A 43,812-nucleotide genomic window follows, 5' to 3' on the forward strand; every position below is an offset into this window, starting at 1 on the left:
TCGGGGTGGCCGGCGCAGCCGGGGCCGGCGCCGGAGCGGCCGTCGGGGTCGCCGGGGTCGTCGTCGTGCCCGCCTTCTCCGCCTTGGCTTCGGCCGCGCACTGCTTGTAATACTGGTTATAGGTCTGGCCGTTCAGCGTGTTCGCTGCTTTCGCCGCCTGATATTTCTCGCTGCATTCTTTTTGCACGGCCGATTTGGCCTGGGCGCCGCTGGACAGGCCCAACGCCGCGACGAGGGCAGTCATGGCGCAGAGGGAATGCATGGTTCGGATCGACATCAGGGGCTCCTCCCGGGGCGCGCGGGACTCGTCTGCAGCGCGCGGGAAGCCTCACGCAAAAGCCTCGAGGCGTCAAACGCGGATTGTCTCGTCTTTGGTCGATGCATCGACCGGCCTCCCGTCCCATCTCAAGCTGGTCGACAGGTGAACCAAGCACCGGCTCGGCTGTTTCAAGAGCGGTATTCTTCCCGGCATTCCAATGGCGTGACCAACTCCAAGGACGACCATGAGCGACACAAGCAGCCTTCATCTTCCCGTCGCCAGCAGCGCCATGATCCAGACCGACAGCTCCAAGCTGTTCCCCGACGACCGCCGCGCCCTCGAACAGGCGGTCCGCGCCCTGGAACACACCAATCTTGCGACGCGTCTCGCGACGCTTGTCGGGCGACAGCTCGGATCGCTGAGCCGTTTTCTTCCGATGGGCGTATCGGGCCTCGTGAACCGTGCCGCGGAGAAGGCGATCGGCGCGGCCCTGTCGGTCGCGCTTGGCAGCTTGCAAAAGCAGAAGAAGCCGATGCGCAACAGCCGCCTTGTGCATCGCGCGATGGCGGCGGCGTCCGGCGCCGCTGGCGGTCTGTTCGGATTGTCGAGCCTGGCCGTCGAGCTACCGGTCTCCACCGTCATTATTTTGCGCGCGATCGCCGATATCGCCCGGGACGAAGGCGAAGATTTGACCGACCCGGCGGTCGCGCTCGCCTGCCTCGAGGTTTTCGCGCTCGGCGCCCACGAGGCGGGTGATGATTTCACCGACAGCGGCTATTTCGCGACGCGCGGCCTGCTTGCCAAAACGGTCAGCGAGGCCAGTCGGTATGCCGTGCAACGCGGGGCCGCCGATGGCGCCGCCCCGGCCATGATTCGTTTGGTGAGCCAGATCGGCGCTCGGTTCGGGATCGTCGTTTCGGAGAAGCTTGCGGCGCAAGCCGTGCCGATCGTGGGAGCGGCCGGAGGCGCGGCGGTCAACTACGCGTTCGTCGAGCACTTTCAATCGATCGCCTTCGGCCATTTCACGGTGCGTCGCCTCGAAAAGGTCTACGGCACGGATGTGGTCCAGGCAGAATACCGCAAGCTTCATAGCGAATACATGCTGACGGCCGCCGCTTGACGGCAATGCGGGCTCTCGGAGAGGGCTTGGCGCGCTGTCACAGAAATGTCTAACATCACAGTGAACCAAGCCTTGACAACCGCGTTTCTCTACCGAAGAGGGGAACAGCACATGGTCGAGAGCAAAGGTTTTTCGCGCGTCTGTCTGATCAGCGGGTCGGTTTTGACCCTGTTCGCTTCGATCTCCCTTCCGAGCACAGCACAGGCCGGCTTTTTCGATCAGTTGTTCGGCGGTTCGCAGCCCAGCCAGCCGGAATATAATCAGGCGCCGCCGCAGCAGCAGCTCGATACGCAGCCTGAGCCATTCGTGCTGCAGCAGCGGCGCATTGTGAAGCGCGTTGTCGCCGACGATAAGCCTGTGCTCCAAAAGACCACCGATCTCCTCCACGACAAGACGTTGCGTCCCGGCGATGCCGTGATGATGAAGACCGGCATCCACGTGTACACCGGTCGTGAAACATCGACCCATCGGTCTGCAGATTTCTCGCCTCTCGATCAGGCCTCGCGGTTGAAGCCGAACAAGCGAATCGCCCTGGCGTCGATGGACGGCACGCGGAACGACCCGCTTGCTAAGGGCTCCGCGCCCGACACGCTGTCGTCCGGTCGTTCGGCTGCCGTAGGGACGCCGGTCGTGGCCGGCGTGAAATTTACGGACCAACGGGGCAAGACGATCCGCTACGTCGGACCTTAGTCGCCTCTAATCGTCGTGCTGAAGCGCGGCGATCGTGGCCGACGCGAGCGGCCGGGTAATCCGTCGCCCCGCAGACAGGGCAGCCTCGTCGACGGCCTGAACGAAACGCGTTACTGCCTCGAGTGATTGCTCAAGGTGAAGCGTAGCGTAAGCCACGACATCCTCCTCAATCCGGATCTGGCGGTCGGCAAACAGCTTGACGAGCACGGCGCGGACAAGCTCAGGACTGGGCCGCCCGATCCGGCTCAACGTCGCAAGACGAAGCCGCGACAAAAGATCGGCCGTCTGGATGGCCCAATGGTCGGGATTGGCGCGCGCCGTCAGCAGCAGCCATCCGCCAGCATCCCTCATCAGATTGATCAAGTGGAAAAGGCTGGCGTCGGACCGCTTCGTTCGATCGCAATCCTCCAGGAGGAGGGCTGCGGTTCCGGCTAGGGCTTGCGGATCGATTGCCTCGTCTCTCTGGACGATCCTAGCCCCGACGTGCTGCGCCCAGATAGCGGCAAGGTGACTTTTGCCGGAGCCGGGCGGTCCTGTCAGGACCAGCATGTGAGATGGCCAGTCGGGCCAGCGATCGATCAGCCGAAACGAGTCTTCATTGGACGGGGAGACGAGGAAATCCTCAAGATCGAAGGCCGGCGCGCGACCGAGATCCAAATTAAGCTGACGTGTCGGCCCAGAATTACGGTGTCTTTCCACCTCAAGCTGCGCCGCGCTCGCCCGGCACATCGGCGACCAGGACGGGAACGGGAACCGCATCGCCGGAATAGAACGGACTTTCGCGGTAGCGCTTGGTGGCAAACCGCAGCAACACGCCCGCTGCAGCCGCCACCGGCACTGCGATGATCAGGCCGGTAAAGCCGAACACGCTGCCGAAGGCGAGAAGTGCGAAGATGAGCCACACCGGATGCAGCCCCACCTTGTCGCCAACAAGTTTTGGCGACAGCACATTGCCTTCGAGAAACTGCCCGACCAGCACGATGCCGAGCGCCATGGCCGGAAGGTGCCAATTCGGCCAGCCCTGCACGACCGCGATGAGAAGCGACACGACCAGAACAAGCAGCGACCCGATATAGGGGATGAAGCTCAGAAGGCCGCCGGTCAGCCCGATCAGCAGGCCGAAGTTCAGGCCGATGATCGAGAGGCCGAGCCCGTACCAGACGGCGAGGAACAGGCAGACCAGCGACTGGCCGCGCAAGAATCCCGAGAGGGCAAGATCGATTTCATGCGCCAGCCCCCAGATCGTCTTGCGGTGGCGCGGCGGCACGAGGCCATCGATCGTCGTGACCATCCGCGGCCAGTCGACCAGAAGGTAGAACGCGACCACCGGCGTGATGACGAACCACGAGAGGATGTCGAGGATCGCGCCGCTTTGCGACAGAATGGAATTGGCGAAGCCGGCGAGCCATTGTGTGGCCTTGTTGGCGATCTCGCCGACCTGCCCCTTGAGGTCGGCCCCACTCGAGCTGTCCAGACCGAACTTCTGCATGATCGTGCCGATGAAGCCGTGCGTCAGCTCCCCGTTGGCGGACGTCAGAAGCCCTTCCGCGCGCGTGACGAGATCGGGCACGGCCTTGATGAAGCCGGCGAGCTGGCGCCCCAGCATCGGAAAGATAAGAACGGCGATCACGCAGAGAACGATGATCGATCCCAGCAGGATGATGGTTGTCGCCCAGGTACGACTGAGGCCGAGGCGCTGCATGCGGCCGACCACCGGGTCGAGAAGATAACCGAGCACCAGCGCGACCACGAACGGCGGAAGCACGGCACTGAATAGCCAGAGCAGGAAGGCGAAGGTCGCGAACGTCGCCAGCCAGAACCCGGTTTGCCAGCCGACCCCGACCGAACGGCCCCGCACGAATGTTCGCTTCATGTCGTGTCCTCGAGAGCTGAGTGCCGTATCCACCCCAGGAGATAGGCAGCCATGGCGAACAGCGTCAACGCCGCCGCGGCACAAATGCGGACCCGACCGCGCGCAGCCGATGCTTACCCACAGCTCCACACCAAAGATATTTCTGCGTTATGAGAAGGTTACAGCGATCTTCTGGACCTGTGGATGATCGAAGCGTTGGCGTTGCGGGCCGCCGTTTCGTCGCGTCTGTCGCCCGGCGCCGCGATCGAGCTTGCGTGCCCGGGACAGGACGCTTAAGGCGCATGGCAATCAGCCGTACGCGCGCGACGGCACCATTCCCTGATCCGCCCTCGGCTGCGAGGCGCCGGCCAAATTGCGAAACGAACGATGGGCGACAACGCGAAGACCGGGCTGACCTACGCCGATGCTGGCGTCGATATCGATGCCGGCAACGACCTCGTCCAGAGGATCAAGCCGCTCGTTCGCGCGACGCGGCGACCCGGCGCCGACGCCGAAATCGGTGGGTTCGGTGGCTTGTTCGACCTCAAGGCCGCCGGCTTCAGGGATCCGATTCTCGTCGCCGCCAATGACGGCGTCGGCTCCAAGGTGAAGATCGCCATCGAGACTGGGCGCCACGCCACGATCGGCATCGATCTCGTTGCGATGTGCGTGAACGATCTCATCGTTCAGGGCGCGGAACCGCTGTTTTTCCTCGATTATTTTGCCAGTGGCCGGCTCGACACCGACGTCGGTGTGGCGCTCGTCGAGGGCATTGCCGCCGGGTGCCGCGAGGCCGGCGCGGCACTGATCGGCGGCGAGACGGCGGAAATGCCCGGCCTCTACGCCGGCAAGGATTATGATCTCGCCGGATTCTCCGTCGGCGCCGCCGAGCGCGACGCGCTGCTGCCCCGCGGTGTTGCGGCCGGCGACGTCATCCTGGGTCTGCGCGCCTCCGGCGTTCATTCCAACGGCTACTCGCTGGTGCGCCGGATCGTCGCCGATGCCGGCCTCGAATGGACGGCGCCGGCGCCCTTCGCGCCAGAGATGGATTTGGCCGATGCCCTGCTCGTGCCGACCCGCATCTACGTGAAGACAGTGCTCCGCGTTCTCCGCGAGCAGACCGGACTCAAAGCGCTGGCCCACATCACCGGCGGCGGCTTCCCCGAAAACATCCCGCGCGTGCTGCCGAAAGGCTGCGCGGCGGCCATCGATCTTGGCGCGGTGCCGGTGCTGCCCGTGTTCCGCTGGCTCGCCAAGCAAGGCGGGGTTGCCGAGGCCGAAATGCTCCGGACCTTCAACTGCGGCATCGGCATGATCCTGGTCGTCGCGGCCGAGAGTGCCGAGGCCATCGAAGCGACGTTGCGCGACGCGGGCGAAGCCCCGGTGCACCTCGGCGCGATCGTGACGAGCGAGGGCCCGACGACGATCTTCTCGGGACGCCTCGATCTGTGAGCCCGCGCCGCAAGCGCACCGCGATCCTGATTTCCGGCGGCGGCTCCAACATGCGCGCGCTGATCGAAGCCGCGCGGGATCCAGCCTATCCCGCAGAGATTACGCTCGTCATATCTAACCGACCCGATGCCGGTGGTTTGGTCTATGCCAAAGCCGCCGGCATCGCGGCGTCCGTGGTGGACCATAAGATCTACGCTGGTCGGGAAGAGTTCGAGCGCTCGATGCAGGCGCTGCTCGAAATTCACCGCATCGAGCTCGTCTGCATGGCCGGCTTTCTCAGGATGGTAACGCCCTGGTTCATCGGGCAATGGGCCGGCCGTCTGCTCAACATCCACCCTGCCCTGTTGCCGGCTTTTCGCGGGCTCCACACGCATGAGCGCGCCTTGGCCGAGGGTGTAAAAATTCACGGCTGCACCGTCCACTTCGTCGTGCCGGCGATGGACGAGGGCCCGATCGTCGCGCAGGCCGCCGTCCCCGTGCTCGACAGCGACACGCCGGAAAGCCTCGGCCGCCGGGTGCTTGCACAGGAGCACATCATCTATCCCGCGGCGTTGGCCCGGGTCGCCGGGAATTGCGTGACGATCCAAGGCAATCGCACGTTCGATGTCGATCCCGCTGCGACGCCGAACCCGATGGTGATGCCGCCAATCGTGCCCAGCGACGCCTAATCCACGCAATCGTTGCCGTTTCGTCATATTTTAGTCTTCAAGGTTGAGACGAAGCTTGATCCCAGGCGTTGACTTGCCGACACGCGGTTGTGCCGTGTCGACGAGGGAGCTTCCCAATGCCGCTAATCCTTTTGATTATCGTTCTTGTTCTTCTGCTCGGAGGCGGTGGCTACGGCTACTCCAGCGGTGGTCTGGGAACGGGCGGCCTCGGCGGCATCGGTGGCCTGCTGATCCTGATCCTTGTGGTCTACTTCTTCTTCGGCCGCGGCGGCCGCGGGGTCTAAAAATCGACGCGCGCACGTCCAGGTTGGCGGCCCCTCGACATGGGCCGCCAACTCGCGTCAGGCTCGTCTCAAATAGTCTTTTGCCGCGGAAAACCACTCGGCTTGTTGCTTGCGTGCGAAGGCGGGTGCCCGTGTCAAGTTGGCAACCACGTCGTTCGCAATCTGGTAGGCTTCCTCTTTTCGGCCGATCTGATCGAGAAGCCGCATCTGTCGGATCCGCGGTTCCGGGCCGGGATAGTAGCGCGACAGGCCAGCATATTCTCCAAGCGCTTCGTCGAGCCGCCCGAGATTTTCGAGCGCACGCGCATAGAGCAGGTGGCCGTCCTGCGAGCGATAGGCAGGCCAATGCTGCTTGAGCGTATCCAGTGTCGTCAAAGCCTCGGCGGCCTTGCCAAGAGCGAACTGCGCCTTTGCCTTCCCAAGATAATAGACGGGTTCGTCCCCTTGCGGACTGGCGATAATGCCGTCGTAGAGCACCAAGGCTTCGTCGAACCGACGGAGGGCGAGACATTCATCGGCGAGAGCGAGGCGATTGCCGATCGTGTTGCTGGCGTCGAGGGCGTCGACCAGCGACCGATAGCGCCGGGTCGGATCGATCGCGCGGGTCAATTGGCCCTGGGTCTTGCGGACACCGGGCGCCCGGCGCCACTCCGGCAGAACCTCGAAGATGAGGTAGGCGGCAACGCCAAAGCCCGGCAAAAAGAACATGACATAGGCCCAGGGCCAGAACCGTCCGCTGCGCGCGGCGTGGATGATAAACCAACGTTCAAAAGAAACAGAATCGTGCCGAGAGCAGGCATAGGACACCCGATTTCATAAGGTTTTCAATGATGCTCGCCACAGTTTCTATCATGAACGGAGCGGCGCCGTCGTGTCGGGCCAACTGCTGTCGCAATCAAAAAAGGCGCGTCCAAAGACGCGCCTCCTCATCATGATCCTGCAAATTAGAGCGTCGCGTCAGCCGACGATCTCATTGCCGGCGAACCACTGGCCGATCTCGATCTTCGCGGTGTCGACGGCGTCCGAGCCGTGCGCCGAATTCTCGCCGACCGACAGCGCGTGCTCCTTGCGGATCGTGCCGGACTCGGCCTTCGACGGATCGGTGGCACCGAGGACGTCGCGGTAGGTCTTGATGGCGTTCTCGCCTTCGAGGACCTGCACGACCACCGGGCCGGCAATCATCGACTCGACGAGTTCGCCGAAAAACGGGCGCGCCTTGTGGACGGCATAGAAGGTTTCCGCCTGCTCGCGGGTCATCTTTACCCGCTTTTGCGCGACGATGCGCAGGCCGGCCTTCTCGATCAGCGCATTGATCGCACCGGTGAGGTTGCGGCGCGTCGCGTCGGGCTTGAGGATAGAGAAGGTGTGTTCGATCGCCATGAGCGCTAGGTCCTGCGGTAAATCTGGGAAGTGCCGCGCTTGTACCGATGCGAGGGGAAATGGGCAAGGCGGCGTCTAATCGATCGGCGCCACCGCGTAAGGATTGCTGCCCTTGGCCTGGCGCACCAGGACCGGCGTGTCGCCCGCACGCACCAACAGCCAGGTCAGGAGGGTCGCGACTGCAGCCATGATCGCGGCAACGAAGAGGATGCCCTGATAGCCGGCGCCAAATCCGTTCAAGGCAAGCGCATGCAGCGCCGCCCGCGGTGTTGCGCCGTCTACCCGGCCCGACAGATCCCCCGCCGCGACGCTGCGGATCAACGCGACCCGCTGCGACAGAAGATCGGGCGGCAGCCCGGCCGAGACCGTCGCCGTCACCCGGCCGAAGAGGACGGCGCCGAGCGCGGCAAAGCCGATGACGATTCCGCTGAAGCGCAGGGTGCCGGAGACTCCCGACGCCATGCCCGCCCGCTCCGGCGGGATGACGCTCATGCCGACTTTGGCGATCTCGCCGTTGAGAATGCCGGCCCCAGCGCCGGCGACCAGCATTCCGCCGAGCATGGCGGCATAGCTGAAGAGCGGCGCGACGAGCGCCATCCATAACAGCCCTGCCCCGATCAACGCCAAGCCGGCGGTGAGCAGCTGCCGCCCGGTGAAACGAAACGAGAGATGCGCGGCGACCAGACGCGGGACGAGAAACAGCGGCACCGCCATCGGCAGCATGAGAAGACCGGCGCCCTCCGGCCGATAACCCAGGCCATTCTGAAAATAGATCGGCAGATAGGTCAGCAGCGTCAGGAACGCCGCGGCAAAGGTAACCGACGCGACGCTGGCGCCGATATAGGTCGGCCGTCGAAACACCTTGAGATCGAGCATCGGACGCTGCTGCACCAACTCTGCGACGATAAACACGGCGAACAGCGACGCGGCGGCGCCCGCCTCGACTAGGATCGGAGGGCTGGTCCAGCCTTCTGTATTGCCGGAGATAAGCGCCAGCGTGGTCAGAAACAAAAAACTGCTGAAACTGACGAAGCCCAACACATCGACCCGCGTCGCGTCGGGATCGCGGGACTCTTCGAGGGCATAGGCCGTGATCGCGATCATCACAGCCCCCACAGGAATGTTGACGTAGAACGCCCACTCCCAGCCGAAATGCTGAGTGATGAAGCCGCCCGCGACAGGCCCCAAAGCGATCGCGATACCGATCACGGATCCCCAGAAGGCAAAGGCGCGGGCCCGCGCCGGGCCGCGAAATGAATGAGACAGCGTCGCCAGCGCGGCGCTCAGCTGCAGTGCGGCTCCGACGCCCTGCAACGCCCGGGCGCCGTTGAGCACCGTGACATTCGGTGCCGCGCCGCAGAGCAACGAAGCGACCGTAAAGATGGCGAGCCCGATCATCAGCAAGCGTTTGCGACCATAGCGGTCGGCGAGCGCGCCAGCCGGCATCAACAAAGAGGCGAAGATGAGCGTATAGGCGCTGATAACCCACTCGATAGCGGCGAATTGCGCTTTCAGAGACTCGGCAATCGACGACAGCGAAACCGCGACGATGTTGGTGTCGAGATTGATCATGAAGGACGGGATCGAAACGCAGAGAAGGATCAGCATGACCCGCGTTTTTTCGGCGGATCTCGTGTCGACACCCGTGGGCCTCCCGACCGATCCGGCGGTTGTTTTATCGTCGAGCAGAGCATCGCGCTCGTTCATGACACACCTCGTCGCAGCCATATCCGCGTCACGCCCATATAAGGGCAATTACCCACTTATCCATGGCCATGGTGTTGTGTCGTTGGTCGCAGCTTGAAAAAAAGGACGGCTGCCTTCCAGCAGCCGCCCCAGATGAGAGTCGCTCGCGAGAGGCCGTAGCGTCTCGCAAGCTGATTGCAGATTACTCGGCCGCCTGATGGAAGGAATCGGACTCCTTGGCGCCGGCTGCGCGGGCGGCGCGAACGCCGGCTGCATAGTCCGGATGGACCTTGTGGAAATGCGCAAGCTGACGCTCCGCGATGTCTTCCGGAATGCCGGCCATCGCATCCGCAATGTTGCCAAACAGCCGGCTCTTCTGGCCCTCGTCGAAGAGGTTGAACAGCGCCGTCACCTGGCTGTAATCGTCGTTGCCGTCGCGGTGGTTGTAATGCGCGGCGTCCCCGATGATGCGCAGCGGCGGCTCGGCGACCGACGGATCTTCCTTCGGGCCGTCGACCGAATTCGGCTCGTAATAGGCGTCCGGGTTGGTCGGGTTCGGGCGGAAGTTCAGCGCGCCGTCCTTGTGATAGGTATTGACCGCGACGATCGGGCGGTTGACCGGCAGAGCCTCGTAATGCGTGCCGATGCGATAGCGATGCGCGTCGGCGTAGGAGAACACGCGGGCCTGCAGCATCTTGTCCGGCGAGAAGCCGATGCCGGGCACGACGTTCGACGGTGAGAAGGCGGCCTGCTCGATCTCGTTGAAGTAGTTTTCCGGATTGCGGTTCAGCTCGAGAATGCCGACGTCGATCATCGGATATTCAGAATGCGGCCACACCTTGGTGAGGTCGAACGGGTTGTAGGTCGTCTTCTCCGCGTCGAGCTCGGGCATTACCTGAATCTGCATCTTCCACTTCGGGAATTCGCCCTTCTCGATGCCGCCGAACAGCGCTTCCTGATAGCTCTCGCGGGTCTTGGCGATCACGTCGTTGCCCTGGGCATTCGTATAATACGTATGGCCCTGCATAGTCTTGAAGTGGAACTTCACCCAGTGGCGGACGCCGTCCTTGTTCCAGAAGGAGAAGGTGTGCGAGCCGTAGCCGTTCATGAACATCGGCGCGGTCGGCAGACCGCGATCGGACATCAGGATGGTGACCTGATGCAGGCTCTCAGGCGAGAGCGACCAGAAATCCCACATCGCGGTGGGCGAGCGCATGTTGGTCTTGGGGTGGCGCTTCTGCGTGTGGATGAAGTCCGGGAACTTCATCGGGTCGCGGACGAAGAATACCGGCGTGTTGTTGCCGACGAGATCCCAGTTGCCCTGCTTGGTGTAAAATTTCAGCGCGAAGCCGCGGACGTCGCGTTCGGCATCGGCGGCGCCGGCTTCGCCAGCCACCGTCGAGAAGCGAGCGAGCATCTCGGTCTTGGTGCCGGGCTCGAACACTTTCGCCAGCGTGTATTGCGAAATGTCGTTGGTGATGGTCAGCGTGCCGAACGCGCCCCAGCCCTTGGCATGAACGACACGCTCCGGAATACGCTCGCGGTTCTGATGGGCCAGCTTTTCCAGCAGAATGTAATCTTCGAGAAGAACCGGGCCGCGCGGACCCGCGGTCAGTGAGTTCTGATTGTCGACAACCGGCTTACCGGCTGTCGTGGTGAGGATCTCGGCCATCGGAATTTCCTAAGTGGTGGAAGACTGGAATAGCTTTAAAGACGGGAGAGCCATAGATCAAATCGATTGTATCTATGATATCGATCGGGTGGGCCGATGGCTCTAGGAACTTCTCAGGCATGAATCTTCGCGATCTCCGCTACATCGTCGCGGTCGCAGACCACGCGCATTTCGGGCGCGCGGCGGTCGCCTGTGCGGTCAGCCAACCGACGCTCAGCGGCCAGATTCTCAAGCTTGAAAAAGAGCTTGGCGTCGAGTTGTTTGAACGCGTCGGCAAGACCATCCGCCTGACGAATGCCGGCGTCCCGGTGCTGGAACATGCCCGCCGTGCCGTAACAGCCGCCGACGACGTCCTGGCTGCCGCGGCTGTGCACCGGGACCCGAAGGCGGCGCCGCTTCGGCTGGGCATCATTCCTACGCTGGCACCCTACCTCATGCCGATCGTCTTGCCCGTCGTCCGCGAGCGCCTGCAAGGCCTTCATCTGACCTTGGTCGAGGATCTGACCAGCCGCCTGACCGATCCGATCCTGCAGGGCGACCTCGATGCGGCCCTGATCGCGTCGGAGCCGAACGAGGCAGGCCTGCGCGACGACGTGCTGTTCGACGAGCCGTTTTGGCTGGTCATGCCGAAGGATCATCTTTTGGCGCGTCAGACGACGATCGCGGCCGCCGACATCGATGCCACCGCTCTTCTCCTGCTCCGCGACGGCCATTGTCTGCGTGATCAGGCACTTGCGCTTTGCGAACGCCAGGATCTCGGCGGCCGCGCGATGGCCGACATGCGCGCCACCAGCCTCGATACCCTGATCCACATGGTCGATGCCGGCTATGGTCTGACCCTGATGCCGCATCTTGCGATCGCCCGCGATGTTCCGCTTCCGAAAAACCTCGTCGCACGCCGACTTGCAGGCCCGCAGACGTCACGCGGAATCAGAATGGTGTCGCGCCCGGGAAGCGCACGCCGTGTGACGATCGACAGGCTTGCCGGTCTGGTGCGCGACTGCGTCGCAGATGTTATGGATCGATAGTGATTTGCACAAAAGGTGCGCAGACAAAGCATGGCTAAGAGCGCGCCACTGCGAAGACGCGTCACCGAACAGGCAGCTACCCGCAATCGCAGGCGTAGACCGTTCGATTGATCTGCGTCTTCGTAGGCGCGATCCTTGCTTTGAGAACAGGCTTGTGCCTCTATTGGGAGACAGTGGAGACATCATGGTAGCCAAGACGCCGTCTGTCGGTCCGGCCTTCTGCAGCAACAGCGTTTTGCGTAAAGCAACACGCCGCCTTGGCCAGCTTTTCGACGACGTGATCGAGCCGAGCGGTCTCAAAGCCACGCAACATGGCCTCCTCGCCCATATCAAGATGCTCAACGCCCCAACGATCAAGGAACTCGCCGACAACCTGGTGATGGATCTGTCGGCGCTCGGGCATACGCTGAAACCCCTGGAGCGCGACGGCTATGTCGCGCTGGTGCGCGATGAACGCGATCGCCGCGCCAAGCGCGTGACCCTGACGCGGATCGGTGAAGCGAAACTGGAAGAGATGACCAAGCTCTGGCGAACCGCGCAGGTCCGCTTCGAGGCCGCGTTCGGCCAGCGCAAGGCCGAGAAACTGCGGAAGGCGCTCAGTCTTCTGGCTTCGGAAGATTTTAGCGAAGCCTTCCTGACGGCGACGAAGGTCCGGCGCCCCGATCGCGGCGCCTAGGCGCCTGAACCCCGAGAAATCCATGACCGATAACAAGCGTGTGGTCCTGGCCTCGCGGCCGAACCCGAATGTCAGCCTCGACAATTTCCGTCTGGAAACAGCGGCCCTGACGCCGCTCGGCGACGGTGAGGTGCGGGTCCGCAACCACTATCTCTCGCTCGATCCCTACATGCGCGGCCGGATGAGCGATGCCAAAAACTACGCCGCTCCTCAAGCGCTCGACGCGGTGATGATCGGCGGCACCGTCGGCGACGTCGTGGAATCCCGGAACCCGGCCTGGACCGTCGGCGACAAGGTCGTGGGGATCGGTGGCTGGCAGGAGTTTACGACATCCGCGGGCGCGGACATGCGGAAGATTCAAGGCACGGCGATCCCCTTGTCGGCCTATCTCGGCAGCGTCGGCATGCCCGGCGTCACAGCCTGGTACGGCCTCAATCGAATCTGTAAGGTGACAGCCGGCGAGACGATCGTCGTCAGTGCCGCCAGCGGCGCGGTCGGCAGCGTCGTCGGCCAGCTCGCGAAGATGAAGGGCGCGCGTGTCGTGGGCATCGCCGGTGGACCTGAGAAATGCGCCTACGTCACAGAGACGCTCGGCTTCGATGCCTGCGTCGACTACAAGGCCGGCGCGCTCGACAGCGACCTCGAGGCGGCGACGCCTAAGGGCATCGATGCCTATTTCGAGAACGTCGGCGGCGAGGCGACGAAGGTGGTGATCCAGCGGATCAACGCGTTCGGCCGTATCGCCGTCTGCGGCCTGATCTCGATCTACGACAATACCGCCCCGACAGCGATCGATTTCCGCCGCGTGCTCATCCAGCGCCTCACCATCGAAGGCTTCATCGTCTCCGAGCACATGGAGGTCTGGCCCGAGGCACTCAAGGAACTCGGCGCCCTCGTCGCGACCGGTAAACTGCAGTTCCGCGAAAGCATCGCCGATGGTCTGGCATCGGCGCCGGAAGCGTTCCTCGGCCTGTTGAAAGGCAAAAACTTCGGCAAGCAGTTGGTCAAACTGATCTAGCGGACAGGCTCCTTTCGCACTGCACACTCTTGCCTTCCCGATCTGCTCGGGCGACAAGCGGGCGTGCTCCACATCAATGACATAACGCTCCGCCTCGGGCCGCGCGTCCTGTTCGACAAGGCCAGTGCCGCCCTCCCCGAGGGTGCGCGCATCGGCTTCGTCGGCCGCAACGGGACCGGCAAGACCACCCTTTTCAAGATGATCGCCGACGAGCTGTCGCCGGACACGGGCTCGCTGACGCTGCCGAAGCAGATGCGGCTCGGCCGTGTCGAGCAGGAGGCCCCCGGCGGTCCCGGCACGCTGATCGACTTCGTGCTCGCCGCCGACGTCGAGCGGACGACCCTGTTGGAAGAGTCGGAGACCGCGACCGACCCGCAGCGCATCGCCGACATCCACACGCGCCTGATCGACATGAACGCCCATGCCGCCCCGGCCCGCGCCGCCCGTATTCTCGCCGGCCTCGGCTTCGACGTCGTGGCGCAGTCCCGCTCGCTGAGCGAGTTCTCCGGCGGTTGGCGCATGCGCGTCGCGCTGGCGGCCGTGCTGTTCTCCGAGCCGGACCTGCTGCTCCTCGACGAGCCGACCAACTATCTCGATCTCGAAGGCACGCTCTGGCTGATCGATTATCTCCAGCGCTATCCCGCGACCATCTTCGTCATCAGCCATGATCGCGACATGCTGGACGCCGTGTGCGACCACATCCTGCATCTCAACCATTCCAAGCTGACGCTGTGGACCGGCAACTACACAAGCTTCGAGAAGCAGCGCCGCGAGCAGCAGGCGATCGAGGCCAAGCACAAGAAGAAGCAGGACGAACAGCGCAAGCATCTGCAAGGCTTCGTCGACCGCTTCAGGGCTTCCGCCACAAAGGCCGCCCAGGCGCAGTCGCGCATCAAAATGCTGGCCCGGATGGAGCCCATATCGGCGATGATGGACGGTGGCGTGCTGCCCTTCCACCTGCCCTCGCCGGAAAAGCCGCTGAAGCCGCCGATCATTGCGATGGACCACGCCAGCGTCGGCTACGACGGCAAGGCGATCCTCAAAAACCTCAATCTCGTCATCGCCGACGACGACCGCATCGGCCTGCTTGGCTCGAACGGCAACGGCAAATCGACCTTCGCCAAGCTCGTCGCCGGCCGGCTCAGCGCGATGGAGGGCACCGTCAAGCGCTCCGGCAAGATGGAAGTCGGCTTCTTCGCCCAGCATCAGGTCGACGATCTCGACGAGCGCGCGACGCCCTACCAGTGCATCCAGCCGCTGATGAAGGGCGCCAGCGAGGCGCAGATCCGCGGCAAGTGCGCCCAGCTCGGCTTTCCCAACGTCAAAGCCGACACCAAGGTGGCGATGCTCTCGGGCGGCGAAAAGGCGCGCCTGCTGATGGGGCTCTCGACCTTCAACGGCCCGCACCTGCTGATCCTCGACGAACCGACCAACCATCTCGACATCGACAGCCGTGCCGCCCTCATCGAGGCGATCAACGAGTACACCGGTGCAGTGATCCTGGTATCGCATGATCGCTATCTGCTCGACGCCTGCGCCGACCGCCTCTGGCAGGTCGCCGATGGCAGCGTGACGCCCTACGAGGGCGACATGGACGACTACAAGGCTATGATCCTCAGCGCGACGAGCGACAGCAAGCCCAAGAAGAAGGCGCAGCAGAAAGCCGAAACTGCGCAAGCCAACGTCGTGCAACTGGCCGCCGTGGCGGCCAAGCCAGCGCCACCGCGGTCGGTCATCCCCGTGAAGAAGCGGCTTGCCGCCGTCGAGGAAAAGATCGCGCAGTTCCAGGGTTTCATCGCCCGTATCGACAAGGCGCTGTCCGATCGTGACGCCTTCATCAGCCAGCCGACGCGGGCGGCCCAGCTTGCCAAGCAGCGGGTCGACCTCGCCAAAGCTCTGGCGGTGGCCGAGGACGACTGGCTTATGCTGAGCGCCGAGCAGGACGCCGCACAGTGATACGCGCCGGGCGCCGACCGTTCGTGCTTTCGGCATGGGCGGTCGGCGTATGGGACCGGCCATGAGCGAGCGGGCCCAAAGCGATGCTCGCGCAGACTCCGCGGCATGGCGTTGGCCTGCCCTTGCCGCTCTCGCCTGCCTCGTCGTCGCCCTGGCCGCGGCGGCCCTCGCCGCTGGGCCCTACCTCTTCAATGGCGCATCGTTGCGGAGTGAAATTGCGGAGCAGGTTCGCACCACGACTGGGCTGATGCTCAAGGCCGATGGTCCCGTGCGGTTCAAGCTGCTGCCGCAACCCCACGTCGAGATGCTGGACCTCCACTTCAGCGATACCTCGGGTGCGCTCAAGATCGAGGCTACCGCGCTGGAAGGCGAGGTCCGCTTCCTGCCGCTCCTCGTAGGACGGCTCGAGATCGCCTCGGCGACGCTCGATCACCCCATGCTCAATATTGACCTGGACGGCAACGCGATGCCGACCGACAGCACGATCGGCCGCGCGATCAAGGCCGATGGCGCAAGTCAGCCCGCGGGGACCGGCCGCCTTGGCGTGGTCACCCTGGTCGAGGGAACGGCGGCGCTGAAAAGCAAGGCACGGGCGGGACCGACGCTGATCGAGGCGATCAACGTCACCGTGGACTGGCGCAATCTCGATGCGCCGGCGAGCGTCACCGGCACCGTCCGTTTCAAGGGCGTGGCCGCCGACGTCGCGGCATGGCTGGGACAGCCGTCCAGCCTGCTTCGCGGCGACCATTCGGCGATCGCGCTCCGCATCCATTCGGCGCCCCTCGACGTCTCGGCGAACGGCGACCTGACGACTGCGCCTGGCCTCAGTTTCCACGGCCGGCTGTCTGCCGGCGCGCCGAAATTGGCGGACGCCCTTGCTTTGGGCGCCTATAGCGCGACCCTTCCGGCGCCGTTCGCCAATGTGGCCCTGACCGGCGACGCGACGATCGGCGGCGGCGCCCTGGATCTTCCCAACGTCCGCCTGCGCCTCGACGGCAACGATTACGAGGGGACACTGGCCTATCAGGCACCGAACGGCCGGGCGGCGCTCGCCGGAACGCTGGCAACCGAACAGTTGTCGCTCGCGCCATTTCTGAACGCGGCGCCGCCGATGCTCGATGCCGACCGGCACTGGTCCACCGAAAGGCCCGGACTCGATCACAGCGACCACATCGATCTCGATCTGCGGATCTCCGCCACGCATCTCCGCCTGCCGCCCTTCGTCATCGACGACGCCGCCCTGGCCGTCATGACGCGCGACAACCGGACGGAGGTCGCGCTCGTCGAAGGCAAGGCCTACGGCGGCACGCTCAAGGGCCGTGCCTCGATCGGCGTCAACGATACAGGTTTAAGCCTTCGCGCGACCGGGTCGCTCAACGATGCCGATGCCAGCGCGCTCACCTGGGACGGTTTCGGACGGCAACTCGCGGCGGGGTCGCTGTCGATCTCGACCAATCTCGAAAGTGCCGGTCAGACCCCCAGGGCCCTAATGAAAGGCCTACACGGCTGGGCCAAGGGCCGGGCCAGCGATGGCGAATTTTCGGGCGTCGATTTCGGCCACGGCCTGCGCGAGCTGGCGCGGCAACGATTCGAAGCCGTCCTTCCCGCGCTCCGCAACGGGCGAACACCCTTCGACACCCTGCTGTTCGGCCTGCAGATCGCCGACGGCGTTGCAACGATCGACGATGGTCTTTTGAAAGGGCCGGATGCGACGCTTAGTGTCGATGGCAAGGCGGACATCGGGCAACGCGCCCTCGACCTTCACGCCATAGCCTCGACATCCACCGGGGATCCAGCCGCGACGACGCCGAAGTTGCGCTTCGAAATCGGCGGCACGTTCGATCATCCGACCTTCGCGCCCGTGTTCGGGGGCGGTTTGCCGCCGGCAGGCGAGCCGCCGGCAAACCCTTAAGTCATTGGGCGGCGGCGCGTTCGGCCGCGCGCAACGTGTTGGCCATCAACATGGCGATCGTCATCGGGCCGACGCCACCGGGCACGGGCGTGATCGCGGCGGCGTTCACCGCGCAACCCGCATAATCGACGTCGCCGACCAGCTTGGTCTTCGGCTTACCCGCGGCATTGAGGCCTTCGCCGGGAACGCGATTGATGCCGACATCGATCACGATCGCACCCGGCTTGATCCACTCGCCCTTGATCATTTCGGGACGGCCGACGGCGGCGACGACGAAATCGGCTTTCTGCACCGTCGCCTTAAGGTCTTTCGTGCGAGAGTGGGCGATGGTCACCGTCATGTTCTTCGACAGCAGCAGCTGCACCATCGGTTTGCCGACGATGTTGGAGCGACCGACGACCACGGCCTCCATGCCGTCGAGTTTGACGCCCAGAGCGGCAGCGGTCTTCTCGATGAGAACCAAGCTGCCCGCAGGGGTGCAGGGCACGAGGGCACGCGTGACGTCGCCGACTCCAAGCAGGCCGACGTTGACGGGATGAAAGCCGTCGACGTCTTTTGACGGTGACACAGCTTCGAGCACCTTGGTCGAGTCGATGCCGTCCGGCAGCGGCAGTTGGACCAGAATGCCGTGGATCTGCGGATCGGCGTTCAGCTCGGCGATGAGCTTGAGCAGCTCAGCTTCGGTGGTCGTCGCTTCGAGGTCGTGTTGCACGGAGTGGAAGCCGCAGGATTTGGCGGCCTTGCCCTTAGCGCCGACATAGACTTGGCTCGCGGGGTTTTCACCGACGAGTACGACGGCGAGGCCGGGAGTCGTGCCGCGCGCGACGAGCGCCTTGGCGCGCTCCGCCACTTCTTCCAAAACTTGAAGCGAGGCGATCTTGCCGTCGATGATCCGGCCCCCGTGCTCGGAGGAGCGAATGACGTCCGCGTGCGCGGGCTGATCGGACAGGCCAAGAGTCATTGTGACAACCTCTTCCAGGGTTTGAGCGTCAAAGTCGCGCTTTCTGTCAGGTTTCCCCAGGACTGTCGCTGAAAAATTGTTGAGCGGATGCAGCATAAAAGTTAGGGGCGGGAAGCGGGCCTCTGTCGATCGTCGACATCGTTGCCAGATGCGGTGACCGAAATGACCGATGACAAAACTGCGACCATCCACGACCCGGGTCAGCCGATCTTGGACGTGATCGAGCGCGGTTTGGCCGACACGCGGGCCAGCCGCGTCTTCCCGCGTGAAACCATGACTGCAGCTTTGCAGGCGCTGCTTGGCCGGGGCAAGACCGATGGCGGTGCGGCACCGGCGACCGCCGGCGAGCGGCCGGTGGTGTGGGCCCTGACAGCTCGCGACACGGTTTTAGAGATCGTCCGCACGATCGCCGAAACAGATGCAGCCGCCGGGGCCCACCTCGCCGAGCGGTTCGATCAGGCCGGCAAGCAGCTCGCGATCGCGGCTCACGGCCGTCCCGGTCGGCTCGCCTTCACCTACGAGACGGCGCAGGCCGTCCCGCCTTACACGCTGGCCTTCGAAATCGTCACCTGGCAGAAGGCCGGCGACGTGATCGCTATCCTGGCCGTCGTCGCGGATGCGGACACGCCCATTGGTTTCGAGGCCCCCATCGTCTGGTGAGCTTCAGCCTGGCGTGAAGGCATAGGTCGCCGCGTGGCGGCGCGTCGTGCCGGCTTCGAGCTGGATCATCGACGGCTTTTTCCAAAGATCCCCGTCGCTGTCCTCCATATCGCCATGTCCCGTCCAGGCTTCGATCGAGAGAAACCGGCCGCCCGGCCGCGCCCAAAGGGCGATATGGGGAAAATCCTCCAGAGTTACCGTGATCGCGGCATCGTCCCGATGAGCAAATCGCAGACTCCGGCTTTTGGCTTCGAGAAAGCACAGCGCCTCGCGAGCGAACAGCGCCTCTGATAGCGCGAGCCTGGGGCCGTCGATCGGCACGCGGCGCCGCTGCCGTGTGAACAAGCCGTCAGGCGCGATCATCGGGACCGTCGAGGCCTCGGACTCCGCAAAGTCGATCGCGTAATCCTCGGGCGTTCCTCCAGCGAATGGCCAGCAGAAGCCGGGATGCAGGCCGCAGGCATAGGGCATCGCGCCGGTCCCCGTATTGTGGATCGTAAGCTCCGTGCGCAGCGCATCGGCGGTCAGGCGGAAGGTCACCGCAAGCGAGAAGTCGAACGGGAAGACGGTCCGGCTTTCGTCCGAGGCGTCGAGCATCAGGCAGGCCCAGTCCGCCTCCTGCGCCGCGATCCTGAAACGCATTGCGCGGGCAAAACCGTGCAGGCCCAGCGGATAGCTCTGCCCGTCGACGCGAACGCTGCCGTCACGCGTCCACCCCACCACCGGAAACAGGATCGGCGCCGTGTCGGCCCAAACCGCCGGATCCGGCGACCAGATCAACGCACGACCCGCGACCGACCAGGCCCGAAGTTCGGCTCCATGCAGGGCGATGTCGGCGACCGCTTCGCCACTCCGCAAACGAATCGTGTGGCTCAAAGCGGCGCCGTCAGCAGCGGCATCACCGGCACGTAGACCGACAGGGCCTGTCGGCGCTGGGTGAACCGCGCGGGGGTCTGGGTCACAAGCTCGCCGTCAGCATTCACGGGTCGCGGCCTGCGTGTGATGACCTCGAAACTGGCACCACGGGCCGTGCGCACCTCGTCGACCGCGCCGTGGCCGCCTTTTTTGAAGGTTCGGATCATCAGGGCCATCCGCCAGACCTGCGAGAATTCCAGCGAATAAAGATCGAGGTGTCCGTCGTCGATCTGCGCGTCGGTGGCGACGATGTTGCCGCCCCCATAGAACCGGCCGTTGCCGACCGTGATCTGCATGGTGCGAACCATGGTTTTCTGCTCGCCGATCAGCAGGGTCGCATGGAACGGCCGCGCTTGCATCAGCAGGCGGCTGGCGCTGATGGCATAGCTGAGGCGGCCGAAGCGCCGTTTGCTGTCAGTGGTCAGATGCTGTGCCAGATCGGCCGCCAGCCCGACGCTCGCCACGTTGAAGAACGGGTGGCCGTTGACCTCGCCGATGTCGATTTTTCGCGTCTTGCCGCTGCAGATCGCCTCTGCGGCGGCCCCGACATCAAGCGGTAAGCCGATCGAACGCGCAAAGTCATTGGCCGTCCCGAGAGGCAGAACACCGAATGGCAGCCCCGTCGCCAGAAGCCCTGGACAAGCGGCATTGAGGGTACCGTCACCGCCGCCGACGATGACGCAATCGACCATGTTACGATGGGCAAGAATGCAGTTGGCGATATCGGCGCTACGATCGCACACGCTTTCGGCGAGCACGATGCCGCCGGATTGCAGACGATCGAGAGCTGCGTTGATCGCCTGCTGGCCATTCCGGCTCGCCGGATTGACGATCAAAAGCGCTCGCCGCTGCTGAGGTGACTCCGCCAATCCGCATCCTCTTCGGCTCGCAACAAGGTGATCAGGTGCCGACTTAGCGACATCTCGCTCAAATTCGCCTCGTCTCAAAGGAGAAAGTGGCCAAGGCGGCCCGCCCGGAGCGGCACCGCGATGCGCAATAGGATCGCGGGCTACCTAGCCACACCAATCGCGATAGCAGCCCCTCCTCCTCCCGAGGCCTAGCCTGCCACCGCAGCTCAAGCTATGGTTACTCGACAGGGCTGATCCCCTCAGCCTTTCCAGAGCGCCAGGACAGCCCCTATCTCATGACTCATGCGAACAACGTGTGCATGCGGCGCATTCTCTGCGTGTTCCCGCATTACGAACCGTCTTTTGGGACCTTCGAACACGCTTACGCCCTGCTGGACAAGACCAAAGCCTTCATGCCCCCGCAGGGGCTTCTGGTCATCGCCTCGATATTGCCTGAACATTGGGAAGCCCGTTTCGTCGACGAAAACATGGGCCCGGCCACGGCTGAAGATTTCCTCTGGGCCGATGCCGTCTTCGTCAGCGGCATGCACATCCAACGTCGGCAGATCGACGACATCAATCGCCGCGCCCACAACTTCGACAAGCCGACCGTTCTCGGCGGCCCGTCCGTGTCGGCCTGCCCGGAAAACTACCCCGCCTTCGATTATCTCCATGTCGGCGAGCTCGGCGACGCGACGGACGACCTGATCGCCATCCTCGGCGACTCCGTCGCCCGCCCGGATCGGCAGCTCCTACTCAGGACCAAGGTCCGGCGCGAGCTCAGCCAGTTCCCGATCCCGGCCTACGAGCTCGCCGAGATCGACCGTTATATGCTGGGCACCATACAATTTTCGAGCGGCTGCCCCTACAAGTGCGAGTTCTGCGACATTCCCGGCCTCTACGGCCGTGTGCCGCGTCTGAAGACGCCAGCCCAGATCACCGCAGAGCTCGACAAGCTGCTGGCCTTCGGCGTCAACGGCTCGGTCTACTTCGTCGACGACAACATCATCGGCAACCGCAAGGCGATCCGCGAGCTGCTGCCGCATCTCGTCGAATGGCAGAAGAAGAACGGGTTCGCGATCTCCTTTGCCTGCGAAGCGACGCTCAACATCGCCCGTTCGCCCGAAGTGCTCGCCCTGATGCGCGAAGCCGGCTTCGAGGCGATCTTCTGCGGCATCGAGACGCCGGAGGAGGATGCCCTGACCGCGATGGACAAGGGCCACAACATGGTCATGCCCATCCTCGACGCCGTGAAGATCATCAACGACCACGGCATGCAGGTCGTCTCCGGGATCATTCTGGGCCTGGATTCCGACACGCCGGAGTCGGGCGGCAAGGTGCTCAACTTCATCGAGCAGTCGAAGATTCCGATGCTCACCATCAACCTGCTGCAAGCCCTGCCCCAGACGCCGCTGTGGGACCGCCTGGCAAAGGCCGGCCGGCTCGACGATCAGGAGGATCGCGAGTCGAACGTGCACTTCCTGATGCCTTACGACGAGGTGCTGGCGATGTGGCGCCAGTGTATGGAACGCGCCTACCAGCCGGCCACCGTCCTCGACCGCTACGCCCATCAGACCCGAGTCACCTGGCCGAACAGACTGCCGCGCCCCAACAGCAAACAGCGCACCAGCTGGAAGAACATCAAGAAGGGCCTGACGATTCTCAGCCGCCTGGTCTGGTTCGTCGGCATCAGGGGCGATTATCGCGTAGCGTTCTGGAAATTCGCGATTCCGTTGATCGCACGTGGCGAAATGGAAGCGTTGCTGACTTACGCGATCCCGGCGCACCATCTGATCATGTTCGCGCGCGATGCCTGCTCAGGAAAGGGAAACGCGTCCCATTATTCGGCAAAGCTGAGATCGGCCGAGCCGGCCCTGATGAATGCCGCAGAGTAAATCCGGCATTCTTTTTACCATCACCGACATGATCAGGAGCCGGCTTTGTCCGGCTCCTTTTTTGATGTCAGCGGCCATGCCTGGACGTCACCCCCGCCTGCTGCCCGCAGAGCCGACCATCCCTAACGTTCCGGACCTCGCGAGCACCCCATTATTCTTGTCAAGCCATGGCCTAAGCCACCTTTCGTCGGTCCGTCTTGCTGGCAAAACCAGTAAAACCAAGCCTCCCATTTTGTAAAAGGATGAAGTTGCCGTAAACTTTGATTCGTTTAGTTGAATCCAGGTGCTCGCATCAATCGTCAGACAGAAACCGCGGGCTAAACAAGGCCGGATGCCAATGCACGACGGCTCGATCAAGAACGTCGACAAGCTTTGGGCGCTCGCGTCCAAGGAGGCCTTGGACCGTCTGACGGATGCCGCTTGCCGGACATTGGGCGCGTCGGCGGCAATGATCTCCTCCTTCACGCCGGAGGAGCAGCACATCCACAGCGCCGCCGGCCAAACGGGCCTCCCAGAGAACAAGCACCGCATTGATTTACAGTATTCGATGTGTCGTTACGTCATTGAAAGCAACGCGTCGCTTCTTGCGAATGCTGTTCACAAGCACCCTCTGCTTCACCAGGTGCAGCAGGTCGGGGCGGCCCCGATCGAAGCCTATATCGGCGTTCCAATCCGCAATGCGCGTGGCACAGCCGTCGGCACGCTCTGCGTCTATGACCATCGGCAACGCGATTGGGGCGATACCGAGATTGGTCTGCTGACCGAACTTGCACAATCGGGGATTGCGCAGATCGAGCGGACGGCGGAGATCGCCTCGCGGCGGGAGGCTGAAGCGGCGCTGTCGGACAGCGAAGCCCGATTTGCCGCGATGGCCAAAACCCTGCCCGGCCTCATCTTCGAACGCCGAAAGACCGGCCCGGCAACGTGGCACTACACGTTCTTCGGCTCGTCACGAGACCATCTGGCCGGGGTCCGCGATCGCGCAAGCGGCGCGAATGGTCCACTCGAATTCATCCATGCCGAAGACCGGGACCGTGTGCGCAACGCCTTGCAGCGTTCGACCATCGCCGAAACCGATCTTGATCTGACGTTTCGCGTCGCGACGCCAGGCGACACGGTCCGATGGCTGCGCAGCCAGTCTGTCGTCCGGCATGATTCCGCGGGCACGGCGATCTGGGACGGCTTGTGCTTCGACATCAGCGACCTCGTGGCGGCCCGCGAGGCCGCCGAGGCTGCACGCGTCGCCAATGACATGCTGCTCGTCGACGTCAATCACGAGCTCCGCACGCCATTGCAGGCCATCCTCGGCTTTGCCGATCTCCTGCAGACGGAGACGCGCCCCGCGGTCGTCCAGACCCATGCCGCGACGATCCGCGACGCCGCACAGTCTCTCCTGTCGATCGTCAATCAACTCCTCGATCTTGCCAGCACCCGGGAGGGCACGGCGCCGATGATCGATCGTCAGCCCACCGACATCAAGGCGCTGGCCGAATCCTGTCACGGCATGATCGCTCCGTTGACGGCAGCCAAGGGCATCGCTTCTCGACTGGTGGTGGATTCGGATGTGCCGAGTTTGATTTTGGCCGACGGGCCGAAGATCCAGCAGGTGCTGGTCAATCTGCTCAACAATGCAATCAAGTTCACCGAGACAGGCACCGTGATGCTCCATGTTTCCGTGGCCGCAAGCCGTGTTCATTTCACCGTCTCCGATACCGGAATCGGGATTGCCGACGACAAGATCGACCTGCTGTTCCAGCGCTTTTCCCGCATCGAGCCGCTCGCCCGGTCGACGCGCGGAACCGGCCTCGGCCTCGCCATCGCCAAGCGCCTTGTCGAATCGATGGATGGAACGATCGGCGTCACCAGCAACCCGGCTCAGGGCACGACCTTCTGGTTTGAGGTGGGCATGGAGACCGTCGTCAGCGAGCCGCCTCTCGCTGCTGTTGCCAGCGAGCCGGCGAAGCGGATCACGAGCGGCGCCAGAATCCTGATCGCAGACGATCTCGACCTCAATCGCAAGCTGATCGCGGACATGCTGTCGCTTGAAGGGCATGAGGTGGATTGCGTATGCGACGGCGCGGCGGCGGTGAAGGCCGTGTCGGCACAAAGCTACGACCTGGTTCTTATGGACATGATCATGCCGGTGATGGACGGCATCGCCGCCACCAGGGCGATTCGCGCCCTGCCCTCGCCCGCCTGCGATGTCCCGATCATCGCTCTGACCGCGCATTCCTTCAAGGAACAGCTCGACAGCTGCCTCGCGGCCGGCATGGACGCTACGCTGACGAAACCGATGTCACTTGATGTGTTGAGTGCGACCGTCAGGAGTTGGACCCAGGGACGGTCCCAGGCGGCCTGATGCGCCGACATCCTACGAGATGATTCACTAAAGTAGACGCCCGAACATCCAACCCGATCCGGGCGTCGGAACCGGTGCAAAACGATTGGCTCCCTGAGCAGGACTCGAACCTGCGACAAGTCGATTAACAGTCGACTGCTCTACCAGCTGAGCTATCAGGGAATGCACGTTGGCGTGGGGGCCGTATAGCAAGCTTGTTCGCGAATGCAAAGCCGCGATTTCACTTGGCGCTGTTTCCCCGCTCATAACCCTGCCGACCCCACAAAATGCCACGACGCTGTTGCGGTATGATGACGACCTTTGCTATAGGCGAGCGGTGCTGGGCCGCCGCCGGCACATATGAGGCCTCGTGGCGGAGTGGTTACGCAGAGGACTGCAAATCCTTGCACCCCGGTTCGATTCCGGGCGAGGCCTCCATCGGTTCCTTCGACATTTGATTCTGTTAGAAAAAACGGCTGAATTGCCCACGGTTGGCAGCGTTTTTCAGCGGATGATGAACATCTCTTCCACGTAACCTTTGCGCAACCAATAGGGATGGCGATGAACGGTTGGCGGCAGAAGCGATGCGACCGTAAAGGGGTTGGCTTCGTGGTTGATCGATAGCAAGAGCGGCGACACCCTCCGAATATATTCGACGTAGGTTTTGGCCTGCTCGACGGCCATTTCGCTCAGCGAGTCGGCATTTAGGACCATATCGTACGGACCCTCTGGCAAGCTATCTGTCGCGAACAATTGTACCTTTTGCCCGGCATCCGCCTCTCCAGCCAGTCGCACATTGCCTTCCCCGATTGCCGCTCCGAGAAACAGCGCCTGACACACCATCGTCAGCGGGATGTCGACGATGGAATATGATGTAGCGCCAAGGGCGAGCGCGTAGAACGCGGTCCGGCCTACGCCGGCGCCGATTTCGAGCACGGTGCTGCCCCCAAGCGCTCGAACCCGATGGGCTTGGTACAGCGCCTGAATTGTTCTTTGATCGAGTAGACCCCGCTTCGTCGAAATGCCGCACGTGCCGCGGAAGGGGGCGGCGAATTTTGCATCGGCCGACAAGCCGATCGCTTTGCAGATCCGGTCAACTTCATGGTCAACGTTGGCGGCGCGCGGCGGCGTCTCGTTTTTTAGAAAATCGCTGGTGTCGGGATTGAAGGTCCTGCGGCATCCCAGCGCCTCGGAAAGCCTGACAAGCTTATCAAAGTCGTTTGCTTGGCCGAATTGCATCATGTCCGACGTGAAGGACTCGTCCAGGCCAAAAAGAAGGTAGGTCGACCCGGGATCCTGAAGCAGGACTTCAGCACGGTCGTCGTCCGCCAGAAGCGCTTCGTGGAGGGGGCGGCGCAAGTTATCGATCCACGACCACATCGATTGCTCGCTGATGACCGTCTTCTCATAGTTGCGGCGATATGAGCGCTTGATCCTCTCTATGAAGTCGCGCGGCGGCTTATAGCTCTCCGCTACTTTGATTTGCTCGACTTCAAAATTCGGGTCGTAAAAGCAAACGTCTTTTATCCTTTGGCAGCTCTTCGCCAGCTGCTCTGATGCCGGATCGTTCTTCTTTGCGCTTTGCTGAATGCTGAGAAAAAATCTGACAACATTTCGTCTACTTTCAATCACGCCGTCACGCGCAGTGCCGTCCAAATCGCGACTTTAAACAAGCTGTAACCTAGCAGCTTTTAATAAGCTCTAGCCTAGCCGAAAGACGCGGCACCGTGCGACAACCAAAATGCGACCGCGATTGTTGCGCGGCTAGCCGGTGACGCATCCGGTTTGATGCCCGTTTTGAAGCGCCGGCGACCGTCGTCGTCACGCCGCGCCGAATCGATCACGAAGATCCGAGAGCCGCCGGGACGAAGGAAGGCCAAGCTCTGCCTTTGCTTGACTGGGGCGGCCAAAATGGGGGTATTGCCCAAAGGCTCCGAGGGGACCGGAAGAGAAGCCCCCCGCCCTTCCGCTAAGCCTCTCATTGAGCTTAGCGATTAAGCTCCAGGCAAGGTCTGCAGTTCGGCGATCTTACAGAATCGGGTAAGCTCACGACCGACATAGGCGCTCGCCTCGCTCTCCATACACCGTTAGGATCAGTGTCCATGGCCTTCAGATCAAGACAACGCCCACGGTCCCGCGGCTGGTTCTTCCGCACGAAGCAGCCGCATCATTTTACCTTTTTGATCGCTCTCGCCCTTGCGCTGCTCGGCATCGTCGGCACCCGCATTCACATCGACTACGTCTCGACAAACGCATTTTGGGTGGTTGTCGCGGCCTACGTCGTCCTTGCCCTGGGAACGGTGATCGACGGACTGTAAGGCCGCCGCGCCGTCAGCGTCCGAGAACCTGTTCGATCTTCGCTTTCAGGTCGTGCAGCTTGAACGGCTTGACGATAAAGCCTTCAGCGCCGTCGACCCGCGCCGTGGCCTGATGGCCCCAGCTGCGTTCCGACGTCGCGAAGATGAAGCGGTTAAAACCTGGTTTCTGCAGGCGTTTGACCTGCTGCAACAGCTCGATGCCGGTCATCGGCTCCATGTTCCAGTCCGAGATGATCAACGTGTAACTGCGGCCGAGAATCATCGCCAAGGCGGACTTCCCGTCAGCGGCCTCGTCGATGTTGGTGAAACCAAGCTGGGTCAACATCGTCGTGAGAATGGTTCGCATCGTCGCCGAGTCGTCCACGACGAGAATGTTTACCGCGTGCGGTGATCGCATATATGTCTACCGGTGTTCGTGTTTCAGCAAGGACTACCGGTCGCAGCGCAATGAAACCAGAGAGTTATCCAGGCCTACACTAGCGTGAGAACGCGGTTTATTTGCGCCTGATCTGCATTCCGCTACGATCCGATTGTGGCATCTGCATCATTTCGGCGATCGGCCCTGCATATACCACCTGAAAGGCGAAGGACATCGCCCGCAAGCGCGCGTCGCATGCGCAACCGCACCGACCGACTGGCGCCTCGGCCATCGAGCGCTTACCTCCAAGCAGGATCATGGGCTCTCATTGAGTCCACAGGTTGCACTCAGGAACCGTAACGCATGCCCTTGCTCGTCACATTCTTCGTCGCCGCGGCTGCCGCGTGGACGGTTTTTTCGCTCTACCTTTCGACGCGCCAGATCGCCCATGTGCGTCGCCATGCGGACGCGGTGCCGACCGACTTTGCGGTCGACGTCAGCCTCGCCGATCACCGCAAGGCCGCGGACTACACCGTTGCGCGCGAGACGCTCTCGCGGATCGAGACCGTCGTGGACTTCGTCCTGTCCCTGGCTTGGGTGCTCGGAGGCATCAGTCTCCTGTACGGAGCGCTCGCGTCCGTTCTTGCGCCGTCGCTCTGGCGCAGTGTCGCCTTTCTCATCGGGACAGGCGTTGTCGGCACGCTGATCGGATTGCCTTTCTCCCTCTACAAGGCTTTCGTGCTGGAGGAGCGGTTTGGCTTCAACCGGACGACGCCGCAGCAATTCCTTGCCGATCGCCTCAAAGGCTGGGCGATCTCGCTGGTCGTTTCGATCCCGCTGCTCCTCGCCGTTTTGTGGGTGATGCGCGATCTCGCCGGCTTTTGGTGGCTATGGGCGTGGTTCGGAGTCCTGGTCCTTATGGTGGCCGCGCCGACGGTCTACGTCCGCGTCATCGCGCCCCGTTTCAACCGCTTCACGCCGCTCGCCGACGTCCCGCTCCGGAGCCGGATCGAGGCCCTGCTGGCGCGCTCCGGGTTTCGCTCGTCAGGGCTTTTCACGATGGATGCATCCAAGCGTTCCTCGCACGGCAATGCCTTCTTCATCGGCTTCGGCAAGGCCAAGCGCATCGTCCTGTTCGATACGCTGCTGGAGCGCAGCCAGCCCGAGGAGATAGAGGCTGTCGTCGCGCACGAACTCGGCCACTTCAAGCATCGGCACGTGATCTTTGGGCTGGTCCGCGGGGCGCTGATGGCGTTCGTCGCGCTCGCCGGGTTCGGCTGGCTGTGCAAACAGCCTTGGCTGCTGCCGTCCTTCGGCGTGCCTTATCAAGACGACGCGCTGGGGCTGTTCGTCTGCATGATGCTGTTCTCGACGATCGGGCCGCTGATGGCGCCGCTGAGCAACTGGCTGTCGCGGCGCAACGAGTTCCAGGCCGACGACTATGCCCGCCGCAGCGTTGGCGCAGCACCGATGGTGAGTGCGCTGACGCGGCTCGCTCGTGACAATGCCTCCACCCTGACCCCGGACCCGGTTTATGCCTTGGTGCATTACTCCCACCCGCCGGTGCCCTTACGGATCCGCCACCTTCGCGAGAGCGAGGAAAACGCGCCCTGGCTGGCGCCGGCGGCCGCTTAAGACGCGGTCTCGGCATCGCGCGGCCATCGCTTGATGGCGGCATGGCCGCTCGCGGTCAGCGCATAGATGCCGCGGTCGGTGGGTTCGAACCAGCCGTAGACGTTGCGCAGCAGGATTTTGGGCGCGTCGGGGGCCGCGGCTTTGAGATCACGCGGGCGAAGCGGCCCTGTCGCAAGAGCGAAGGCGCAGATCAGCGCCTGTTGCCGATAGGCCGTCATGATCGGCGCGCGCGATCCGCCACCCAGGGCGGGGTCGCCTTTGCGACGCCGATGTTCATTGAGGAGCCGCGCGCGCCGCTTGGGATTTTTCCGCGGCGTCGGAGCGTCAGGACTGACCAGGATCGCCACGGCGCCGGCATCCGAGACGCCGAGCATGCCGAACCCGAGACGCCGGCACAAATTGCGGAAGCGGGCGTCACTTTCCCGGCCTTTGCCGCGTGCCGAAAGCCGCGCCGCCAGCCAGACTTCGTCGCAGGCCGTCGCCCGATCGACCGCCTGGAGCACGAGTTCGAGATTAAAGCTGAGCTTCAGCTCGCCAATGACGACGATCGGCGGATCATCTCCCTTCAGCGCCAGAAGATCGCATCCGCCGATCTCCCCCTTGACCGTGAAACCGCGCCCTTCGAGGAACGCCTTGACCGGCGCGTAGAGGGACGTCTCCATAGTATCATTCCATTGAGCGACGCCGCATCACGCGCCATAAAGCCTTCCGCTTGCCTTGGCATGCGGGATATAGACCCGCAAATAGCATCTTTTGTTTAAGCCAAGGCCGCGTTGCGGCATCAAAAACAATAGAGTTGGATCAAAAAGTTTTATCCCCAGAAATAGTGTGGCCGTGATTTGCGCGATAAACAGTGGAAAACAGATTGCCCAGCCCGCTGCCCCCCGGACGAAAGGCAGATGGATGTTTGACAACAACCATGAAATTCACGATTGATATTCATTGCGTAGGCGAAGATTAAGCCGTACATAGTTTTTAATCAAACGTTTGCGCCTGGCTCCGGAGCGTCGTTTGACGCCGCATGATCAACATGCCGGTGAATGTCAGGTTGGGGGGAATTCCATGGTCGCTCGAACACGCAAGCAAATCGAACCTGTCGAGTCCGTCGCGGAGCCGGCGGAAAGCAACGCCGACGTCAAGCTCGGCTTTCTCGGCGACTTCATCGGCTTCCATCTCCGGCTTGCCCAAGATGCGTCTTATCGCACATTTGCGCGCTATGCCGACAAGGATCTGATGAAGCCGGGCCGTTTTCCGGCACTGGCCATCATCCACCTCAATCCCGGCATTTCGCAGAGCGCGCTAGGCCGCGCGATCGCCCGCGACAAGTCCACCGTCAGTCCGCTGATCAAGGACCTGCAGAAAAGCGGTTACATCGCCCGCAAAGCGTCCGTGCTCGATCGTCGTAGCGTGACCCTGACGCTGACCAAGAAGGGCGAGCGGACCCTGGAAAAGCTGATGGTTCGCGCCAACGAGCACGAACAGGAGCTCGATCGCATCGCTGGCACTTCCAAAGGTCGTCTCATTGCGCTGCTCGATAAAATCACGGTCGGGATCGCCTGACGCGCTCGAAAAAAGCTGCGGCGGTATTTCCTTCTAAGCCCCATGTGGACGAGCCATCCACATGGGCGCGATGTTATGCTGTGCGTTTACGACTGATCGCGCATGGCCTTGGTGATCAGTCCGACGTTATTGCGGAACATGTCGGCATAGGTTGCCGCCGGGCCGTCGGGCTTCGATAGCGATTCGACATAGAGCTCGCCGCCCGGCTTGGCTCCGGTGGCGCGAGCGATCTGCTCGATGAGCCTGGGGTCATTCGAATTCTCAAAGAAGTAGGTTTTGATCCCCTCCTTCGTGATCTGTGTAATCAACGCCGCGACCGTCGCCGCCGACGGTTCCTGCTCCGTCGAAATGCGAAGCGGGGCCAGGATCTCAACATCATAGGCCTTGGCGAAATAGCCGAGCGCATCATGCGTCGTGAGGATCTTCCGTCGCTGCTGCGGGACGGCCGCGAGACTGCTGCGCGCGTCCGCGTCGAGCGCGGCAAGCTTGGCCTCATAAGCTACGGCGTTTTTCTCGAAGACGTCCTTGTCCTCGGGGTCGGCTGCCGCGAGGGCCTTGGCGATATCGCGAACATAGATCACGCCGTTGGCAGCACTGTTCCAGGCGTGGGGATCGATGACCGTCTTTCCGTCATCTTCCATCTTCAGCGGCGCGACGCCCTGCGACGCGACGACAGGCGTGCCTTTGTAACCCGATGCCGCAATCAGCCGATCCATCCAGCCTTCGAGGCCGAGGCCGTTGACGAAGACCACGTCGGCCGCTTTCAACGCGCGGGCATCGTCCGGGGTCGGCTCATAAGTATGCGGATCACCGTTCGGCCCGACCAGAGAGCGCACATCGACCTTGTCGCCGCCGACATTGCGAACCATGTCGGCAAGGATCGTAAAGCTCGCAACCGCCTTTAGCGATTTGGCTTCGGCGGGCGCTGTCATGGCGGCGCAGCCCGCCACAGCGAGCGTCAGAGCAAACGTCATCTTCATGGGAGCATCCTCTTTGCAAAGTGGCGTCTGGGAAGGAGGCGACGAAAGGCGCCGGACGGCGCGGCCAGCAGCGACAGGACGTAGAGGCCCCCCGCCACGAGAATAATGGTCGGCCCGGACGCCAGACCCTGGTGATAGCTGATGACGAGGCCGGCGTAGCCGGAGATGCAGGCGGTCGCGATCGAGACCGCAAAGAGTGCCGGCATGCCGCGGACCCAGAGCTGCGCCACCGCCGCCGGCAGCATCATCAGGCCGACCGCCATCAGCGTGCCCAACGCCTGAAAGCCGGCGACCAGGTTCAGCACGACAAGCAGAAGAAACAGCAGGTGGTAGAGATGGCCGCGGCCGGACACGGCGCGCAGAAAACCGGGGTCGAAGCACTCGGCGATCAGCGGACGGTAGATCACCGCCAGCGTCAGAAGCGTGACCGACGTAATCGCGCCGACGAGGATCAGCGCGGCATTGTCGATGGCCAGGATACTGCCGAAAAGCACATGCAGAAGGTCGACGCTCGAACCGCGCAGCGAGACGATCAGCACGCCGAGCGCCAACGACGTGAGATAAAAACTGGCAAAACTTGCGTCTTCGCGAAGACTGGTCGAGCGGCTGACGAGCCCCGACAGCAGCGCGACCGCGAGGCCGGCGACGACGCCGCCGATCCCCATCGCCGGCAACGAGAGGCCGGAGACGAGAAACCCGACCGCCGCGCCTGGCAGCACGGCGTGGCTCATCGCGTCGCCGACGAGGCTCATCCGTCGCAGCATCAGGAGTATCCCGATCGGCCCCGACCCCAGCGCCAGCGCGAAACACGCGATCAGCGCGCGGCGCATGAAGCCGAAGTCGGCGAACGGCGCGACGAGAAGCGCGTGGAGGCTCATGCGACGTGCCTGTGGCCGTCGTCGCAGAATTCCGGCGCCTCGTCCCAGTTCTCCGACATCGCCCGGGCGCGAAGAAGATTTTCCGGACTCATCGCGCTTGCCGTATCGCCCCAAGCGATCAGCTCGCGGGCAATCAGCAGGGTCTGTGGGAAATGGGCGCGCACCTGATCGAAGTCGTGCAGGACGGCGATGACGGTCCGCGACTGCGTGTGCCAGAGATCGATGAGGCGCAGCAGATCATCGGTGGTTCGCGTATCGATCGCGGCGAAAGGCTCGTCGAGCAGGATGACTTCGGCATCCTGCAGCAGAAGCCGGGCGAACAGCACGCGGCGGAATTGTCCGGACGACAACGACCCGATCGGGCGCGCCCCAAATCCTTCGAGGCCGACCGTCGCCAAAGCGTCCCGGCCCCGTTCGCGCATCGCGCGGCTGACCTGGCCGAACGCCCCGCCCTGCCGCCAGGCGCCGAGCAGAACGATGTCCGCGACGCTGAGAGGAAACGTGCGATCGATCTCCGCGACCTGCGGGAGATAGCCGACCGAAGCCAGCGCCAGACCGCCTCGATCGATGGCGCCGGAGGCAATCGCCTTTTCGCCGATCAGAGCCTTCAACAAGGTCGACTTGCCGGCACCGTTCGGCCCGACGATGGCGGTCATGCTGCCCGGCGCAAAGGTGCCGCTGACATGATGCACGGCGGCATGACGGTCGTAGGCGACCGTCAGGTTTTTGAGACTGATCGGTGCGGCGCTCATGGTTTGGCCACCGCCCACCAGATTGCCAGCCAGAGCGTCACCAGCAAACCCGCCACGCCGGCAACCCGGATAAGGGCGGACTGTGCCATGAGGGAGAGGGACAGTGGTTCAAGGCGGGGGGCCGGGACGTGTTCATGCATGGCGATGAACTATTATGTTATAACATCCAAGTCAACGCAGCGGGGCTGCGCTGAGGGCCGCTGTTGCCATTCCGACGGTCCGATGAAACAAGGAGCCACGGCGGCCTCTTGGCGAAACAGGTAGACGCACAGCACTTAAAATGCTGAGCCCACAAGGCGTCCGGGTTCGAGTCCCGGAGAGGCCACCAACCCGGCCTAGTCCGCCAACATTCGCACCTCGGGCCGGTCGACGAACGTCGTGCCGTCGGCCCACTGCACGAGCAAAGCAGGGACGCGCTCGGCCGGCACGGGACGGCTGAAATAATAGCCTTGCGCCTCGCTGCACCCTTCCCAGAACAGGAAGTCGAGCTGAGCCTGGCTCTCAACCCCCTCGGCGGTCACCCGCATGCCCAGGCTTTTGCACAGGCCGATGATGGCCCCGACGATGACGCTGGAATCCGCCTTGGAATCAAGGTCGCGGATGAAGCTCTGGTCGATCTTCACCTTGTCGAACGGGAAGCTCCGGAGGTAGCTCAGCGATGAATAGCCGGTGCCGAAATCGTCCATCGAGATCTTGACGCCGAGCGCGCGGATCGTCTGCAGCGTCTCCATCGTCGATCCGGTATTCGCGAGGATGACGGACTCGGTGATCTCGAGATCGAGGCGGCTCGGCTCAAGACCGGATTGCGCGAGGGCCCCGACGACGGCGCCCGCCAACTGGCCGGTTCGGAACTGCGCGGGCGACACGTTGACCGCGATCCGGATGTCCTCGGGCCAGGTCTGCGCCTCCCGGCACGCCTGGTTCAAAACCCACTCGCCGAGCTGCGTGATCAGGCCGATCTCTTCGGCGATCGGAATGAATTCGGACGGCGAAATCATGCCGCGAACGGGGTGGTTCCAGCGCAGCAGCGCCTCGAACCCGCCGATCTCGTTTCGTTTGAAGTCGAACAAGGGTTGATAATAGAGTTCGAACCAGCCTTCGGCGAGCGCTTCGCGCAGATCGAGTTCGAGCGCGCGGCGCGCCTGCAGCCGGGCGTCCATCTCCATCTCGAAGAAACGCCAGGTGTCGCGCCCGTCCGCCTTGGCCTTGTACAGCGCGACGTCGGCGTTCTTCAGCAGCTTGCCGTAGGACGTGCCGTCCCCGGGCGCCATCGAAATCCCGATGCTCACGCCGATCGTGACGCGGTGCCCTTCGATCTCGAACGGCATCTTCATCGTGTCGACGATGCGCCGAGCCAGAATGGTCGCATCGTCGGGGCTGCGCAGGCCGCTTTGCACGATGGCGAATTCATCGCCGCCAAGACGCGCCACGGTATCGACCTCGCGGATGCAGGCCGAGAGCCGTTCCGCCACCACGCGCAGCAGCGCATCGCCGATCGGATGACCCAAGGTATCATTGACCTGCTTGAAGTGATCGAGGTCGAGCATCAGCAAGGCGAACATGTCGCCACGGCCGCTGGCGCCGAGCGCCAGCTCGGCCCGCTCGGCGAACATCAGGCGGTTGGGCAGGCCCGTCAGGGCATCATGCCGCGCCATGTAGACGATCTTCGCCTCGCTCTGCAGGCGCTCCGTCACATCCTCGTAGGTCTCGACCCATCCGCCCTCGTGCAGCGGCTGATGGGCGAGCGCGACGACGCGATCGTCGGCGAGGTCGAGAATGTTGGTGGCCGGCTGCCGATGTCCGATCCGCGTCAGGACGTCGCTCAGACGCTGATCCGCTCGAGTCGTGTAGTTGCCGACGGCGACGCTCAGAGCGATGACCTCTTCGAGAGGCATCCCGACGACGATGCGGGCGGACGGCAGGCGGAAGATCTCGCAGAAGCGGCGGTTGAACACCTGGAGGCGGTTGTCCGCATCATAGAGACAAAGGCCCTGGGACATGTTGGCAAGCGCGACGTCGAACCGCTGATTGGTCCCCGTAAGCGCGGCTTCCTGTTCCTTGAGAACCGTGATGTCGCTGAAAACGATAATGACGCCACCTTCCTGAGTGGCGTTCTGGCTGACCCGCAGCCATCGACCGTCCGGGAGGCGCGTCTCGCGGGTCGCCGGCAGCTCGACGGTGCGCGCTCCCGGTGGCCCCAGACGCGTCCAGATGGTCGTCATCAGATCCCGCGCGGAACCGCCGACTTTCAGACGCCCGAGGATGCCGGCGAGAAACTCACCGGCCTGAGCATTGGCCAGGACGATCTTTGAATCGGCATCGATGACGATGATGCCTTCCCGAGAACTTTCTAGCGCATCGGCAAGCCGGGATTGCGCGGACCGCCGTTGCGCGACCTCGCTCTGGATGCTCGCGCGGATATTTTCGCGCATCACTTCCATGGCGGAAAGAAGCGCGCCGATTTCGTCGTCGCCGCCTTTCGGGATGATGACGTCGAGATGGCCGCCGGCGATCCGCTTTGCGATCTCGGACGCCTTAGCGATCGGACCCAAAATGGTTCGCGCCAGAAGCCACGCGGCCAGGCCCGAGAGAACGACGGCAAGGAGCGTTGCCAGCAAGTTGACCCGAATGTCGAGGGCAACTGCGGCCTGGGCGCTCTGACGATAAGAAAAACCATCGCCCGCCGTATAGTTGATGAGCAGGTCGATCTGCTGTTCGACTACAGAGGCAAAATGATCGAGTGAGCGCCATGCCTCGTTGGGGTTCGTCCCTTCGATCAGCCGTCCGCGCATGGTGCTCCAAGCGGCGACGGCCCGTTGCACATGAGCGCCGGCCGCCGAGGCGCGGTCCGACTGCGAGCGTTCCATGGCGATCGAAAGATCGTCGTTCAGGCTTTTCTCGAGTTCCGTCATCTTGGCGTCGAGCATGACCCGCGTGGCGTGATCGGAGGTCAACAACTGACGCGCGAATGCGGCCTGGATCGCGTTGAAATCGGCGGAGGCGGCGCGCGCGTAGTTGATCGCCATCAACGACTTGTCGAAGGTCTTGGACACTAGGCCGCCAGCGCGCCGAATATCATAGGCTGCGTAGAGGCCAAGAACGCTGGTGATCAGGGTCATGACGAGGAACGCGAACAGGATCCGGCTCCGGATCGTTTTGACCGAAGAACCAGACCGTGCCGGCATCTGGCGATGCGGCATCGCACGTGTGACCTGCAGGACAGACATTCTTCAATTCCACCGTCTTAGGTCAGATTAGAGAGACTCTGGTTAAGCCATCGCTAACAATGACAGGGTTGCCAGACCTTAACGACTGATTAAGCGCGCCCTCTTATGTTCTGATTTCAGACGGACTTCGTGAATATGCTACCGCGGCAACGGCTCAATTCAGGATGGCTCGATGCAATTCCCTGCGCTCCGCCGGTCAAAGTTTCGGTCGTACAAGCGGTGCGGAGCAGCGCTGCTTCTGACGCTGGTCGGCGCGACGACAGGATTGGCGCTCGCCGCGCCTGGCGGAATCGTGGTGTCCCAAAAGGGACGCGCTTTTCAGCCTGGCGAGTTGTCGCTCAAGCGCGGCGACACGGTGAGCATCGTCAATGACGACGGCGACCTTCTTCATCACGCCTATGTCGACTCGGAAACATTCAGCTTCGATTCGGGCGATCAGGAACCCGGAAGCAAGACGGACGTCGTCTTCTCGGTCGCCGGCGAGTTCAAGGTCCTGTGCGGCATTCATCCCAAGATGAAACTGCTCGTTCACGTCAAATAGGCAGTCGTCGCCGGCGCACGATCAGGATGGTTCGATGAAAGTACACTCCGGAAGGCATAAGCGTTCCGGAGCATGCTTTGTGTTCGGCTTCAGCTTCCCGCAGGCGTTCGCCAAGAGCATTTCCACAAAAATTGCAGGCTTTCGTGATGGAGAAAGCGCTCTGACTTTTCGATAGGAGAGCGATTTCTGATCGCTTTGGAGTGTCCACCAAAGCGATAGCGCTTTAGGTCAGGGTGGTCCCAAACAGCACGGAGTGGCCGACGTAATAGAGGGCGAGGAACGCCGCCAGGGCGCCTCCATATTGCAACGGAAGCAGAACCATCTTGCGCGCCAACCGCGGCGCTTCCTTGGCCTGGTCGCCGATCACGACGAGCAGCACGGCGATGATCGGGGCGTGACCGATCGCGTCGACCTTGCCGAATTCGGCGATCGCGCTGATGAACGTCGCGGCCAGCATGACGGCTGCGAAGCGTCGAACCAGCGGCGTCCAGATCAAAGCAAACGACATGGTGAATTCGACCACGCCGGCTGCGCGCATGAAGAACGCCGGATCGTATCCCATCGCCATCTCGGGATGCGTGGTGAAGAGCGGATAGCTCCAGTCCGGATAGGCCCATTTCTCGACGGAGGCCCACATCAAGGTGATCGCCGTCGCCCAGCGCAAAACGTCGATGGGGCGAACGCCGAAGAGATCCCGCTGCAAACCGACCAGCGCAAGGTAGCCGGCGATCCCGAGGAAGATCGGATAATCCATCAGATGGAAGATGCCGTAGTTCGCAACGGCCATGCCGAACAGGACGACGATGCCCAGAGCGGTAAGCGGCATCGTGCGACGCGACAGCAAGCACGCGGCCATGGCCAGCTGCATCCAGGGAATGAATGGCGATGTCGTGGTCAGTTCGGGCGTCAGCAGAATGCCCCCCAGCGTCCATAGCGCCACAAGGAAGAAGCCGACGGTCGCGCGCATGATGATTTCCGCGTTGACCATCAATGCGCCGGTGACGCGATCGAGCGAGCGGATCAGCGCATCGCCGACGAACGTCCTGTCGATGAGGCAGCCGAGCAGGAGTACAAAGATTGCAAAGCCGGTCAGAAGCTCGAAATCCTGACACAGGACGTTCTCGAGGCCGACGGGCTGTCCGGCGACGTTAAAAGCGCAAAACCATTTGACGTGTGCCTCGGCACCCGTGGAAATCAAAAAACCGGCCGCTGCGATGCTGGCCGAGACAATATAAGAAACGCGACGAGAAACCCCGAACACACTCATTTGAGCCCCGCGAAACTGGCGCGCTCCCCAGCACGCCGCCCGATCTCCAATATACGCAATTTTAATCTTATTAGAAGTGAGAATCTTCATATTAGTTAACAGCCAAAGCGCATTTCATTAACCTTGTGGCAAGTTTTGTCGGCCGAAAGCATCACTGCTGTCGTAGCGACCGTTATGTTATGAAGTCTTCAACATCGGGGAGAAACAGTGGGGTTGCGGCACCCGAACACCAATGGCTGAGACGTCGCGTCTGTATATTTTCGAACGACGCACCTTGCCGGACGTTCTGCGCAGTCAAGAAGCCGAGTGGAGATCGTGTAATATGATTCTTATTCTCAGCGCGGTCAGCCTGGCAGCCGGAACGACGCTCAGTTGCGTCCTGGAACGCTTCCCGACGCAGAAGATCGCGATGGAACGCTGCAGCGGGCTGATGGTCGTGACCGGTCTCGCCCTGATCGGCGGGGGGCTGCCGCTGTTTCGATAAGCTTTGAAACCAATCGACCTTGATTCAGACGCAGGTGACGCTCTGGATTGTCCTACGAGCGGACCAGCCGCCCCCAAGATGCCATCAGTTTTCGCGCACAACTGCCGCCGGTGCTTTCGCCGCCAGTTCGCCTTCGTCGCTGAGCGTCCCGAGAAACGCGATCAGGTCGGCCTTCTCGGTCTCCGTGAGGCCTAGCGGCTTGATCAGTTCCGACCGACTCGGGCGGTCGATGCCGCCTTTGTTGTAGAGATCGACAACCGCCTGCAACGTCGCCAGAGATCCGTCGTGCATGTAGGGACCGCGTCGGCTCACGTCGCGGAGGGTCGGCGTCTTGAAAGCATACTTGAGCTTCACGGAGCTGGGGAAATAGCGACCGCGCCCGATTTCCTCGCCGCTTGCAACGCCGATATCGTGAAACGATCCGTCGGTGAACGCCCAGCCACTATGGCATTGCGAACAGTTCGCCCGACCGTTGAACAGGGCAAATCCTCGCTTGGCGGGCTCGTCGATCGCGGCTTCGTCCCCTTCGACCCAGCGGTCGAAAGGCGCGACGCCTGAGACGATGGAGCGTTCAAAAGTGGCGAGCGCCATTTCGATGTTGCGCCGATTGATCTGTTTGTCAGGAAAAGCGGCGCTAAAAAGCACTGCGTAGGTTGGCAACGTCGACAGACGCTCGATCAGCAGCCCCTCGGTCATGTGCACGTTGGACGGTGCGAGGATCGGCCCGAAAGTGACCGACTCGATGTCGCGAAACTTCCCATCCCAACCGAGGCGCGGCAACCACGCGATATCGTCGAGGGTCGGCGTGCGGAGCTTCATGATGGAAGCCCCCTCCCCCTGGGCGATCGGCAATCCATCGCTCCAGGATCGGCTAGGAGGATGGCACGAGGCACATGAGCGCGTCTGCGAAAAGGAAATGCGCGTGTCGTAAAACAAGGACCGCCCGAGGGTCGCTTTTGCCGCGCTGTAGGGATTTGAATCCGGGTAAGGGGTTTCGGTCGGCCGCCGGTACTCGCCCCGTCCCGCTCCCGAAGCATTCGAGCCCGCTGGCGATCGACCGGTACCCGCCATGATGAAGGCGGATGCCAGCGCCAGAAAGACGAACAAGGGAAATTTCCAAGCCATTCGGGTCATCGCGATTTACAATGCCGGAAAACGGTTTCTTTTTAGTTTCGCAGAAAGACGCAAGGCTAAAAAAGACTTTGTGAAGAATAGTCTCTTCACCAAGCCTAGCTCGGTCGCAACTTGCAGCACCTATACTAGGTTGCAGGCCCCAGAGGGTTGCGCGAGTTGCTATACATCGCTGTCGTAACGGCAGGCTGCAAAGCTCAAAGCTCGGGCTTGCGGCCTGGGAGGATCGGCGTCTGGAAACTCAGGCCGAGATCCCAGGGAAAGTAGATCCACGTATCCTGCGAAACTTCGGTGACGAACGTATCGACCAGCGGACGCCCCAGAGGTTTTGCGTAGACGGTTGCAAAATGGGCTTTCGGCAGCATGGTCCGCATCACGCGCGCGGTCTGCCCGGTATCGACGAGGTCGTCGATGACCAGGACGCCCGCGCCGCCATCGGCCTTGAAGTCCGGCCGCATGTCCTTGAGGACTTCGACCTGCCCCTGCTCCTGCTCACCATGATAGCTCGCAAGGGAGATGGTTTCGATCACCCGGATCGTCAGCTCGCGCGCGACGATCGCCGCCGGCACGAGGCCGCCGCGCGTGATCGTCACCATAGCGGTGAATGGCCCTAGGTCGCTTAGGCGCCAGGCGAGCGCCCGACAATCGCGATGGAATTGGTCCCAGGAGACGGGAAAGGCACGCGCGCTCGGCTCCATGGCTATCTCCGTTGCTCCAACCCGGCGATCATGGCGCCGACCCGCGCCGCCGCATCGCCGACCGCACCGGCATCCTTGCCGCGCACGACGATCTCGTTGTGGAACGCGCCGTCGCGAAACGACGGGTAAGACCCGATGGCGAGGCCAGGAAAGTCCGTGGCGATCTCGCCGAGGGCAGCGGCATAGGCGCCCTCTGGAAGCGTCCCTGCAGCGACGGATTGCGCAACCGTCTGCGTGCCACCCGCGAGGAGCGGGGTCACGGCATCCAGCATGGCGTTCATGACCGCGGGAACGCCGGCCATGACGATCACGTTCTCGATCCAGAATCCCGGCGCCTTCGAGACACTGTTCTCGACAAGCGCGGCGCCGTGCGGAATGCGGGCCATCCGGCGCCGTGCGGCGTTCAGGTCTTCGGGCTTGATCCGCTGCAACAGCAGTGCGATGGCGCGCGGATCTTCGGATATCGCGACGCCGAAGGCCTTGGCCACCGCGTCGGCCGTTATGTCGTCGTGGGTCGGCCCGATGCCGCCGGTCGTGAAGACATAGGTGAAGCGCGCGCGCAGGGCGTTCAGCGCGGCGACGATCGCGTCTTCATCGTCCGCGACGATGCGGACTTCACGGAGATCGATGCCGAGTTCGCTGCAACGCTCGGCTATGGCGCCGATATTGCGGTCCTTCGTGCGCCCGGAGAGAATCTCGTCGCCGATGACGAGAACGGCTGCCGTGACGATGTCGTGGGTCATTCGCCCTCCAACTCGCGCGTTCCCAACTCGCCCGACGCGTGCTGCAGACCGTTGCGGAGCTTGGCGACCTGTTCGGCGAGCATGCCGATTTCATCGCCGGGCACGCCGATCAAGCACTGCAGATCCTTGGGGACGGCCGCAGCTTTCGCCTCCAGAGCCTGCCCGGCCGGCGTCAACATGATACTCACCTGCCGCTCGTCGTTGGCGTCCCGGATGCGGCGGACGTAGCCGATGCCTTCGAGCCGCTTCAGCAATGGCGTGAGCGTGCCGGAATCGAGGAAAAGGCGGGCCCCGATCTCTTTCACGCGCATGCCATCTCTTTCCCACAGCACCAGAAGTACCAGATACTGCGGGTATGTGAGGCCCAGCGGCTCGAGCAGTGTCCGGTAGGCGCGGGTGAAAGCATGCGACGCAGAGTAGACCGCGAAGCAAAGCTGTTTCTCGAGGATGACGGTTTCGGCTTGGCTCATCCTGTCTCCATACGTGCTTTTCTCCGGGCCGGCAATTTTAATTGCACACGATTTAATGTTGTGCTACCAAGTAGTTGCGGACGGCGTATTGTCCGCACACCATCCACGCTAAGGAGATGTGATGAAAGCGCTTTATACCGCCCACGCAAGTTCGACCGGCGGCCGCGAAGGCCATGGGGCAACGTCCGACGGCAAGGTCGACGTCGTCTTGTCGACGCCAAAGGAGCTTGGCGGCGGCGGCGGATCGGGCACCAACCCGGAGCAGCTTTTCGCAGTCGGCTACTCCGCCTGTTTCCTCGGCGCGATGAAATTCGTTGCGGGCCAGGAGAAGATTAAGGTTCCTGAAGATGCCAAGGTCGACGCGGCTGTGGGCATAGGCCCTCGCGACGACGGCAAAGGCTTCGGCATCGTCGTCGAACTGACCATCCATATTCCCGGCATGGATCATGCCGCCGCAGAGCAGCTAGTGCACAAAGCCGATATCGTGTGCCCCTACTCGCATTCGCTCCGCGGCAACGTCGACGTCACGCTGACGGTCGCCTAGACATTTTTTCGGCCGATCCAGGAATGCGCGCTCGGCAACGGGCGCGCTTTTCGTTTGCGCGGTTTGCGCTTACACAACCGGCTCGGTTTTCCTCTTCAGAGTCGGCATTCATGACGATCAGCGACGCGCAGACCCTCGAAATGGTCGAAGCCCGGCAAGCGACGACCCCGACCCTGCGTCCGACGGTCCCGGCCCTGGAAGAGATCCTGTTCCAGCCGATTCCGCTGCTCGACCACGGCTTCATCCGCGTCATCGACTATATGGGCGATGACGCCGCCGTGGTGCAGGCGGCGCGCGTGTCCTATGGCCGCGGCACCAAAAAGGTCAGCGAGGACCGCGGCCTGATCAACTATCTCATGCGCCATTGGCACACCACGCCGTTCGAGATGGCCGAGATCAAAGTCCACGTCAAACTGCCGATTTTCGTCGCGCGGCAGTGGATTCGGCACCGCACCGCCAGCATCAACGAATATTCCGCGCGCTACTCCGTTCTCGATCGCGAGTTCTATCTGCCCGAGCAAGCGCAGCTCAAGGCGCAGTCGTCCAGCAACCGGCAGGGCCGCGGCGAAGGCCTCGAGGCCGACGAAGCCCGGCAGGTGCTCGACATCCTGCGTGGCGACGCGGAGCGGACCTATGCGAACTACAGCTGGATGTTGAACGAGGACGCAGCCGGTGCTCAGGTCGATACCAGCCGCGACGGCCTCGCACGCGAACTCGCCCGCATCAACCTGACCCTCGGCACCTATACCCAGTGGTACTGGAAGACCAACCTGCACAACCTCATGGGCTTTCTCCGGCTGCGCGCCGATGCCCATGCGCAATATGAGATCCGCGTCTACGCCGACGTCTTGGTCGACGTGATGAAGCGTTGGGTGCCGCTGACGCACGAGGCGTTTCTCGAGCATCGCCTGGGCGCGGTGACGCTGTCGAAGACGGCCCTCGAGGCGGTGCGGCGC

General features: G+C 62.8%; 41 protein-coding genes, 3 tRNA genes and 1 pseudogene. 22 read left to right on the forward strand and 23 right to left on the reverse strand.

Annotated elements, in window-relative coordinates; genetic code table 11:
- Positions 1-277 (reverse strand): annotated as a pseudogene (locus GSQ79_RS03250) (hypothetical protein); the annotation flags it as partial.
- A gap of 226 nt (positions 278-503) precedes the next feature.
- On the opposite strand from GSQ79_RS03250, the gene GSQ79_RS03255 reads away from it, so the two are divergent.
- Together GSQ79_RS03255 and GSQ79_RS03260 are read left to right on the forward strand one after the other, a co-directional pair.
- Positions 504-1,379: an EcsC family protein gene (locus tag GSQ79_RS03255; protein WP_246725076.1), complete on the forward strand. Its 876-nt coding sequence runs from the start codon at positions 504-506 to the stop codon at positions 1,377-1,379.
- A gap of 111 nt (positions 1,380-1,490) precedes the next feature.
- The gene (locus GSQ79_RS03260) at positions 1,491-2,069 is read left to right on the forward strand and encodes a hypothetical protein (protein WP_158807306.1); all 579 of its coding nucleotides are present in this window, start codon (positions 1,491-1,493) and stop codon (positions 2,067-2,069) included.
- A 6-nt stretch (positions 2,070-2,075) separates the two neighbouring features.
- Here GSQ79_RS03260 and GSQ79_RS29280 read toward each other — a convergent pair whose 3' ends face one another.
- Together GSQ79_RS29280 and GSQ79_RS03270 are read right to left on the reverse strand one after the other, a co-directional pair.
- On the reverse strand, positions 2,076-2,420 hold the full coding sequence (locus tag GSQ79_RS29280) for a hypothetical protein (RefSeq protein ID WP_246725077.1): 345 nt from the start codon (positions 2,418-2,420) through the stop codon (positions 2,076-2,078).
- A gap of 349 nt (positions 2,421-2,769) precedes the next feature.
- Positions 2,770-3,942: an AI-2E family transporter gene (locus tag GSQ79_RS03270; RefSeq protein ID WP_158807308.1), complete on the reverse strand. Its 1,173-nt coding sequence runs from the start codon at positions 3,940-3,942 to the stop codon at positions 2,770-2,772.
- A 366-nt stretch (positions 3,943-4,308) separates the two neighbouring features.
- On the opposite strand from GSQ79_RS03270, the gene purM reads away from it, so the two are divergent.
- From purM to GSQ79_RS03285, 3 genes are all read left to right on the forward strand, one after another.
- Positions 4,309-5,373 (forward strand): phosphoribosylformylglycinamidine cyclo-ligase, encoded by a 1,065-nt coding sequence (gene purM / locus GSQ79_RS03275; RefSeq protein WP_158807309.1) that lies wholly within the window; start codon positions 4,309-4,311, stop codon positions 5,371-5,373.
- A complete protein-coding gene (gene purN, locus GSQ79_RS03280) occupies positions 5,370-6,041 on the forward strand; it encodes a phosphoribosylglycinamide formyltransferase (RefSeq protein ID WP_158807310.1) in 672 nt (223 codons plus the stop codon). Before purM ends, purN begins: the two co-directional genes overlap by 4 nt.
- Before the next feature lie 116 nt (positions 6,042-6,157).
- Positions 6,158-6,325, forward strand: a complete 168-nt coding sequence (locus GSQ79_RS03285; RefSeq protein WP_158807311.1) for a DUF3309 domain-containing protein — start codon at positions 6,158-6,160, stop codon at positions 6,323-6,325.
- A gap of 57 nt (positions 6,326-6,382) precedes the next feature.
- Here the strand turns inward: GSQ79_RS03285 and GSQ79_RS03290 are convergent, their stop codons facing one another.
- The 4 genes from GSQ79_RS03290 to GSQ79_RS03305 form a co-directional block, all read right to left on the reverse strand.
- Positions 6,383-7,033 carry a hypothetical protein gene (locus GSQ79_RS03290; RefSeq protein WP_158807312.1) on the reverse strand — a complete coding sequence of 217 codons (651 nt, stop codon included), beginning with the start codon at positions 7,031-7,033 and terminating at the stop codon, positions 6,383-6,385.
- A gap of 249 nt (positions 7,034-7,282) precedes the next feature.
- On the reverse strand, positions 7,283-7,705 hold the full coding sequence (ndk, locus tag GSQ79_RS03295) for a nucleoside-diphosphate kinase (RefSeq protein WP_158807313.1): 423 nt from the start codon (positions 7,703-7,705) through the stop codon (positions 7,283-7,285).
- A 75-nt stretch (positions 7,706-7,780) separates the two neighbouring features.
- Entirely contained in the window at positions 7,781-9,412 is a 1,632-nt protein-coding gene (locus tag GSQ79_RS03300; RefSeq protein ID WP_210252999.1) for an MFS transporter, read from the reverse strand.
- Between the two features lie 181 nt (positions 9,413-9,593).
- On the reverse strand, positions 9,594-11,063 hold the full coding sequence (locus GSQ79_RS03305; protein ID WP_158807314.1) for a catalase: 1,470 nt from the start codon (positions 11,061-11,063) through the stop codon (positions 9,594-9,596).
- Positions 11,064-11,182: 119 nt separating this feature from the next.
- On the opposite strand from GSQ79_RS03305, the gene GSQ79_RS03310 reads away from it, so the two are divergent.
- The 5 genes from GSQ79_RS03310 (at position 11,183) to GSQ79_RS03330 (ending at position 17,653) form a co-directional block, all read left to right on the forward strand.
- Positions 11,183-12,091, forward strand: a complete 909-nt coding sequence (locus tag GSQ79_RS03310) for a LysR substrate-binding domain-containing protein (RefSeq protein ID WP_158807315.1) — start codon at positions 11,183-11,185, stop codon at positions 12,089-12,091.
- Positions 12,075-12,767 carry a MarR family winged helix-turn-helix transcriptional regulator gene (locus GSQ79_RS03315; RefSeq protein WP_368669910.1) on the forward strand — a complete coding sequence of 231 codons (693 nt, stop codon included), beginning with the start codon at positions 12,075-12,077 and terminating at the stop codon, positions 12,765-12,767. Before GSQ79_RS03310 ends, GSQ79_RS03315 begins: the two co-directional genes overlap by 17 nt.
- 22 nt (positions 12,768-12,789) lie before the next feature.
- Positions 12,790-13,785, forward strand: coding sequence for an NADP-dependent oxidoreductase (locus GSQ79_RS03320; RefSeq protein ID WP_158807316.1), 996 nt, complete (start codon positions 12,790-12,792; stop codon positions 13,783-13,785).
- Between the two features lie 63 nt (positions 13,786-13,848).
- Positions 13,849-15,741 carry an ABC-F family ATP-binding cassette domain-containing protein gene (locus GSQ79_RS03325; protein ID WP_158807317.1) on the forward strand — a complete coding sequence of 631 codons (1,893 nt, stop codon included), beginning with the start codon at positions 13,849-13,851 and terminating at the stop codon, positions 15,739-15,741.
- A 61-nt stretch (positions 15,742-15,802) separates the two neighbouring features.
- A complete protein-coding gene (locus GSQ79_RS03330) occupies positions 15,803-17,653 on the forward strand; it encodes an AsmA family protein (protein ID WP_158807318.1) in 1,851 nt (616 codons plus the stop codon).
- 1 nt (position 17,654) lies between these two features.
- On the opposite strand, the gene GSQ79_RS03335 is transcribed toward GSQ79_RS03330, so the two are convergent.
- Positions 17,655-18,614 (reverse strand): bifunctional 5,10-methylenetetrahydrofolate dehydrogenase/5,10-methenyltetrahydrofolate cyclohydrolase, encoded by a 960-nt coding sequence (locus GSQ79_RS03335; protein ID WP_158807319.1) that lies wholly within the window; start codon positions 18,612-18,614, stop codon positions 17,655-17,657.
- A 210-nt stretch (positions 18,615-18,824) separates the two neighbouring features.
- Here GSQ79_RS03335 and GSQ79_RS03340 point away from each other — a divergent pair, with 210 nt between their 5' ends.
- Positions 18,825-19,274: a type II toxin-antitoxin system RelE/ParE family toxin gene (locus tag GSQ79_RS03340; RefSeq protein ID WP_158807320.1), complete on the forward strand. Its 450-nt coding sequence runs from the start codon at positions 18,825-18,827 to the stop codon at positions 19,272-19,274.
- A 3-nt stretch (positions 19,275-19,277) separates the two neighbouring features.
- Here the strand turns inward: GSQ79_RS03340 and GSQ79_RS03345 are convergent, their stop codons facing one another.
- Positions 19,278-20,150, reverse strand: coding sequence for an aldose 1-epimerase family protein (locus GSQ79_RS03345; RefSeq protein ID WP_158807321.1), 873 nt, complete (start codon positions 20,148-20,150; stop codon positions 19,278-19,280).
- On the reverse strand, positions 20,147-21,058 hold the full coding sequence (locus GSQ79_RS03350) for a lipid kinase (RefSeq protein WP_158807322.1): 912 nt from the start codon (positions 21,056-21,058) through the stop codon (positions 20,147-20,149). The genes GSQ79_RS03345 and GSQ79_RS03350 overlap by 4 nt, the downstream gene beginning before the upstream one ends.
- Before the next feature lie 275 nt (positions 21,059-21,333).
- Between GSQ79_RS03350 and GSQ79_RS03355 the strand changes: the two genes are divergently transcribed.
- Positions 21,334-22,932 (forward strand): B12-binding domain-containing radical SAM protein, encoded by a 1,599-nt coding sequence (locus GSQ79_RS03355; RefSeq protein WP_158807323.1) that lies wholly within the window; start codon positions 21,334-21,336, stop codon positions 22,930-22,932.
- Positions 22,933-23,263: 331 nt separating this feature from the next.
- Positions 23,264-25,291: a hybrid sensor histidine kinase/response regulator gene (locus GSQ79_RS03360; RefSeq protein ID WP_158807324.1), complete on the forward strand. Its 2,028-nt coding sequence runs from the start codon at positions 23,264-23,266 to the stop codon at positions 25,289-25,291.
- 86 nt (positions 25,292-25,377) lie between these two features.
- On the opposite strand, the gene GSQ79_RS03365 is transcribed toward GSQ79_RS03360, so the two are convergent.
- A tRNA-Asn gene (locus GSQ79_RS03365) sits at positions 25,378-25,453 on the reverse strand.
- A 181-nt stretch (positions 25,454-25,634) separates the two neighbouring features.
- On the opposite strand from GSQ79_RS03365, the gene GSQ79_RS03370 reads away from it, so the two are divergent.
- A tRNA-Cys gene (locus tag GSQ79_RS03370) sits at positions 25,635-25,708 on the forward strand.
- A gap of 66 nt (positions 25,709-25,774) precedes the next feature.
- Here GSQ79_RS03370 and GSQ79_RS03375 read toward each other — a convergent pair.
- Positions 25,775-26,926, reverse strand: a complete 1,152-nt coding sequence (locus GSQ79_RS03375; protein ID WP_158807325.1) for a putative sugar O-methyltransferase — start codon at positions 26,924-26,926, stop codon at positions 25,775-25,777.
- A 446-nt stretch (positions 26,927-27,372) separates the two neighbouring features.
- Between GSQ79_RS03375 and GSQ79_RS03380 the strand changes: the two genes are divergently transcribed.
- Positions 27,373-27,588 carry a hypothetical protein gene (locus GSQ79_RS03380; protein ID WP_158807326.1) on the forward strand — a complete coding sequence of 72 codons (216 nt, stop codon included), beginning with the start codon at positions 27,373-27,375 and terminating at the stop codon, positions 27,586-27,588.
- Between the two features lie 13 nt (positions 27,589-27,601).
- Here GSQ79_RS03380 and GSQ79_RS03385 read toward each other — a convergent pair whose 3' ends face one another.
- Complete coding sequence (locus tag GSQ79_RS03385) at positions 27,602-27,985, reverse strand: response regulator (RefSeq protein WP_158807327.1); 384 nt, start codon at positions 27,983-27,985, stop codon at positions 27,602-27,604.
- A gap of 324 nt (positions 27,986-28,309) precedes the next feature.
- Here GSQ79_RS03385 and GSQ79_RS03390 point away from each other — a divergent pair, with 324 nt between their 5' ends.
- On the forward strand, positions 28,310-29,581 hold the full coding sequence (locus tag GSQ79_RS03390) for a M48 family metallopeptidase (RefSeq protein ID WP_158807328.1): 1,272 nt from the start codon (positions 28,310-28,312) through the stop codon (positions 29,579-29,581).
- On the opposite strand, the gene GSQ79_RS03395 is transcribed toward GSQ79_RS03390, so the two are convergent.
- Positions 29,578-30,243 (reverse strand): DUF2161 domain-containing phosphodiesterase, encoded by a 666-nt coding sequence (locus GSQ79_RS03395; protein ID WP_158807329.1) that lies wholly within the window; start codon positions 30,241-30,243, stop codon positions 29,578-29,580. The two genes, GSQ79_RS03390 and GSQ79_RS03395, sit on opposite strands and share 4 nt — an antisense overlap.
- A 400-nt stretch (positions 30,244-30,643) precedes the next feature.
- Between GSQ79_RS03395 and GSQ79_RS03400 the strand changes: the two genes are divergently transcribed.
- The gene (locus GSQ79_RS03400) at positions 30,644-31,141 is read left to right on the forward strand and encodes a MarR family winged helix-turn-helix transcriptional regulator (protein ID WP_158807330.1); all 498 of its coding nucleotides are present in this window, start codon (positions 30,644-30,646) and stop codon (positions 31,139-31,141) included.
- 86 nt (positions 31,142-31,227) lie between these two features.
- On the opposite strand, the gene GSQ79_RS03405 is transcribed toward GSQ79_RS03400, so the two are convergent.
- The 3 genes from GSQ79_RS03405 to GSQ79_RS03415 are packed head-to-tail and all read right to left on the reverse strand — an operon-like array spanning position 31,228 to position 33,751.
- The gene (locus GSQ79_RS03405; RefSeq protein ID WP_158807343.1) at positions 31,228-32,115 is read right to left on the reverse strand and encodes a metal ABC transporter substrate-binding protein; all 888 of its coding nucleotides are present in this window, start codon (positions 32,113-32,115) and stop codon (positions 31,228-31,230) included.
- 2 nt (positions 32,116-32,117) lie between these two features.
- A complete protein-coding gene (locus GSQ79_RS03410; protein ID WP_158807331.1) occupies positions 32,118-32,999 on the reverse strand; it encodes a metal ABC transporter permease in 882 nt (293 codons plus the stop codon).
- Positions 32,996-33,751, reverse strand: a complete 756-nt coding sequence (locus GSQ79_RS03415; protein ID WP_158807332.1) for a metal ABC transporter ATP-binding protein — start codon at positions 33,749-33,751, stop codon at positions 32,996-32,998. The genes GSQ79_RS03410 and GSQ79_RS03415 overlap by 4 nt, the downstream gene beginning before the upstream one ends.
- A 242-nt stretch (positions 33,752-33,993) precedes the next feature.
- Between GSQ79_RS03415 and GSQ79_RS03420 the strand changes: the two genes are divergently transcribed.
- Positions 33,994-34,079: transfer RNA gene (locus GSQ79_RS03420), tRNA-Leu, on the forward strand.
- 7 nt (positions 34,080-34,086) lie between these two features.
- Here GSQ79_RS03420 and GSQ79_RS03425 read toward each other — a convergent pair.
- Positions 34,087-36,978 (reverse strand): EAL domain-containing protein, encoded by a 2,892-nt coding sequence (locus GSQ79_RS03425; protein WP_246725078.1) that lies wholly within the window; start codon positions 36,976-36,978, stop codon positions 34,087-34,089.
- Between the two features lie 172 nt (positions 36,979-37,150).
- Here GSQ79_RS03425 and GSQ79_RS03430 point away from each other — a divergent pair, with 172 nt between their 5' ends.
- The gene (locus GSQ79_RS03430; protein ID WP_174243156.1) at positions 37,151-37,519 is read left to right on the forward strand and encodes a hypothetical protein; all 369 of its coding nucleotides are present in this window, start codon (positions 37,151-37,153) and stop codon (positions 37,517-37,519) included.
- Positions 37,520-37,742: 223 nt separating this feature from the next.
- Here GSQ79_RS03430 and GSQ79_RS03435 read toward each other — a convergent pair whose 3' ends face one another.
- The gene (locus GSQ79_RS03435; RefSeq protein ID WP_158807333.1) at positions 37,743-38,786 is read right to left on the reverse strand and encodes a hypothetical protein; all 1,044 of its coding nucleotides are present in this window, start codon (positions 38,784-38,786) and stop codon (positions 37,743-37,745) included.
- Positions 38,787-39,108: 322 nt separating this feature from the next.
- Between GSQ79_RS03435 and GSQ79_RS03440 the strand changes: the two genes are divergently transcribed.
- Entirely contained in the window at positions 39,109-39,270 is a 162-nt protein-coding gene (locus GSQ79_RS03440) for a hypothetical protein (RefSeq protein ID WP_158807334.1), read from the forward strand.
- An 84-nt stretch (positions 39,271-39,354) separates the two neighbouring features.
- Here the strand turns inward: GSQ79_RS03440 and GSQ79_RS03445 are convergent, their stop codons facing one another.
- The 4 genes from GSQ79_RS03445 to GSQ79_RS03460 all read right to left on the reverse strand — a co-directional run bounded on the left by GSQ79_RS03445 (position 39,355) and on the right by GSQ79_RS03460 (position 42,312).
- A complete protein-coding gene (locus tag GSQ79_RS03445; RefSeq protein WP_368669911.1) occupies positions 39,355-40,404 on the reverse strand; it encodes a cytochrome-c peroxidase in 1,050 nt (349 codons plus the stop codon).
- Positions 40,405-40,598: 194 nt separating this feature from the next.
- Positions 40,599-41,099, reverse strand: coding sequence for a xanthine phosphoribosyltransferase (gene gpt / locus GSQ79_RS03450; RefSeq protein WP_158807335.1), 501 nt, complete (start codon positions 41,097-41,099; stop codon positions 40,599-40,601).
- A gap of 2 nt (positions 41,100-41,101) precedes the next feature.
- The gene (locus GSQ79_RS03455; protein ID WP_158807336.1) at positions 41,102-41,842 is read right to left on the reverse strand and encodes a molybdopterin-binding protein; all 741 of its coding nucleotides are present in this window, start codon (positions 41,840-41,842) and stop codon (positions 41,102-41,104) included.
- Positions 41,839-42,312, reverse strand: a complete 474-nt coding sequence (locus GSQ79_RS03460) for a MarR family winged helix-turn-helix transcriptional regulator (protein WP_158807337.1) — start codon at positions 42,310-42,312, stop codon at positions 41,839-41,841. The genes GSQ79_RS03455 and GSQ79_RS03460 overlap by 4 nt, the downstream gene beginning before the upstream one ends.
- A 121-nt stretch (positions 42,313-42,433) precedes the next feature.
- On the opposite strand from GSQ79_RS03460, the gene GSQ79_RS03465 reads away from it, so the two are divergent.
- Entirely contained in the window at positions 42,434-42,856 is a 423-nt protein-coding gene (locus GSQ79_RS03465) for an organic hydroperoxide resistance protein (RefSeq protein WP_158807338.1), read from the forward strand.
- A gap of 110 nt (positions 42,857-42,966) precedes the next feature.
- The coding region (gene thyX, locus GSQ79_RS03470; RefSeq protein WP_158807339.1) for an FAD-dependent thymidylate synthase at positions 42,967-43,812 on the forward strand (846 nt) is incomplete at its 3' end.

The organism is Beijerinckia sp. L45, from assembly GCF_009765775.1.
GTDB lineage: Bacteria > Pseudomonadota > Alphaproteobacteria > Rhizobiales > Beijerinckiaceae > RH-AL1.

Bases quoted from the DNA above. Each gene is read 5' to 3' on its own strand.
- GSQ79_RS03255 (WP_246725076.1), top strand. From the start codon at position 504: ATGAGCGACACAAGCAGCCTTCATCTTCCCGTCGCCAGCAGCGCCATG.
- GSQ79_RS03260 (WP_158807306.1), top strand. From the start codon at position 1,491: ATGGTCGAGAGCAAAGGTTTTTCGCGCGTCTGTCTGATCAGCGGGTCG.
- GSQ79_RS29280 (WP_246725077.1), bottom strand. From the start codon at position 2,420: ATGAGGGATGCTGGCGGATGGCTGCTGCTGACGGCGCGCGCCAATCCC.
- GSQ79_RS03270 (WP_158807308.1), bottom strand. From the start codon at position 3,942: ATGAAGCGAACATTCGTGCGGGGCCGTTCGGTCGGGGTCGGCTGGCAA.
- purM (WP_158807309.1), top strand. From the start codon at position 4,309: ATGGGCGACAACGCGAAGACCGGGCTGACCTACGCCGATGCTGGCGTC.
- GSQ79_RS03285 (WP_158807311.1), top strand. From the start codon at position 6,158: ATGCCGCTAATCCTTTTGATTATCGTTCTTGTTCTTCTGCTCGGAGGC.
- GSQ79_RS03290 (WP_158807312.1), bottom strand. From the start codon at position 7,033: ATGTTCTTTTTGCCGGGCTTTGGCGTTGCCGCCTACCTCATCTTCGAG.
- ndk (WP_158807313.1), bottom strand. From the start codon at position 7,705: ATGGCGATCGAACACACCTTCTCTATCCTCAAGCCCGACGCGACGCGC.
- GSQ79_RS03300 (WP_210252999.1), bottom strand. From the start codon at position 9,412: ATGAACGAGCGCGATGCTCTGCTCGACGATAAAACAACCGCCGGATCG.
- GSQ79_RS03305 (WP_158807314.1), bottom strand. From the start codon at position 11,063: ATGGCCGAGATCCTCACCACGACAGCCGGTAAGCCGGTTGTCGACAAT.
- GSQ79_RS03310 (WP_158807315.1), top strand. From the start codon at position 11,183: ATGAATCTTCGCGATCTCCGCTACATCGTCGCGGTCGCAGACCACGCG.
- GSQ79_RS03315 (WP_368669910.1), top strand. From the start codon at position 12,075: ATGTTATGGATCGATAGTGATTTGCACAAAAGGTGCGCAGACAAAGCA.
- GSQ79_RS03320 (WP_158807316.1), top strand. From the start codon at position 12,790: ATGACCGATAACAAGCGTGTGGTCCTGGCCTCGCGGCCGAACCCGAAT.
- GSQ79_RS03330 (WP_158807318.1), top strand. From the start codon at position 15,803: ATGAGCGAGCGGGCCCAAAGCGATGCTCGCGCAGACTCCGCGGCATGG.
- GSQ79_RS03335 (WP_158807319.1), bottom strand. From the start codon at position 18,614: ATGACTCTTGGCCTGTCCGATCAGCCCGCGCACGCGGACGTCATTCGC.
- GSQ79_RS03355 (WP_158807323.1), top strand. From the start codon at position 21,334: ATGACTCATGCGAACAACGTGTGCATGCGGCGCATTCTCTGCGTGTTC.
- GSQ79_RS03360 (WP_158807324.1), top strand. From the start codon at position 23,264: ATGCCAATGCACGACGGCTCGATCAAGAACGTCGACAAGCTTTGGGCG.
- GSQ79_RS03380 (WP_158807326.1), top strand. From the start codon at position 27,373: ATGGCCTTCAGATCAAGACAACGCCCACGGTCCCGCGGCTGGTTCTTC.
- GSQ79_RS03385 (WP_158807327.1), bottom strand. From the start codon at position 27,985: ATGCGATCACCGCACGCGGTAAACATTCTCGTCGTGGACGACTCGGCG.
- GSQ79_RS03390 (WP_158807328.1), top strand. From the start codon at position 28,310: ATGCCCTTGCTCGTCACATTCTTCGTCGCCGCGGCTGCCGCGTGGACG.
- GSQ79_RS03395 (WP_158807329.1), bottom strand. From the start codon at position 30,243: ATGGAGACGTCCCTCTACGCGCCGGTCAAGGCGTTCCTCGAAGGGCGC.
- GSQ79_RS03400 (WP_158807330.1), top strand. From the start codon at position 30,644: ATGGTCGCTCGAACACGCAAGCAAATCGAACCTGTCGAGTCCGTCGCG.
- GSQ79_RS03405 (WP_158807343.1), bottom strand. From the start codon at position 32,115: ATGACGTTTGCTCTGACGCTCGCTGTGGCGGGCTGCGCCGCCATGACA.
- GSQ79_RS03410 (WP_158807331.1), bottom strand. From the start codon at position 32,999: ATGAGCCTCCACGCGCTTCTCGTCGCGCCGTTCGCCGACTTCGGCTTC.
- GSQ79_RS03415 (WP_158807332.1), bottom strand. From the start codon at position 33,751: ATGAGCGCCGCACCGATCAGTCTCAAAAACCTGACGGTCGCCTACGAC.
- GSQ79_RS03425 (WP_246725078.1), bottom strand. From the start codon at position 36,978: ATGTCTGTCCTGCAGGTCACACGTGCGATGCCGCATCGCCAGATGCCG.
- GSQ79_RS03430 (WP_174243156.1), top strand. From the start codon at position 37,151: ATGCAATTCCCTGCGCTCCGCCGGTCAAAGTTTCGGTCGTACAAGCGG.
- GSQ79_RS03435 (WP_158807333.1), bottom strand. From the start codon at position 38,786: ATGAGTGTGTTCGGGGTTTCTCGTCGCGTTTCTTATATTGTCTCGGCC.
- GSQ79_RS03440 (WP_158807334.1), top strand. From the start codon at position 39,109: ATGATTCTTATTCTCAGCGCGGTCAGCCTGGCAGCCGGAACGACGCTC.
- GSQ79_RS03445 (WP_368669911.1), bottom strand. From the start codon at position 40,404: ATGACCCGAATGGCTTGGAAATTTCCCTTGTTCGTCTTTCTGGCGCTG.
- gpt (WP_158807335.1), bottom strand. From the start codon at position 41,099: ATGGAGCCGAGCGCGCGTGCCTTTCCCGTCTCCTGGGACCAATTCCAT.
- GSQ79_RS03455 (WP_158807336.1), bottom strand. From the start codon at position 41,842: ATGACCCACGACATCGTCACGGCAGCCGTTCTCGTCATCGGCGACGAG.
- GSQ79_RS03460 (WP_158807337.1), bottom strand. From the start codon at position 42,312: ATGAGCCAAGCCGAAACCGTCATCCTCGAGAAACAGCTTTGCTTCGCG.
- GSQ79_RS03465 (WP_158807338.1), top strand. From the start codon at position 42,434: ATGAAAGCGCTTTATACCGCCCACGCAAGTTCGACCGGCGGCCGCGAA.